Source organism: Flindersiella endophytica (assembly GCF_054779015.1).
In genome coordinates, this window is record NZ_BAAGYY010000031.1 from 1 (window position 1) to 57,671 (window position 57,671).

Here is a 57,671-nt window from a genome sequence, read left to right on the forward strand (position 1 = left end):
CCAACCATGCCAACCATGCCAACCGTGCCAACCGATGAGGAGTTCCAGACCTACAACCAAGGCGTCATCAACCAGTTCCGCGCCAACCACGGCACCGTCAGCCAACCACCCTTCCCCATCCTCCTACTGACCACGACCGGGGCACGCACACGACGGCACACAACCGTGCCACTCGGCTACGCCGTCGACGACAACGGCCGCGTCTTCGTGATCGGCTCAAAAGCAGGCGCACCCAAACATCCAGCCTGGTACCACAACCTGCGAACCAACCCAACCGTCACAGTCGAACTCGGCGACAACTCCTACCAAGCCCGCGCCATCATCACCACCGGCGAGGAACGCGACCGCCTCTACCGCATCGTCTCCGACGGCACCTCCGCCTACGAACAAAACACCAACCGGACATTCCCCGTGATCATCCTCGAAGGCGTTCCCGCCCCGGACTAACGTCCTCCCCCGTATCGACGTGAGCCAGCGCTTTGTCGCGGTCGTCTGCGAGTCAGTTGATCGGATTGCCCGCGTCACGTACTTCGGCACCAAGAGTTACGGCTGTAGTACTAGTTGCTCGACGTTCTGAGGACCCGTACCGGCCCCAGGAGGCCGGAAGGAAGAAGGGGTGAATCAGCGCGGAGGACGTTCAACGACGTCCACGTGTACTTCTTCGTGGTGTTGGGCTGCAGGTCGCCGATCAGCCGGTTGGGCCACAGGTTCGTGACCTTGATCTCGAGCGTGTTCGTGCCCGGCTTCAGCGCGCCGGTGATATCAGCCTGGAAAGGCGGCGTCCACAGCACGCCGGCGGATTCGCCGTTCACCGTGACCTCGGCGATGTTCTTCACGCTCCCGAGGTCCAGCATCAGCTTGGAGCCGGGCGCGAACCATTCGGCTGGTGCGTGGATGGTCTTCGTATACGTGGCCGTGCCGGAGAAGTACTTCACTCCGGGATCGGGATGGTCGTTCCATGCGCTCAGCCTGTCGAGCGTGATGCTGGCCGGAGCACCCCGGTTGGGCTGGAACGCGACTGTCCAGGAACCATCGATCGTCCCGGCCGGCGTTTCCGTGACCTGTGGCAGCGTGCGGCCGTGCGGGGACCCGGGCTTGCGAAAGACGACGAATACAGCTTCACTCGGATCGAGGTTCAAAGGGACGGTGGTGCGCCCGTTGGCGACGCGGTACGCCGCCGGGTTGATCTCGCCGGTCACGGCGTTCCAGAGTTCGGGCGCCTTGCCGGCCAGCCGGAACGTGACGTCCACGTTCTCCGCGCGGTTCTTGCGGTTGTGCACGAAGTAGATGTCGCCATCGGAGATCTTGCGATGGGCGTAGGCCAGGGCGGTGTCGCTTCGTGGTTTGGTGTGCTCGAAGTCCGGTGAGACCTGTAGAGCGTGAAGAGCGTCGGCTGCGGACTGGCCCGCGAACACCTGGCCCTTTCCGACCTTGCGCGTCCCCTTACCGGTTCCCCACAGCGGATCGGCGATGGACTTGAGCTCGGCTTGGTTGTCGCTGTTGCTCGGGCTGTCTGTCGGCTTCGGACCGGCCACGCTCGCGCCGGCGGTCACCAGCTGGCGGATCTTCTTCAGTACGTTGAGCGGGAGGTGAACCGCGTTGTCATCGAGGACCAGCAGGCGATAGCTCATGCCGGAGCGCGTGGTGATGCGGCCGTTGGTGACGTCGATGCGGTTCAGGATCACGTCGGAGCTGGCGTAGTCGAGCGCATAGCCCTCCGGCACGTCCGGCCCTTGGTCGCCGAAGAGTGCCGTGATGTTGGAGTCTTCGCCGTAGTAGTAGAGGACGTCGGCGACGGCGCGGCCCTGCTGGAGCAGATGGCTGCTGCGCGCGAGGTAGGTGATCCACGGTTCGGCATACTCGGCCCAGGTCTCGTGGCGGGTGAACCACTGGCCGTACGCGTGTGCCAGTCCTGGAATCTTGTCGTCCACCGGCTGGTGAGGGGTGGCCTCGTAGTCGATCCGGTTGACCCCGTCGGCGAACGCGACGTCCGCAGCCGGTTTGAGCCTCTCGGGTGAGAAGGCGTACGCGTCGCTTCCGTCTTCGCCTGGCTCGGCGGGAAATGTCTCAGCCACGACCAGGTTCTGTCCATAGATATGGGCAACAGAGGCGGCTTCACGGACGTCTTCGTTGTGGGGAGGTTCCTCCCCGACCGGGTTGCCGGCCCACGCCACGCCCATCGGGACGGTGGCGGTCCGCTTCACGTCCATGCCGTCGACGACGTACTGCCGGTAGAACTCGTGTCCTTGGCTGTAGCGGCCCATACCGCGCCTGTTGAGTATGTCCGAGACCTGATCATAGGTGTACTCGGCCGTCATTTCGGCGATCGTCCTGCGGAAGTCCCAGAGGAACCGGTCGCTGGCTTCGGAGCTTTCCACGACATGACCGACCAGCACCGGGAGCCATGGCTTCATGTCGTAGCCGCGGCGCTTGGTGAACTCCGCGATCATTTCGTCGGTCCAGTTGGCCTGGCCGCGTTCCCAGTTGTCGTTGTGCAGGTAGTTCAGGCCGCGTTCGCCCATCAGCCCGCCGGTGGCTTGCTCGAACTTGTCCAGGTAGTAGTCGTAGTAGGCCTGCACGGCCGACTTGCTGAGCTTGTCCACTTCGAGGCCGGTCGCCTCGGGAGTGGTCCCGCGGTTCATGGTTCCGACGAGCGAACAGCCCAGGCGCAGGACAGCCCATTTGCCTGCCGGGGGTGTCCAGTTCAGGGTTCCGTCGGGCTCCATCGTCGACGTGAGATCGATGACGTCTTCCTTGTGCACCACGGCGTCGGCTGTGACAGCCGGCGTCGTCATCTCGTAAGTGTTTGGGGGCGTCGAGAAGGCCGCCGTCTTCTCCTCGAGGCGGTTGACCCAACCCGACGTGTGCAGGGTGAGCTCCGAGATATTGGTGGCTTGCGGAGCGGACGGACCCATCTGCCTGGCAAGAATGGCAATGCGGAAGAACTTCGCGGTCACCGGCGCGAACGAAATCGTGCACGCGCCGACCGAATAGTCAAGAACGAAGCTCGACAAGCGTAATCCAGGAAGCTCAGCGATCACCCGGAACTGCTTGCCGTCGTCGCTTACCTCCAAGGTCTGGCCCGAACTCTGGCCTGGCATCGTCAGCATTCCACGGTCGAGGTCGCCGAGGTAGATCGACAAGCCTCGAACGGTGACCGGCTTCTCGAACTCGAGTTGAATCCACGACTTCTCGCCTACTGGCGCGGGCGGAAGCAGCGTGCCATTGGCGTAATCGCCGTCGGTCAGCTTGGCCAGGTCGAAATCGCCACCGCTGGAGGTGACCTTCGGCTGCAACCCGGCCAGGGACTCGTCACTGTCCGGGAGCCGGTACGCCATCACCGCGGCGTCCGCATACCAGGGGTCCGGCAGGTTCAGTTCGGCGCCGCCAGGGGCGTCTTTGATATCCAGGTTCTGGAAAGGGCCAATGACGGTCGGCGGATGAGCTAGCTTGCCTCGGAACGGCTCGCCGCCCTCCACGCGCGTCTCGGTCCACACGAACTTCTTCATGCCCTGCGAAGGCGGGACCCAAGGGCCACCGCTGGCGGACCATCCGGGCGTGGCGGACGTGCCCATGTGGAAGCCCAGCTGGTCAGCCAGCTTGGTCGCATACCTGATGTCGTCCATCCACTGGGGCGACATGACCCCCACGCGCTCGACGATCTGTGGTGTACCCATGGCGAAGTCGGCCCGCATGAATCCACCGAAGCCGACGCGCTTCATCCACTCCAGATCCTTCTTGATGCCTTCCTGAGTTACGTTTCCGTCTCCCCAGAACCACCACGCGCGCGGTTTCGCGGTGTTCGGCGGCTCCAGGAAACCTCGTTCGAGCCGGTCGCCCCAGTTCTGCGCCCTGTTCGCAGCGCCGCCGACAGCCTGCGGTGTGGCGCATCGGCCCAGTGGCGTGACAGCCAGAGCGGCGCTTAGCTTCATCAGCGTACGGCGTTTCATCGGCCCTCCTCCACGTCGATTCACATACGGAAAAGTCACTTGCATACACAACCGGCAGCCGACGACGGGTCCGTGTGCGTGCGGGTTGGCCTAGGTCATCCCCCAGTCAACGCAGCGTGGTGTTGCCCGCACGTATGCGGCTTTCGATATGCCGACGATATGGGCCGGTTCGTAGGACCGAGGCTGGCGATCTCGTGACTGGTGAGTCCGGGCATGGTTGTCGATGCGGTGCGGCCAGGCGGTGTTCGTCGTTGTGGGTGTGGTGGCGTAGGCAGCCGTGGGGTACGCCGACCCGGCGGGTACTCGACGAGATCGAGGACCTCGACGACGACATGGACGAGGACACGCGTAAAGGCGTTCCGGCAACGGCTACGCGAGCGCTTCGCAGACCTCTCCAGGCAGCTCAAGACGAGACAGCCGAGCTAGACCAGTTCGCCGCCCAGCCCGCCCACAACGGCCGCCCGGACCCAGGCCTGCTCGACCGGCTCCCCACGCTCCGCAAGCAGCTCAGCAAGGCGCCCGAGCAGCTCCAGCGCGACCTGTACGACGCGCTGCGGCTCCAGGTCGTCTACAGCTACAGGCGCAAGGAAGCGCACCTGAAAGTAACCATCACCGATGAATCCGCCGAAACCCTGACCACCGCGACTCGCGCCACGGCAGCCGGGTTTGCGGATCTGTTGAGTGCCCCGCGGGGAGCGCCAAAGGATGGGACCTGGGCTGACCAGCAGTTTTCGGTCGGGAGCCTGATCGTTGAAGCATCCTTCGAGCTCTCGTCGGGCAGCTGACGATACTGCTCCCTGCAGGCAGTAGGGCGGTCCCGGTGAGTCGCTCATACTGCTCCCAATCCCGCCGGGGGTGTGGTGATGTGGCTGCTCGACCTGCTCGGCGTGACCACCACGGACGAGTCCGAGATCGCGGCGTGGGTCTTCCATCTGGTCTACGTCGGGTTCCCCGCATGGGGTGTTGGCCTGGCCGGGTTGACGATCATCTACTACCGCTCGACCAGGGCGGTGTGTGCGCAACACTTCGCCGACGGATGATCCGGCATGAGCGCGACGACCAGGCTCACCCACCTGGAGCCGCGAATCCGAGCGGAACTTTCGGGGCTCCCTGGGGCATGATGGCGGTATCGTTCGTACACCAGCAAGCCGTCGGGGGACGTCATGGAAATTCGCGTACTCGGCCCGCTGGAGCTGTGGTCCGGCGACCGGCGGATCGCGATCGGCGGTTTTCGCCAGTTAAGTGTGCTCGCCGTCCTCCTGCTCGAGCCCGGCCGACCGGTAGGTCAGGATCAGTTGATCGACGCGGTGTGGGGCGACGCTGCTCCAGCGGCTGCCGAATCGACACTGCATTCCTGTGTCTATCGCCTCCGTAAGGCGCTGGACGACTCCAGCGGTTCGGTACTGCGGCGTGGCCCTTTCGGCTACTCGCTGGACGTTCCGGTCGAGGGCATCGATGCCCAGCGATTCGAGGGGTTGGCTGCGGCGGGACGGCAGGCGCTGGATCACGCCGACTACGAGAATGCGGCCACGCGGCTGCGGGAGGCGCTGGGGCTCTGGCGGGGTGCGGCGTTCGCGGGCGTCGAAGCAGCCGCGGTACGCGAACAGGCAGCGGCCCTGGACAGCCTGCGACTGGATGTCACGGAGTGGCGGTTGGCGGCCGAGCTCGAGCTGGGCAACCACGCCGTCCTGCAGGGTGAGCTGACGGCGTTGACCAGCGAGAACCCTTACCGGGAACGGCTATGGGAGTTGCTGATCCTGGCGCTCTACCGATGTGGGCGGCAGGCTGATGCCCTAGAGGCATACCAGCGGGTCACCCGTCTGCTCGACGATGAGCTCGGCGTACAGCCGGGCCCAACACTACGCCAAGTGCGGCAGCAGATCCTGGCTGGTGAGCCGGAGCCCGGATCCCTGCCTGCGCCGAAGGCGCCCCCCGAGGCCGTGGTGCCACGGCTCCTGCCGGCCCGGGTACGCGACTTCATCGGCAGGGCCAAGCACCTGAAAGCGCTGGACGCGTTTCTTCCCACCGTTCCGAACGTCGGCGCCACAACGGTGGCGATCTCGGCGGTCACGGGGACCGCCGGCGTGGGCAAGACCGCGTTGGCAATCCACTGGGCACACCAGGTCGCCGACCGGTTTCCCGACGGCCAGTTGTACGTAAACCTGCACGGTTTCGGACCGTCCGGGCACAAGATGGCGGCCGGAGAAGCGCTCCGCCTGCTCTTGGATGCCCTCGGCGTGTCCGCCGATGGCGTCCCTGCCGACGTCGAGGCGCGAGCCGGTCTGTACCGGTCGCTGCTGGCCGGCAAACGCATGCTCGTCCTACTCGACAACACCGCGGACGAAGAGCAAGTCCGACCGCTGTTGCCTGCCTCGCCGGGATGCCTGGCACTGGTCACCAGCCGCAACCAACTACCAGGCCTGGTCGCGGCCGAAGCCGCACACCCCATCAACCTCAACCTGCTCACCGACACCGAGGCATACGACTTGCTGGCGCGCCGGCTCGGCCACGACCGGCTCGCCGCCGAACCAGACGCCACCCGCGAGCTGATCGACGACTGCGCCCGGCTCCCACTGGCCCTGGCGATCGTCGCGGCCCGGGCAGCAACCAATCCCGGCTATCGGCTTCGAGCGATCGCCGACCAACTGTGCGACGCCGACGACAGCCTGGAAGCGTTCACCGGCGGCGACGCGTCCACTGACCTACCCGCCGTGTTCTCCTGGTCGGTCGACCAGCTGAGCGTTGACGCCGCTCGCCTGTTCCGGCTGTTGGGCTTGAACCCAGGCACAGAGATCGGCGTGCCGGCGGCAGCCAGCCTTGCGGACGTGACGGTTCAACGCGTACGCACGCTCCTGACCGAGCTCTGCCGGGCGAACCTGCTCACCGAACCCACCCCCGGCCGCTACGCTCTCCACGACCTCCTGCGCGCCTACGCGTTCGAGCTCGTCCACACCAACGAAACAGAGACAGAGCGAAGAGCCGCTGCCACGCGCGTACTCTGCCACCACCTACACACTGCCTACGCCGCTGCTATTCGGCTCCATCCGTACCGCACTCCGATCGCGCTGGTCGAGCCGGAGCCGGGCACGATCCGCCAGGATTTGGCGGACCATGATGAGGCCTGGGCGTGGCTGAAGGCCGAGCACACCACTTTGCTCGACGCCGTTGGCCGAGCCCACGATTCGGGGTTCTACCAACTGGCCTGGCAACTGGGTCTGACGCTGGCGGACTTCCTGTACCGCACCGGCCGCTGGAAGGAGGAAGTCGTAAGCCTGCGGGTTGCGTTGGATGCCGCCCAGCGACTTGGCGACGCCGCAGGTCAAGCTCGGATCCTGGGCCTGCGATCAGGCGCCAACGACAAGCTCGAGAGGTTCGACGAGGCATACGAGGATCTCCAGCAGGCGCTCGCGCTTCACCTTGAGCTCGACGACACCGCCGAGGAAGCTCTCACCCGGCTCCATCTCGCGTCCTGGCTGGGTCGGCGTGACCGGCACCAGGAGGCGCTGGAGTCCGCGCAACAGGCTCTCCGGGTCTTCGATGTCAGTGGCCCGCCCGCCAGCCGGGCGTACGCGCTCAACCAGGTGGGCTGGCATCTCGCCCACCTTCAGGAGTACGACCAGGCCCTCGAGCGCTGCGAACAGGCTCTCGCACAAGCGCAGGAGATCGGAGACGACTACCAGCAAAGCGTGACGTTGAACAGCCTCGGCTACATACACCACCAACGCGGCGACCACCACACAGCAGTCGAGTGCTTCCAGGAAGCACTCGACTCGTTTCGCCACCTGAAGATCTCCTACCAGGAAGCCGTTACTCTCACCCAGCTAGGAGACGCTCACCTCGCACTCGGCAACACCCGCACGGCCTACGGGAGCTGGCGGAAAGCCTGGACGATCCTCGACGAGCTCGGCCACCCCGACGCCGAGCAGGCGCGCGCCAAACTGTCCGGTTGACGCGATCGGGCCACCACCGGCCGTCTGAGTATCCCGTCAGTGTCGCGTCAGAGCCGCGTCAGAAGACTCCGGCAGGCTGACAGGGACCGGCGGCCGACGGGCTGCCATGACACGGGAGGAGCGGTGGGCGCATGCCATCTCACGACAGAACGGAGTCCATGGGCTGTCCGGCCTCCTGTTGATGTACGGGTCACCCGCAATCGAAAGGATCACGATGACCGCACTGTTCGAACTCGCTCCTCGCGACGCTGGCGAAGCGACTCGCGAAGTCGACGTTGAATTCCCCGAAGGCGTCTCGCTGAACGAGAACGTCGCCTGCTACCTCACCTGCACCATCGGATGCGGGACCTCCGACTGTTGGCCATTCCAGGCCGACGACGAGGTCTGACCTGATCAACCGGCCTCGATGGTGGTGCCCGTTAGCTGCCCTATCGGCCGTTCTGGATACAGACGTGCTCGAACAGACCTCCATGAAAGGCACGGGAATGACGGTAAGCAGCGTGAAAACGTCGGCTTCTGCCATCAAGGCCACCGTTTCGGATCTGGTATCGGCCGACGGCCGGTACCAGATCCGGCGGGATACGACCTGGCTCTACGCGGACCGTCGTGGCAAGCGCCTGCCGGATCACGGTTGGAAGTTCCACATCTCGTCGCGGCTGGCGGACTTTCGCGACTTGGTCACTGTGCTGGTGCCGTTCCTGCTTGAACATGGCTGCGCCTTCAAACTAGCCCGCTCGCTTCGGGTGCTGGGCGAGCTCAACGACGGTTCGTCCGCGCCGCCGAGCGTGGGGAAAGCGGTCACCATCTACCCCGACCAGGACCGGGTCGCGCAGCTGGGTACCGTCCTTGTGGAACTGCTCCGCGGCCGGGTTGGGCCCCGGATACTCAGCGATCGCCGGGTGGCACCCGACGCCCCGGTGTACTACCGGTACGGCCCGTTCCGAACCACCCTTGTGGCCAATGGGATCGGAAACCTCACCTCGATAATGGTCGGTCCTACCGGCGAGAGTTTCGAGGGGTGGGCGACGACCACCTACCAGCAGCCGCCCTGGGCCACCGATCCATTCCGGCCGGCAACGGGCAGCGGCGGCGGCCCGGCGGCCGCATCCGGCCAGCCCGCCCGGCTGGGACTCCACTATGAGCCGTACAGGGGGATGGCGGAATCGGCACGCGGCAACGTTTACGCCGCCACCGATCTGCGCACTGGCGAGACGGTCGTGGTGAAGCAGGCGCGGGCCTACGTCGCGGAGTCAACTGACGGCGGCGACGCTCGGACTCAGCTGCGAAACGAACGCTTCGTCCTGAACGCACTGCATGACGTCCCCGGTGTGGCCCGGTTTCGCGATCATTTCCGGCATGGTGAGGACGAGTACTTGGTCACCTCGTTCGACGGGAAACTCAGCTTGTCCAAGGAGATCACGCGCAACGGGCAGTATGCGCCCATCGACGGGCCCGACCACGCTACCCACCCGCCGAAACTCGGCGAGTCCCGCTGCCTCGACGCCCTCGCCCACCGACTCGCCCGAACGTTGCGCGAAATACACGCCCGGGGATACCTGTTGCGCGACCTGAGCCCGAAGAATCTGATCGTCAGCGAAACCGGCGACGAGGTCACCTTCATCGACTTCGGGCACTGCAATCACCACGACGTAACGATAAAGGGCGGCACCAAGGGATACGCCCCGGCACGGCAGTTCGCGGATGAACCCGCCGAGCCACGAGACGACCTGCACGCCTTCGGTATGACGCTGTTCGCCGCCACGATCGGTGCCGAGCCACCCGTCGACGAGGACGATCCGGACGCCTCACGCGTGATGGCGCTGGACATGCTCGACCGCATCCACTCCGACGAGCCGCCGCCGGTCGTCGCCGCGGTGATCGACCTGCTGTCCGCCGATCCCGAAACCATGGCGGCCGCGTTTACCGCCCTCGCGGACGGACGCCTGCCCACAGACACCCGGCGATCCCGGCGCCGTCGCCCTACCGGTCACCGCCACGGATCGGACACCACCGCACTGGTCGACCGCGTCCTCACCCAGCTGGTGTCCCGCACCAACCAGGCACTCGACGACAACCGCGATCCGGATCCCGGTGTCTACCGTGGTGCCGCGGGCGTCGGACTGTGTCTGCTGCCGCACCTCGACCGCCCGAATGTCGCCGACACCGTGGCACGGCTCGCCAGATTCAGTACGCGGACCGCCGCCCAGCTGCAACTGCGACCGGGGTTGCACCTGGGCACCACCGGAGTGGAACTCTTCCTGCGACGCGCCATCGCCGCAGGCGTAACGGCGACACCGCTGGCGCCGAAACAGCTGTTCGGAAAACCCACTGACACTCTCGATGACGAAGACATCATCAATGGCGCTTCCGGTGTCGGCCTAGGCCACCTGCTGTTGAACGACCTGGACCCACGTCCGGAACACGAGGACATGGTCCGGCGCTGCGCCGAATCGCTCAACGAACACTACGGTGCCGCGGCAATCGTTCCCGTGGATGACGTCTCGGTGCCCGGGCGCGACACCGCCATCGGGGTCTCCCACGGCCACGCCGGGGTGGTCGAGTTCCTCCGGCACCGGTACCGCCGAGCCCCCTCCGACGAGGCGCTACGACAACTCGCCACCCGGCTGGCGGCGCTCACCAGGCAGGTGACGCAATTCGTGACGGCGTCAGCAAAACCCAACGCCGTCCCACTGTGCACGTCGTGGTGCCGCGGCATGTCCGGGATGGGTCGGGTGTTGCTGGCCGCAGGACGCCAACTGGGTGACGGCTCAGTTGTCGACCTGGCCGTGGCCTGCGCCGACGGCTGTCTGCGTTGGCTGCCCCAAATCGCCACGGCCGGCCAGTGCTGTGGCGTGGCGGGCATCGGCGAACTGTTTTGCGATCTCAGCTCGCATGATGACCGGTTCCTCGCCGCCGCCGAGTCCGCCACCACCCAACTGTTGCTCCTTCACGCCGACACGCCCCCAACCCCACCGACCCGCAACCACGTACAGCCCGGAAGCATGTCGTGGGCCAGTGGCGCCGCCGGCGTCCTCAGCTTCCTCACCCGCTTCCGCGACCTCACCTCCAGCGATATCGCGACCGGCCCGTTCTGAGCCGTCAGCCGGAGGTACCTGACATGTATTCCAGCAAGCATGCGGTAGTGATCGCCGGTGGCGGTCCAACCGGGATGATGCTGGCGGGCGAGCTGGCGTTGGCGGGGATCGACGTCGCCATCGTCGAGCGGCGCCACAGCCAGGACCTTCCCGAATCCCGCGCGGGAGGTTTGCACTCCCGTACCATCGAGGTTTTCGATCAGCGTGGAATCGCTGATCGGTTCCTGCAGCGCGGAAAGATGTCCCAGCTCGTGGGTTTCGCCACGACTTCATTGGACGTCAGCTGCTTTCCCACCAGGCACAACTACATGCTCGGCCTGTGGCAGAACCGCATCGAGCACGAGCTGGCCGGCTGGGTCGAAGAGCTTGACGTACCGATCCTTCGCGGATGTGAAGTAACCGGGTTCGAGCAGGACGACACCGGTGTCGACCTCGAGGTATCCGACCGTGAGCCGCTGAGGGCCGAATATCTCGTCGGGTGCGACGGCGGACGCAGCCTCATCCGCAAGACCGCCGGCATCGATTTCCCGGGATGGGATCCGACCTTCAGCTGCCTGATCGCCGAGGTCAGGGTCGACAAGATGCCGGAATGGCTATCCCGCCAACCCGATACGGGTGACCGTTCTTCCACTGGATCGGCGGACGGGACACCAGTACGTCTCGTGGTGCCCGAACCGCACGTCAAACCCTCGGGTGAGGCGACTCTGCGTGAACTCAGCGAAACGCTCATCGCCGCGCACAGCACGGACTACGGAGTGCACAACCCCAAGCGGATCACCCGGTTCACCGACACCACCCGGCAGGCGGCGTCGTACCGTGACCGGCGAGTGCTGCTGGCCGGTGATGCCGCGCACGTGCACGCTCCGGTGGGCGGCCAGGGCATCAACCTCGGAGTGCAGGACGCGGTCAACCTGGGTTGGAAACTGGCTCAAGTCGTCAAGGAAACCTCACCGGAACCTCTCCTGGACACCTACCACACCGAGCGACATTCGGTGGCCGCCCGGGTGCTGCGCAACACGATGGCCCAAACCGCGCTCCTCCGCCAAGACGAACGCACCCAAGCGCTGCGCGATATCACCTACGAACTGTTGCGCCTGCACGAGCCGCGCCAACGGGTCGCGGCGACGATGTCTGGTTTGGACATCCACTACGACCTCGGCGAGGGACACCCACTGCTCGGGCGCCGCATGCCCGACCTCGACCTGATCACCGCCGATGGTCCACAACGAACCTTCAACCTGCTGCACCAGGCCCGACCGGTGCTGCTGAACCTCGGCGACACCGGCGGCTTCGACATCACACCATGGGCAGACCGGGTTCGAGCCTTCGATGCCAAACACGCCGGCACCTGGGAACTACCGGTCCTAGGCGAGATCGCCGCCCCCGCCGCCGTTCTGATCCGCCCGGACGGATACGTCGCCTGGGCCGGAGACCTCACCGACCCACGGCTTCCCGACGCGCTGACCGCATGGTTCGGGGGTCCACGGGCACGGTAGGTCCACTCGCCGCATCCAGTGCGCAAACAAGCATGCGAAACCTCCCGCACCGGCACAAGCCCCGACCAACCTCAAGCATCTGCGAAGAACGAACAGTCAAGCATGTCCTGAGCCCTACAACCCCAGCTGGCGCGGCCAGAAGCGATGCGTCAGGCAACGATGCCACAGCTCCGGCGCCGAGACACCGTCAAAGCCATGCGGCCACGCCGTCGAGATCCTCGGCCACGACAGCTGGAGTAATCGTCGTTGACCCATCTCCCCCTGACCGACCCGGATACACTGCGGATCGCTGAACTGAGAAGCCCACCGCGTGCGGGCGTTCCCGTCAACAGCGCGCTCAGCTCCCAACGTGCCCTGCTGGCCGTCTCCGTCTCCACGCTCGAAGCTGTGACCGGCTTGTTCAAGCCAGGTTCTGACCGTGCGCTCTTTGTGCGGGTAGAGGGCTCAGCGATACCGCCAGCAGAGCAATCGATGCCAGGATGTCGACGATCACGCGAAGATGTCATCGGAAATGGCCGATCGTGGGGAACTACTTGATCGTCCACAGTCGATCCTTGGGCGGACGAATTCCGCGGAGTGACCCCAACGGCCGTCGAGTTCGACCTCCGCCCCTCGTGTTCGGCGGCAATCTGGTCACGCAGGACACGGGTGTGACTGTGAGACATGACCGTACACATCGCACAGCGAGACCCGGCGCCTTGTGTACTCCGGGTCTCGGTCATGGTGGTGAGCGCTCGGTGGGTGATTCAGACGCCGCCAACGCTCAACGCCGTCCACGGCGGATACGGATCTCCCCAACCAGGGCTGACGAGGACGTTCCGCCCGGTGCAGTCCTGCCCCTCCCAGATCCGCTGGGGCCGGCTTGACCGGTTGTAGTAGGAATTGCCGTAGATACCCATGTTGGTGCACTGGCCGGAGGGCACGGCATCTGCCATCACCATGCCCCCGTTGTAGCCGTTCTGGGACCAGAAACAGACAGTGCCATCAACCCAGCAGTCCTGGAAGTCACGAGGCTGCTGTGTGCTCGCCGAAGCCGGTGCGCCGACGCCGACCATGGCCGCAAGCACGATCGCTGCGGCCGCTCCGAATGCCTTTACTCTCAACGATGCTCCTTTCAAGTGCGGACACGCTGCCTGCCGATATACGACGGCGGTCCCGCTGCGGACTTGTTTGTCGGCTGGCAGCTTCACATCGAGGTCTGACGCGCCTCTGACGTGAGACTGATGCAGATCTCACACGCAACTCAGCAAACGGCCTCACCAGCAACGATGCCGCCTCAACAGTTGCGGTTCCCGGCCGTTCACTGGGGATCGCCACCGAAAGCCGAATCTAGGCTTCTGGCGAGGTGGTCATGGGGGTGGTCCGATCAACTCGTCCGCAGCATGGGGCGTGAGATCTGCGGTCATGCCCGAGAGTGCGGCGGCGAACTTGAAGTCGCCGCCGACCACACGGTCCCAGGACAGCCGCATGGCGGCGACGATCAGACCGTGCAGGCTGGAGGAGGCGATCGCGGCGCAGGACCCGATCTGGGTGATCACGTCGTCCACCGAGCGGCTCGTGTCGATGGTGGTGTCGATCACCAGGTCGGACCACGGGAACGACCGGGTGTCGGTGTAGCGCCGCACGACACCGACCTGGCGCCGCACGACCGGGCGCTGCCACAACCCGGTACGAGCAGGCCGGGGTCGCCGAGCACCACGCCGGGCAGGCCAATCCTGCCTGCGGTGAGCGAGCCTCGAACGGCGCGCACGTCCAGCCTGGGGACGTCACACGGCTTGCCTTGCTGGAGCCCAGCTCCCCAGACGCTCGTGCCGGGGTGGGCAGAGGCGGCAGCGACTTCCAGCACCGACCCACACGCGATCAACTCAGCGTCTCCCAACCCGGCGCGGCGAACCCGATAGCCCAGGTGGGAAAGGATCTCCGGGCCAAGCTCTTCCCGAAGTTCCCAGCCTCGGGTCGGATCCATTCCCAGACCGCGAGCTCGCCACGACCCACAAGCAATCCTCTTCGACTTGGGTGGAGTTCTCGACTCGATCTACGGTTTGCGGCCGCGTCGGGCGGAGTAGAAGCGGTGCTCGGCATACACCGGCCGTCGTAGGGCGCGGTGTTCGCGGGGCCCGTCCATCCGTAGGCGGGTGGAACGCCGGCGAGAGCAGCAGGAGCGCACCTGTGCGTCGCCACGCCGGATGCAGCACACGAATCCGTTCGGGCGCGTGACTGTAGGCGACAGCAAGCCGATGTCCTGGCGTGCAGGCCATCGCGGCGTTCTGAGGACGCCCAGCGGTGTGCGGGGACTCGCTGACCCAGAACCCCGCTTCCATGAAGGCCGCGCCATCGAGCGGGCGGATGCAGAGCATGTCGGCAACCAGATAGACCCCGCCGTGACAGCGCAGGATCTCCACCCGAGCGACATCGGCAGCGCCATGCCAGCACTGCTCGGCGACGTACCGGTCGAACAGGCGGCAGTCAGGCCGCCATGCCAACTCAGCCGGGTTGTTGAGCTCGGTCCAGTCCAGAGCCAGTGTGTCCACGTCGGGTGAGCGGTACGCCAAGTGTCGATCAACTCGCCAGGTGCCGGGTCCGGGCCGATCCAGATCTGGTGGATCAGGCGCGGCACCACAGGCAACCTCCGGATAGGCGATGGGCCAGGGATATGCAGACGCGGCGTGCACCTCGTATGGCGTCTTCACGTGTGTTCTCTGGAGGGCGTTAGAGCCGCGTCAGAGCCGCGTCAGAGGATGTCCGCACAGTTGAGTCAGCACCGGCAAAAGGTGCGTTCCTACTACGGGGAGGTGGACAATGCCCGCGTACAACGTGGCGAACATCGTCAAGATCAGCGAGCTTATGACCGACGTCGCTGAGGCGTTGGGGAACGCCGGTACCGAGTTCATCCGGAGTCAATCAGACTGGGGCCTGCCGCTGGCCCCCGAGGACGCGGAGAAGTGGGACTTCGTCTTCAGCGGCATGGCAAGCTCGCTGTCTACGGCTGCCACCCGGGTCGGCCTCGCGGCACTGGCCTTGAAGGCGGTCGCCGACAGGTACGGGCAAGCCGAGGCGACCGCGGAGGCCGCCCTGACCGACATCCTCAACGGCATCGAGTGACCAACCTGGGGGAATGATGACTGACGCCTACAAGACCGACGCCGAGTTCGACGCCACCTTCGAGAAGAAGGTGAACGACGTCTTCAATGCCGCGTGGGACGCCTACAGCGGTCTGCAGTTCGGCGATCTCGATGTGATCAAGCAACCGTACGCTGGTTATCGGAGGTTCGCTGGCGGCAGTACCGATGCCGCCGACAGGATGCGCATAGCCTTTGACGAACGCATAATCCCTGCCCTGGCGTCGGTCGCGGTCGACGACCTGCACACGCCCATCATGACCATCCGGGAATCCTACCTGGATGGTTGGGAGGGCCCTGCCGCTGACGCGTTCATCGCCTATCTCGACCTATTGGAGCCCGCTCTTCAGCATCTGCACGACAGCTTCGTCGCGATGCGAGGCCTGATGGAGTGCAAACGTTCCCTTCTGATAGCCAAACGTGCCCAAATACTTGGTATCTGCGGCCAGGAGCGCGCCGCGATCCGCGAGGACGAAACGACCCTGGATGAAGCGGTCGACACCATCCTGAGCGGAGCGCTGGATGCCGCCTTCGCAGGCGCGGTGGGCGTTGTTTCAGGTGGTCCGGTCGCGGGCGCTGCCGGAGCCGCCGCAGCGCTCGGTACCCACCTCACTAAAGCGATCGTGGACTTCGTCAGCAACGATGCGGGCGCGATCGCCGAATCGACAGCCTCCGCCTTCGACGATCTGAAGACGCAAGTAGAGATGGAACAAGAAGAAATCAACGCAGGGATCAAAACGCTCAGAAACAAGCTCGTTGACGACCCCAACAGCCTCCTACCACCTCCGATTGAAACACCCCAATAAGTAGCAAGCCTCCCGGCGTCATACCTACGCCAGTTCAGAACGGCATAGCGATCCAAGACACGTTCCTCAAACTCCCAGCCTCGAGCGCATGTTCTGTTTCGCGCAGGCTTTGTGCGGACAGAGCAGCCGCAGCATAGGTGTCGAAGTCGGCTCCGGGATGTAAGCCCAGCAGGCGGAACAGCCGCTGCTGCTTCGCGTCGAGCAGGTCGTACGACAGCCGGAACGCGCCCGCGACGCTACGGCGGCCGGTTTCGAGATGGGCGAGCCGCTCGTGCTTGTCGCGCGAGGACGAAGCGGCTCTCAGCAGTACCTTCAAGGCGCTGGAAAGGGCGATGGTCGACACCAACCAGGAGAGCATGCTCCCGCATCAACCCAACGGCGTGCCCCAGATCGACGAACGGAGCAGATGAGAGCGCCGTGAGCGGGCCGGGCGAGGATGGGATGAGCTTCGAGATCGACGCAGCCATCGGGCAGGTTTGGCGAGCCCTGCCGACGATGACACCCAGCTCGACGAGGAAGACGCAGAGCTGTGCGCGGCCTGCACCCGACAGCCCTGCGCGTCACCGCAATGGCGCCGGGTGACCGAACGCATCGCCGCCGGAGAGTTCTCCTAGCTGGATGTCGCGCTTGGGGACGGTCGCGGCGGACCCAGATGTGAAGGCCGCAGTCGTGGCCGACCGTGAGGCCTACCTGCCGCTTCAGTGAGGAACAGGTGGAGCAGGACAAGAGTGCGGAACGGGCGGCGGACGGCTCAACCGGATAGCTTCGCGCGCACTTGGTCGGCGTCGGCGTGGCCGAGCTCGTCGAGGATCGTCAGTGCCTGTTGCCAAATCCCACATGCGCCGCTGCGGTCGCCGGCCGCGAGCACAGTGTCGCCAAGGTGGTCGAGCACGTCCGCCTCCTGAAATCCGTTGCGGGCACTGCGGTACAGCGCCAATGCCTGCTCGAAGCACTCGACGGCAGCCTCGTAGTCGCCGAGGTGGTGGTGAATGTAGCCAAGGCTGTCGAGCGCGCCGGCCTGACTTTGCTCATCGCCAAGCCCTTTCAGCTGAGCCAGCGCCTGCTGGCAACAGTTCTGCGCATCCTCATACTCGCCGAGCTTCGCGAGCACCCAGCCGAGTTGGTTGAGTGTCTTGGCCTCGCCCGCCCGGTCACCGACGAGCCGGTATTGCTCGACTGTCTGGCGCGAGTATCGCAGCGCCTCCCGATAGCGGCCGCCGCTCAAGAGCGTGTGCGCGAGGGTTTGCGTGGTCAACGCCAGGTCGGTGGGATCGTTCACGTCCGCGGCGAGCGCCAGCGCCTGGCGGAGTTCGGCCAACGCGTCCTCTAGGCGTCCCAGCCGCCCGAGCGCACTGGCCAGGATTCGATGAGCCCGTGCTTGCACCGGCGGGTCGGCGAGACGCCTGCCCGCTTCGACGGCCAATCGCAGGGTATGCGCCTGGTCCTGCCAGTGACCATTTCTGTACAGGAAGTCCCCGAGCGCCCAGGCGAGCTGCCAGACATGCACATCGAAGCTGACTTCGGCGGCGCCCTCGACTGCTTCGATCAGGGTCGCGCGCTCGGTTTCGAACCATTCCCATGCCTCGTCGCGGTCCGCAAACAGTTCCGGGGTAGCGCCGGGCCCGGGCTCAGACAGCACGAACCTCCCGCGATGTGGATCGAGTTGTTTGGCGGCCAGGTAAGCGGTGTGGAGGTAGTGGTCGAGAATTCTCCTGGTCGCGGCTCTCTGATCGGCCTCTGGTTCCTGGGTCGTGGCGAGCTCGTAGGCGTACGCGCACAGCAGGTCGTGGAAGACGTACCGCCCAGGGGTCAGCTCGATCAACAGGTGCGCATCGCACAGTTCGGCCAGCAGCGGCCGCACCCCCTCGACAGGAACGCCAGCCAGGCTGGCCGTCGCCGGAACGCCGATCTCGGTGCCAGGATCCAAGCCCAGCAAGCGGAACAGCCGCGCGGCCGCCGGCGTCACCTGGTCGAGCGACCACGAGAACACAACCCGCAGGTCGGTAACCGGGTCGGTTCCGCTGAACGCGTCGAGGTTCTCGTCCTCGCCGAGCTGCGCCGCGATCGAACGCAACGAGAAGTCCGGGCTCGTGGCCGCCCGCGCGGCGACGATCGCCAGCGCCAGCGGCAGCCGGGCACAGCGCTCGACCAGATCGCCCACCGCCGACGGTTCGGCCGCCAGCCGGTCGTACCCGAGCCTGCGCACCAGCAGCAGCTCGGCGTCGGCGTCGCTGAGGAGGCCGAGGCCGATCGGATAGGCCGCCTCCGCCGCGACCAGCCCCTGCAGCCGGCTTCGGCTGGTCACCAACACCATGCAGCCGACGGACGCCGGGAGCAACGGGCGTACCTGATCCTCGTCGACGGCGTTGTCGAGGACGACCAGCATCTTCCGGTCGGCGAGCATCGAACGGTAGAGATCGGTCTGCGCGTCCAGGGCGGCCGGGACGCGCTCCGCCGGTACGCCCAGCGCGTCGAGGAACCGGCGCACCACCTCACCCACCGGCAGCGGGTGCCCTGCCAAGCTGAAGCCGCGCAGGTCGACGTACAGCTGCCCGTCGCGAAAGCGGTCGGCCACCTGGTGCGCCCAGTGCACCGCCAAGGCCGTCTTGCCGACGCCGGCCGCCCCCGCCACCGCCGCGATCGGCATCGCGCCGTCCTCGCTCGCCGCCAGCAGTCCATGCAGCAGCTTCAGCTGCTTGTCCCGCCCGGTGAAATCGCGAACGCGCGCAGGGAGCATCCTCGGCACGACACGCAGCTGGCCGCGCCCGGCCACGGCCGGTGCCTCGAGGTCCGGCGCGCCCGCCAGGATCCGCTGCTGCAGGTCGCGCACCGTCCGGCTCGGCTGGATCCCCAGCTCGTCGTCCAGCAGGCGATAGAGCCGCTGGTACGTCTCCAGCGCCGCCGCCTGCCGGCCGGAACGGTACAGCGCCGTCATCAGCAAGCCCCAGAGCCCTTCCCTGTAAGGGTGTTCGCCGACCAGCCCCTCCAGCTCCCCGAGCACCGCCTGATGCCCGCCCAGTTCCAGCTCGGCGGCCAGGCACCATTGGGTAGCGTCCAGCCTTAGCTCATCCAAGCAGGCGGCGCGCTCGCGGACCGCGGCTGCTTCAATCCCCGCGAACGCCGCACCGTGCCAGAGCCCGAGCGCCGCCCGCAACCGGGCCGCGGCCTCCTGGTGGTCAGCGTCGTCCAAAGCCTGCCGGCCCGCGGCGGCCAGCTGTTCGAACCGGTGTCCGTCGACGGCGTCGACGGACACGTCCAACAGGTAGCCGGACGCTCCACGCCGCAGGGCGGCACCGCCTATGGTCTCGTCCAGTGCCTTACGGATCCGGTACACACAGGAGTGCAGCATCGCTACGGCCGACGCGGGAGTCGCCTCGCCCCACACCGCGTCGATCAACTGATCCTGACTGACCGGCCGGCCCGGCTGGAGCAGCAACATGCCCAGCACTGTCAACTGGCGGGTACCACTGATCTCCAGCCGCCGCCCACCAGCCCATAATTCCAACGGGCCAAGTACGCGAACCTCCATGACGCCCCCGGGCGGCTCATCGGCATGCAACGACACGATCTATCATGCCGTAAAGGCGCCACACCGATCCTGCCCAGGTGTCGTGCTGATAGGAAGCCCGCCAACGCGAGATGCCCTGCGGCCTCCTCGGCCCGTCCTGCCGCGGCACCGGAGCGCCGTGGCCGGACCAGCTAGCAGTGATCTGTGCGTTGACCTCAGATCAGCGGTCGCTGACTTGAGCCGCACGGGCACCGCCGCATCGGACGGAATGTGGGTGCCGCGCGGCGGAGTGGCCTGGTCGTAGCGCACGTCGCCGAGCCAGCCAACGCCACTGGCGGAATGTCATTGCCGCGGTCGAGACTGGCGGCCGCTCGGAGCCCCGCAGCCGCTACCAGTACGCGGTGACACCGTAACCCATTACGACCTCAGTTGGCGGATGGCCGGTCCAGCACATGGCGGGACCACCAAAGGATGGGACCTGGCCTGACCAGCGCTTCTCCGCAGGCAGCCTGGCGATCCAGGCCAGCTTCGAGCTCCCAAATCGCGTCTGACGATGGACCCAGGTGACTGCGGCCCAAACGCAACGAGGGTCCCCCAGCTCGGGCGAAGCACAGCCGCGACCAGAGTCGGGCTGCCCAGCACAGGATTCGAGTCCGCGCGCTCCCGCCTTGAGAGGCCTGGCGCCAGGGCACCCTATGGCGCTGACCTGCGACAACACCACCGATACGACTGCCGGGTGAATCCGTAGTCCTCGAATAGTTCGACCGAGGCGACGAACAGGAAGCGGCCGTGCGCGGTCCGACCGGCGATGACCTCAGGGACGGCCTCGACCGTGCCGCCGCCCTCGCCGGCGATCAGCGTCAAGGCCCCCTCCAGCCGGCCCGGGCGATGCCTTCGCGTCGATGCTTCTTGTCGGTGTAGAAGCAAGAGACTCGCCAGTCCGGTCTGGGTGGCGGATCCTCGTGACAGGCGCGGCGCTGTTGCCCGATGATCGGCAGTTCGTCGAACCGGCCATACTTCGTCCAGCCCTGCGCCAGCCCGGCGGAGTCGAAGACGAGTGCGGCATGAGTCCGGCCCGAGCGGACCAATTCCTCCTTGGCCGCTCGCTTGTCGACGCCCTCGACCTGGTGGTAGGAGCGACCGCCAGGAGTTCCGTGGTGGCTCATGCACCAGCAGCCGCCGAAGACGACACCGTTGCGCTCGACCAACTCGGCGAAGGCATCCCAGGTCGCCGCGTCAAGCGGCCGTACCGTGTATGCGGCCACGTGAGCCCCCGCGCCCGAGATTGTCATGGAGTCGATTCCTCCGTGCCGACGCTTCGCTGCGCCCAGACAGGCAAATCAGTGCTTCTGCCACGACCATATCGGAAGACGGGTGCGCGATACATAGGCTCCGCGGACCCTTGCTAGCGGCCTGGGCGCCAGCGGAGGCCGTCGCATAGACGGAGCATCTGGCCGAGCAGGTCGCTGCGGCGGAACGACCAAAGGATGGGACCTGGCCTAACCAGCGACTCTCTCCGCAGGCAGCCTGGTGATCGAGGCCTGTTTTGAACTCACCCCTCCCAGCTGACCCCATGTCAACGGCCCTGCGGCACGATCGCGAATCGCAGGTCACGCCTGTGCCTTCTCAGGCCACCGGCGCCGCCTGGAACCCGCAGATCAAACCCGCGCTCGTCGTGTTGGGGAGCACCCCAGCAGGGCAAACGTGTGCGGCAGAGCCCATCGGACCCCCTCCCTCCGCAAGCAGGGAGCCCGCACCGCCGCGCAAGCTCGCTGTAGAGCCCATGCCGGACCATTCCGCCCGTGCAGGGCGTCGCTGACCCGTCCCTGATCATTCCTGCGGTAAGTTTAGGGGATCGGACCCAGCGCGCCCAGTCTGGCCAACTCGCCGGAGCACGGCGCGGAACGCATTCGGTATACCGGAATGCCGCGAGCGGGGGCGGCACCTACCACGGCGAGAGTTATCATGACCTTCCTCTCACGTAACCCACGCCCTCGCAACGCCTTGTAACCGTAGAGGGTGACTGACGCCTAGGTAATCGAGGGCATACGCCTGGACCATGGGTGTACAGCACGCGAGGGCCGGGCAGAGGGCCTTCGGCTCTGGCAACGCGACTGAACCTTCATCGATTCTCGAATCGATCGCAATACGGTGGGGTGTCGTCGCCGATGCGATGTCCACAACTTGAGAAACTGTGGATGCGGCCAGCAAGCACGGCACGCGGGAGGGAGCTTCTCATGACCAGCACGACCGAGCAGACACGGTCCGGGCGCGGCGACGCGCTGAGCGGCCTGCAAGTCGCCTTTGACCGCCTCGTCAAGGTGCAACTGGACGAGCGGCGGCGAGCCCGGCAGGCGATCATCGAGTTCCTCCGGAAAACCAAGGGCGACGAGCGCCGAGCGCCAATCGACTCCGTCGCCGAGCAGACCCGTATCGGCGTCGAGGAAGTACACCTCGCACTCGGCTCGCTTCTTTCGGACGGGATTGTGCAGTTTCAAGAAGGCTTTCAGCTCGCAGTAGACGAGGACAAGCTCGCCGCGGCGGATCAGCACGAATAGCCGCGGATCGGTTGCTGCCGCACTTGTCGGCAGTTGGGGAGGGACCGTGTCTGGTGTGTTGACAGAACGCCATGACCGCTTTTGGGAATCCGCCAACGGAGATCCAGCAGAAGTGGCGTTCGGAATAGACTGTGATCGTATAACCTATTCGTCCGCATTCCGCAGACTGAGTGGAGTCACGCAGGTCGTTTCGGCGGACGAGACCGCGCTCTTTCACAATCGGCTCACCCATTCGATCAAAGTCGCGCAGGTGGGCATCCGCCTAGCACGCAAGATTCACGAGTTGAGGGACGAGCGAACCAGCGTTCGCCGGGCCATCGAGCGATTCGGCACCGGAGTCGACCCACGTGTCGTCAGAGCGGCCTGCCTCGCCCATGACTTGGGCCATCCGCCGTTCGGCCACATAGCGGAGAACGAGCTCCAGCGTATCCTGGCGTTCGGCGCCGACCCGGACGCCGACCACGGGCCGCCGGTCGAGTACCGCCTTCTGGACAGCTTCGAAGGCAACGCGCAGACCTTTAGGATCGTCACACGACTGTCGTTCAGGAGCCTGGACCTGAATCCACTGTCCCGCGCGCTGGATCCTACGCGGGCGACGCTGCGGGCCATCCTGAAGTACCCATGGATGAAGAACGAGGAACTGGTCCTGACCGACGAAACGCTCACAGAGAAGAGAAGAACGAAGTGGGGAGCCTACGACTCCGAAGCCGAGATCTTTCGCTGGGCACGTGGCCCCGCCGATGAGGCTGGCAGAGTGGTCGACTTCTTCGGAACGGACAGGGTCGAATACCGCACGATCGAGGCTCAGATCATGGACTTGGCGGACGACATCACCTATGCCGTCCATGACATCGAGGACTTCTTCCGCGCCGGACTCATTCCGCTCCACACCTTGCGGCACTCCAAGCACGAGTTCGAGCTCTTCTTCAAGCACGCTTGGACGCGCATCGCACCGACGCTTGGACGCGCGATCACACAACCCGACGCGTATGCGGTCATGGATGGGATTCGGCTGACGCTCTTCCCCGAAAGCGCCTACACCGGATCGCGGGCCGATCGCGAGCAGCTGCACGTATTCGCCTCGCAGATGATTGGGAACACGATCAACAGCGTGAAGGCCACTGGAGACGGCTTCCTGCTACCCGGTCGCGAGCAGCTCGCGGCCATAGAGATGCTCAAGGAGATGACGTGGTTCTACGTCATCAAGCGCCCCGCGTTGAGCTCGGCCCAGCGCGGCCAGGCTCGCCTCATCCGTGAGCTCTACCTCTCGTTGATCCACTGGGTGGACGAAGAACGTAAAGACCTCGAGAACATCGCGCTGGGCGCGGATGGCGTGGACTCACGTCGCTTCCCGGCGCGCCTCCTCGACTACCTCGTCGTCGCCTTCAGCTCCCGATCTACAGACGATACGCCAGAACGAAAGGTCAGCCGGGCGGTTGTGGACTACATCGTCTCACTGACCGAAAGCCAGGCGATCGCGCTCACCGCGCGCCTCTCCGGCACAAGCCGCCGCTCCATGCTGGAAACCTGGCTGCAGGGCTAGTCAAGCACCTCATGGCGCGTTGCCGGCGGATGGTGCGCGGTGCTACGGGGTTGCCTGCTACTCGGAGTGGCCGTTTTTGGAATTCTTCTGCCGCGGTTGCGAAGTCTCGGCATCATGTGTGGGTGAGTCACGCGCGGCTGGTCCCGATGCAGGAGGTTCTGCGCTACGCGCAAGGCGCCAACCGGACCGATGTCGAGCTGGAAGGCTTCGTCAACTATCACTTCGTCACCACCCCACCGGACGCGGCTGGCCTTCCCAGATTGATGCTCGAGGCGGGGATCAATCCAGCTGCTCCGGTCCAGTCTCCTGATGGTGCTCGTCGGCCTGTGATCAGTCTGCGGTCCAGTCCGTGGAAGGCCGGTCATGTCTCCAACCCGTGGCATGACGAGTTCGACCTCGACCATGGTCACATCCGCTACTACGGCGACCACAAACCGACCACCGCAGGGTTGCCCGGCGCGACATCCGGAAACCGTGCGCTGCTTGAGGCTTGGACGCTGCATGCCGCCACCAGTTCCGCCGAGCGCCTCCAAGCGCCACCGCTGCTGGTGTACCGCTCCGTCACTGTCGCGAGAGCGGGGCGCAACCGCGTCAAGGGACACGTCGAGTTCTGCGGGGCCGCCATCATCGAACGGCTCGAGCACGTGGTCCAGCGCGACCCGGAGACCGGTCGCAGCTTCCCCAACCTGGTACTCGACCTGGCCGTCATCGATCTCGCCGACACCGGTGACACCCTCGACATGCGCTGGATCGACGACCGTCGCGACTCCGCTCTGGAGTCTGCGCAGGCCGCCCGTCATGCCCCGGAATCCTGGATGCGATGGGTCAAAGACGGTCGCACTGCCATCCCGCGAGCCCGTCGACGCGTTGTCTCCTCACGCGTCCGCAGCGCCGAGGAGCAGCTGCCAGCTGTGGGTTCGGCCGAGGCGGACCTACTCGAGCGCCTCTACAGGCACTTCGACAGCCGCAAACACGCCTTCGAACTCCTCGCCGCCAGAGTCGGCGCCCAGATCCTCGGCCGCTCCGGCGCCCGGTACCACGACGGCTGGCTCACCCGCCCGGGTGGTGACGGCGGAGTCGACTTCGTCGGCCGGCTCGATGTTGGAACCCCTGCCAACAACACGCCCCTCGTCGTGCTCGGCCAAGCCAAATGCATCGCACCGACGTCATCGATCGGTCCCGACCAGGTGGCCCGCGTCGTCGCACGTCTACGCCGCGGCTGGATCGGCGTCTTCGTTACCACCGGCACCTTCACCCGCCAAGCGCAGGTCGAGGTCATCGACGATCAATACCCGCTCGTTCTCGTCGACGGCAAGACCCTCGCCGAACAAGTGCGCCGCATGGCCGCCGCCGACCATAACGACGACCTCGACGCACTGCTCCACTCCGTCACGGCCGACTATGACATCGCCATCACCAACCGGCGACCGGACGAGATCCTTTTCGGATAGCCGGACCGCTCGTCGAGCCATTGGACGGCACTCGCATGAGCTGTCGGGCTCTCATCAGCCTTCCGGTGCGCTTCAGTGTGATGGCCGACTGTACCTTCAGGAGGCTTTCTGAACGCACAACGTCCCGTTCAGAAACGTGAAGCCATGCGTTCAACGCCACGCGCGCGGGAGCGTCATGCGAGAATTCGTCGATGCTCCCCACCTACGACGTCGACCCAGCAGTCGACGTAGATGAGCGGCAGCTCGATGTGCTGACGCCGTACGAGGTCGTGCATGGCTTCGCAGCAATCGCAGGGTACCACCCGCTGATCGAGATCAACTGGGACGAGGCACGCGAATGCGTCGAAGCCGAGGAGCGCTGGTTCGAGCGGGCGTCGAAGGCGGCGGATGCTGCTGAGTTCGACGAGATATTGGGGACGGCACCCGAGATCGAGGCCGACGGCGACGGCGACTGGCTGTTCCGCTGGAACGAGGTAGGCGCAGCAGGGCTGGTGCTTGCGCTGTCAGCCGCCGGCTACGCCACATGCACAAGCTGCCGCGGGCACGTCGGCCTGACACACGAGCGTGCACCACAGGTAGGACTGAGCACAGAACCCGAGCGCCTCCGGCTCTCGGTCGATCATGCACGGCGGGCTGACTGCGGCGTGGAAACTAGCGGAGGCCTTGTCTGGGTTTACGGCCGGTCCGTCGCCGATCTCCATGCATTAGCCCGTCTCATCTTGGACGAACGCGTCGTGTTCGACGCCTTGCCGGATCCCCCGTGGAGAGCACGTGCATTGAAGGCACTCGAACAAGGCGAAGACTTCGAATCGGATGACAGCGAGATCGCATGACAAGGCTGTGTGCAACTACTCGCCTGACGAGTCGACCAAGCCGATCGAAAGGCGAGCGAGCTCCGGACGCAAACTGAGGACCCCGAGCACTAGGAGCGCTCACGACGATTTGCGTGATCGCACTTGCCACCGGTCATCGACTTCCACCATGAGACATGCTGAGTTGCCGGATCGACTCCTGTACGAGCTCGGCGACTCTGCCCCGTACGGCCAACTCGTCAACGCCAAGGAACGAAGTGTACGGCAGCAGTCTTCGCAGTCGCTTGGTGACGTCTCGGACGACCTCCCGGCGCGGAACTTCTGAGGCCTCCACCGCAGGCGTGGACAGCTCGTGCGCGAGCGCACGCGCCAACGGCGGGATACCACCGATCGTGCGTCGCTCGAACACCTGGTTGAGGTCCGCCTCTGACAACCGGCCTATCAGGCTGTAGTCGCGGACTCCGTCCGCCTCGTCGACGAGGACCTGCGCCTGCCACCACAGTCTCCCGAACGCGTGGCGGACCAGGCCCCGCCCGAGCCACCGTTCGGGATTGCCCAGGCCCCATCGCCACATGACGACGTCGGGCACCAGTTGGCAGGCGATGAAGGTCCATATCTCTGGTACCGCTGCCTCGGCCGGCACCAGATCCATGGTGCGGTGCAAAAGCGGTGCCAGTGTGCGGTCGAACGTCGTCCCCGTTCGCGGCCCTGGCGCGTTGGTCGGATATCCGAGGCTTCCGGCGCAGTTCCGGATGACCGACGCGCAGGTCTTGAGATGCTCGATACTGGCGGGAACGCCACCCGTCGGTGCGTAAGTGTTGGCCGGATGGCTCAGCTGCGCGCGAGCCACGAGCTCGGACGGCGGCAGCCCGTCGAACTGCCGGATCAGCAGCCTAGCCTCGTGGTCGGGAAGCCGGGGATAGAGCGTCGTCATTGCGCAGCACCTCGGTCGAGCCGAATCAGAGCGCCTTGAAGCCGGCAGGCGAATCGCCCTGGATCGGTCTCGCGAAGTTGGGCGATTACGTCGAGCGGCTCGTCGCCGAAGAGATTGGAGATCAGCGCCGACAACGAGGCGCCAAGACTGTCTGGGTCCTCCACACAAGTTGGCAGCGCATCCCTCCAGTCTTGCGTCAATGCACGGTCGATCAGTTGCCGTGTCACATCGGCGTGCAGCCACTCCAGAAGCCGTCTCTGAACCGGTGTCGGGCTGGCAGCTCGAACCGCCGCGTTCACGATCTCCTTCTCGTTCGCATTGAGAAACAGCCGGACGCCGCCAGCGGCTGCCTGTGCCGGGTCGGACGCGATGTCCAGATACCATCTGGCGTCGGCGTCCAGGTCGTGGGCGGCAAAATCCACGACGTAGATCGGAAAGCGTCCCACCTCGCCCTGGAGCTGGATCTCGGCCAGGTCCTCCACCAACACATCGCCGGCCCGCCCCGCCAGGAACTGCTGCGCGGTGGAAGCCTCCTCCGCCACTATCAAACGCGTGATCAGGCTCAGCCGCCCGGCGAGGTCCGATCCTCGGAGCGTCACCTCGATCGGCTCGTCAAACACGCCACCGATCGCACGGCGCGTGGCCAAGCCTTTGAGCTGTGCCGCAGAGGCTTGCCATTCGACGATCAGGGCAACAGGCGTGGTGGTGCCCAACTGCGATTCGTGCAGCAGATTGTTGACATCGATCCGTACCTGCCGTCGGAGCACGAGGTCGGTTTGATAGTCCCAGTCGGGGAGGTGCGCCGGCAGCGATCGCCATTCGCCTTCGTCGTCGGCGAGCAGCCAGGGCCCGAAGCCGGCGGCGCGGTCAGCGGGCCGTACGAACGGCATGACGTCCAGGTTCATCGAACACTGCCCTCCTCGACGTCGAGGTGCACTCTGGTTGCCGCACCCACAGCCGGACGGATCACTGCCAGCCATCGACGCGGCTCGTCCGGTTCGACGGTCAGCAGGTCGCCGGGCCGGACCATACCGTCGTCCTGGCTTCGGATCTCCAGTACTTCGGGTGTGTCGGCGCCTGCCGGAGGGTCTGACTCGCTGCCTTGGTCGAGCGCGACGAGCGGCCTGACGCGGACGGTGACGGGATACGACGCGCGATCGACCTCAAGCGTGGCGACGATCCGTGCCTCGTCACCGGAGCGCACCAGCCGCGGCCCGTCGACGATTCTCGCAAGCCGCCGCGCCGATGATCCCGGTCCTCCACGACCGGAGCCCGACGAGCCGTCGGCGCCGGTTCCGGTTGCGGTGGGCAGGAGGACGCCCAACCTGCCCGACAGGGCTCCGAGCGGGGGTTGAGCACCACCGGACAGGTCAGCCGAACCGGCGGATCCGGTGAACTCCTGGAGCAGTTCCGTGACGCGCCTCAGCGTGTACCGAACCAGGAGTGCTTCATGACGGTTCGGCAGCGCGTCGTGCACCCAGTCGTCGTGGGTGGGGGGTTCCGCTGCGGCGAAGATCGTGTCCAGCTCTCGGTCAGCCAGAAAGACGGCGCCGTAGTGAAGCATGTCGTCGGGCAGAGGCGGACCGGGGAGGTATCGAACCACCAACCGAGGCTCACGTAGCAACACGCAGTGTTGCCCGTTGCCGTCGAACGGGACGGCGACGTCATCGGGCCCACGACGAGTCGGCGCCATGTGAGTCCGCGCCGCGAAGGTGCCGAGTTGGGTTTCAGGACGTTGGCGTCGCACGGCCAGACCCCGTCGCTCGTTGAGATCGACGTACGCATCGACGAACGGTTTGAGTCTAGCTACCTGGCTGGGGTCGCGAACATGTACCCGGCGCCCGTCGGCCTGCACGTGACAACGGAGGGCGGGAAGACCGTCGCACGGCAGGAGCAACGGCCAGAGATGCCAGAGCATGGCCGAAGCAACGAACTCGCCGGCCTCCTGGACAGTCCGGGGGCGTTGGCTCTCCGGATCTGTGTCGTCGGCAATCGAGCCCAGCCGAGCACCGATCACCACGATGTCCGTGCCGAGATCCTCTCCCGCCATCGACGGCAACCCGAGATGCTGAGCGACAGCCTCCGCGTCGTCACCGAGCAGCGGGTCCGGTACATCGTCGTCGGCGATCCGACCCCACCAGTGCCGACCGGTGTAACGGCGTCCGGATTCCTCGAAGCTGTGTCCCAGCGCGACGCCGATGAGTCGGGTCTGTGGTATGCCCTGCCAGATGCAGCGGGTCCTGATGAGCACGGCACCCGCCGCACTGGCCGTGAAGAGGACCCCCTTGCCGAATCCGTAGGTTCCGCCGCCGTAGGTCTTGTCACGAGGCTCGCCGATATTCCGAACGAGATTGACGAAGTCGGGTGTCGCGGTTGTGGCCGTATCGGCGCGCAGCGGTCCGCCGAGCCCTGTTGTACCGCGGTCGCTGATCGTCAACATCGGTGCGTCGTCATCGGCGATGGCGTCGGTCAGGCCAAACGCACCGTGGCGTGACGGCTCCGGCAACAGCATTTCCGCCCAGCGGTCGAGAACCGTCCGACCGGGGCGAGCGATCTCGATGCCGAACCCGACGTCATTGTTGGGCTGTCGGGCATCCCAGCTGTTCTGCGCCGCTTCACGGACGAGCACGGCGAGCGGGTCCATGCGGGGTACGCCGAGCTGTTTCTTGATGCCTTCCGAGGCGGTCGATCCCTCCGGCGCGAACGGCTGGGACCACCAGGTGGGGGCGCTCACCGGACGGCGCTCCTTTCGAACAGGGCTTGCAGCCCTTCGCCTGTTCGCGCGTTCGGCAATCGTTCGACGAGGTCGAGCCGGTAGTGCAGCCGAGTGACCTGCTCCGGCAGCGGGCCTGTGAGGGACCGGCGCGTCAGTCGGGGGAACGGGTCCGCAACGTCTAGCGCCAGGATCTGCTCGATACGATATGCCGTTGCGCGGTAGCGATCGGCGTCGGTCTCGCTGTAGCCGGCCTTCGACAGCTGCTCGTTGAGGCCTGCGCTGTCGCGGCACAATGAACGGATCCGTTCGACGAGGTCCGGAAGCACGATCCCGTCGGGATGCGGCCTCAATCGGACGAGCAGGAGATGCAGCTTGCGGCCGAGGTCGTCCAGCTGGTCAAGCCCGTGGATCTCGATCTCCACGGCGGTCGGACCCAGCGCCTTTACCTCCAGATCGTGGCCTCCGAGCTGGAAGTCGTGCGGTGTGCGATCCGGCCCGGTCCATGTCGACCGGATCGGGACTCCGTCGTCGACGTTGAGAATCCGTTCCAGGGCCAACAGCTCCGCCAGGAGACCTCGAACCGCCTCCTCGGTCATGGGTTGGCCGCTTCCGCGTAGCAACTCGCGCCATTCGGACAGCACGCGCCCGCAGACGGCGGCCGGCGGGCCAGGTGTCGAGCCCAACGCGGCAAGCATCGCCGCCAGAATGTCGTCGAAGAGCATGTTCAGGTCGGGTCGGTGACACACGACGTCGACGTAGCGCCCGAGCTGACTGTCGACCGTGAGGTCGCGTCTGGTCAACCTGACATGGGCTGAGCGAAGATCCTCGACGATCTCCTGGCCTGGCGCGGTCGGAACCAACATGTGATGATCGCCGCGCTGGTCGACCGCCAGCATCGGACGACCGCCGGCGAGATGAAGATCCAGCGGATACAGCGCGTACGGCTCGCCCTGCGTCGGCCGAAGGATGGGCCAGATGTGTCGTAGTTCCCGCTGCCAGTCGCCCGGCGACGTTTCCCCCTGCATGGGTTAGGCGTCCCCCTCGTCTTCGTTGGAGTCGTCGGCTGTGAGCGCCTTGTCGACGTCCTCGTACTCGGACTCGTCGATCTCCCGGTTGCTGGTGTCGACCTGGACGTACTGGTTCTCCACGGAGTCCTGTGCGTTTCCCGGGAAGACCAGGGCCATCCCGACCACGTGCTCTTCGGCATTCATCGGCACGCGCGTCTCTCGGTTGGCGGGATCCGGCTGTGATCGCCGGTCGATCGGGTAGAGCAGCAGGAGGCCTCGGTTCCGGTAGACCGGATCGTCGTTGCGCAGGTCGACCAGTGCACCTTCCGACATCCGGCGTGCTCTGGCGGGATCGATGTCGAGGTCCACGACACGATCTTCCTTGCTCATCAGCGTCTTGATATCGGCCTTTGCATCGCCGGTGGTCTTCAGCTTTGACCGGTTGATCGTGCCCGTCTTGACGTCTGCGGCGAACTCGATCGCGTGGGCCTTGGTCGTAGATCCTCCGGGCGGGCCGCCCATGGCCGCGACCGTCCAGCTCAGCAGTGACTGGGACCTTAGGTTCTCCCTCTCGATGTACTCGGTGACCAGCCTGTGGTCGAGGTCTGGCGAATCGTCATGGACTCTGTAGGTTCGTAGGAACTCCAGGACGTGCCGGACGTCGACACGGCGGAGCAGGATGTGTCCGGAGCCTTTGTCCTCGCGGGTGGCGCCGTCGGCTATGGAGTCCGACACGAGTTTCTTCGCAGCGTCCAGGTTCTGCCGCAGCCAGTCCGGGTCGCTCTCCCGGAAGTAGCGCGTCTGCACTCGTCGGCCGCCGTAGGACGCGTAGGCGATCTTGGCGGCCCCCATCTTGGCCGTGACGTTCAGCACCGGGTGGGTCCGGATGCGTACGCCGACCTCGCGCGGGCTCAGGTTCTGCTCTTCGTAGCGTTCGATGTCGAGCCTGATCTCGTGTTCGACGGTCGCCAGGTGGCGGAACCAGGACTCGAGCTGCTCGGTCATCCAGATGCGAGGAAGATCTTCGTAGCCTGGGCGGAACCCGAACCAGCGGCCCATCTGGAGCAGAGTGTCGTAGGTGGTTGCGGCCCGTACGAAGAAGCTGACGACGAGGCCTTCGAGAGTCAGCCCGCGCGAGAGCGTGTTGCCGCCGACCGCGATCGCCACCACGGGTTCTCCCGAGTAGTCCAGGCGATCGCGACTGCGGAAGTTGTCCAGGATCACACGCGTGCGTCGAAGGATCGGATCGAGCTGCGACCGCAGCTTGTCGAAGGGCACGTGGCGCAGGTTGAACGAGGCCGCCTTGACCAGGGCCGTCTCGGAGTCCCACTGCGATCGAAGCTCCTCCAGAAGGTCGGTGTCGTTTCGATCGAGGCCTGCCAAGACCTCGTCTCGGAGGCTCTCGAGCGGCGGCTTGTAGGACTCGTGCACTCCCGTCTGCATACTGGTGTGGATGAGCATGGTGGAGTGGCCGTCGTCGCCGCGGCAGAGACGTGCGGCCGTCGCCATCCAGAAGTACAGCACGGACCGGCGCAACTCGGTTGTGATCTCGGGGCTGAATCCGGCGGCAGCCGCGCGCCCTCGCGGCCTCAACATGTCAACTGTGTCGTCCGGCACACGCCGGACCATGTCGTAGCCGTCGAGGTCGGTGCCTTCCTCGTCACCCTCGACCGCTTCGCGACCGAATATCTTCTCCGTCCCGAAGTAGCCTTCGGGACGAGGTAGGTTCAGGATGAACGTCTCGGGGTATAGGTCGCCCGAATTCGGGTCGATCAGGACGTTCGCGAAGGGTGTCGCGGTGTAGCCGATGTACGACCGCTTTGGGAACAGGCCCAGCAGATCGCGGATCACCGGATTGATCTTCGGGGTGGCGACGCTCGCCTGATCGGCCTCGTCGTCTACGACCAGGACCGGGATGGAGCCGAATGCGCCGGCGCGTGCAGCCGGTGCCAGCCAGCGGTGGAGCTTCCGCAGGACTGATTGGTTCTTCTTCACGATGCAGATCACCGTGCCACTGCCGTGCTGCTGAATGAACGCCTGTGCGTTCACCGGCTGGGCACGAAAGTCTCCGCGAGTCTCGGAGGTCGTGAGTGTGAACCAGGCGTCCTTGCGGAGATCCAGCAACTGGCTCTCCAGGCGAGCCTGCGTCTGCAGACGCAGGCCGTTGTGGATGCCGGAGAGCACGATGATCAGTCGATAGCCGATATCGGCCGCCTTGGCGATGACCGCCGTGAAGTTCGTGGTCTTGCCCGACTGAACGTACCCGACGACCAGCCCCTTCGTAACGAATGTCGTCTGCGCCGGATTCTGCGTATAGGCAATGATCTTGGAGGAGGCCGCGTCCAGCTGCTCAACCCGATCCTGCGGCCAATCGGCCTTGTTCTTGAGGTATTCGGGGAACGGCGGCCAATACCGATCTTGATCGAGCGGCCCTGAGTACCACGGCGCCATCCCGGGTGCAGAGATGATCTTCGGCGGATAACCGATCCGGACATTCTCGATCCGGGACCGGTACTCCTGCTCGTACTCCGCCAACTCCTCGTCGGAGAGGGGGCCTCTGAATCGGCGCAGCGCGATCTCCAACCCGTGCCGCGTCGCATGGTCGGCGAAGACTTCGAAGAACTCGTGCTCCATGTCAGGCGACCTTAGCCGGGAGCACCGACGAACCGTCGGAGCGGCCCGCTCATCTCAGCTCCGCCCGAGGGCCGCCCCGATGTGCCGTGCGAGAGCCTCCGCCAACTCAACCGGAACCGCATTGCCGATCTGGCGGGCTATCTCGTACTTGGGCCCCCACCAACGAAACCCGTCGGGGAACCCCTGGATCAGCGCCGCCTCGTAGGGCGTCAGCGCACGGTCCTCCACCGGATGCAGGTACCGCCCCTTCTCCGGCTTGTAGAACTCGCAGCGGATGGTCACCGACGGCCGTTCCCACCGGAGCCGGCCCATCACGTCCCGCGAGCCGGTGGTGTGCTTCAGCCAGCACGGGGCCTTGAGGGCGTCAGGAAGGTCCATGCGGCTTCCACCATATGGGATCGCATCGAACCGCTTCTTCGACAGCGGCGAGTAGTACCTGGTCACATGCAACTCGTCGGAGCGGTACGGGCCTCCCATCTGCCGTCCGTAGCGTTCGACGCTTTCTCGTTCCGGCAGCTCGATGTGATCTTCGGCGACCGACGGCACCACACCATCAAGAACGTTCCCCAGCGTGCGCCATTGGTCGGCGGGCTGACGGTCCCTGGGAACCTCCACCTGCTCGAGGTCCTTGCGCGTGCCGATGACAATCGCGCGCTTGCGCAACTGCGCCGACCCGAAGTCGGTGGCACGTACGACGTGAAAGTCCAGATCGTACGAGCTCAGCCGGCCGTGGCTCACCACTTGCTGCAACGCGGCGAACTGCTGAGACTTCAGGAACCTGTCGACATTCTCGAGCAGGAAGACCTTCGGTTGGATCTTGACCAACGCAGTTACGTAGTGCTCCCACAGATCGTTCCGATCGTCATCCTCCCGTTTCAAGCCGAGGTTGGAGAATCCCTGACAAGGCGGGCCGCCCACCACGACATCTGCCTCGGGCAGATCGCCGTCCACCCAAGCCGCAATGTCACCTTGCGTGATGTGCTCTGCTCCGAAGTTCTCGGCATAGGTCGCGGCGGCGTACGCATCCGCCTCCACCGCACCAACCGGCGTGAACAGGCCCGACTGACGAAAGCCCGCCGACAGGCCGCCGCAGCCGGCGAACAGGTCGACGACTCCATACCGGCCGCTCATGATCGACAAGGTACGTGACCGAGAACCGTTGCCGCCAGCGGGACACGCCAGGCTCTGGAGCGACAGCGAACCTCGGGCACCCGGCGGCGCACCACGGACCAACTCGTGAGCATGCGTTGGACATGAGCACGTCCCGTTCCTGTCCAACGACCACCACCATGGATGACGTCCATCAGCTGACCTCCGAGCAGATCCGTACCGAACATCATTGCGAATCTACAAGCACGCACCGACAGTCTGTCGACCGACGGCGGGCGATCCGCTCGAGGCCCGGGGTTCAGCATTCCAGACCAGGACGTACGCAGGACCTCAGTTCATGGAACGGAGTAGCTGACGGGCGATGGCCGCCGCGAGCGGCACCGGCACCGCGTTGCCGATCTGCCGTGCGATCGCGGACTTCGAGCCCACCCACCGATAGTCGTCCGGGAAGCCCTGGACCCGAGCTGCCTCGTGATGGGTCAACGCCCTGTGCTCCCGCGGATGGAGGTACCTGCCCTTCTCGGGCTTGAAGAACTCCGTCCGGATTGTGACCGAGGGCTTGTCCCAAGACAGACGGCCCATGACGTCGGCCGAACCCGACGTGTGCTTTCGCCAGCACGGCGCGAGAAGACGCTCCGGGATCTTGAAGCGGTTCTCACCTTCTCCGATGTATCCGAAACGTTCCAGTGAAACCGGCTCGTAGGTGCGAGTCAGATGGAGCTGGTCGGTCGTGAACCATCCGGGCAGCTCGATGTCGGCGTGGCGGGTCCACCGATCCGGCAAAGTGATGTCACGGACATGCTCCGGTAATCCGGACAGCACTTCTTTCAGTGTCGGCCAGGTCTCGCGACTGTGGGTGGCCTGGGGAAACCCTGGGAAGTCGAGGTCACGGTGGTGGCCGATCAGCACTGCACGCTTCCGGACCTGCGCTGCTCCGTAGTCCGCCGCGTTCAGGATACGAGCCTGGAACGTGTACGCCCGAAGCCTTCCCTTCGCGTGCGTCTGCCGCTCGAAGCGTTGCAGCTGAGGGGATGTCAAGAAGGTCGCGACGTTCTCGACGACGAAGTACTTGGGTTCCGCCTTGCGGATGGTGTCGGCATACCGGCGCCAGAGCTGGTTCCGCGCGTCCTCGACATCCTGCTTGCCGAGGGACGAGAAACCCTGACAAGGCGGGCCGCCGACGATCACATCAGCCTCGGGGACCTCCTCGGAGCGTAGCCAGTTCTCGATCGAACCGGTGAATGCGACGTCGCCGTGGTTCATTGTGTAAGAGGCTGCGGCTGCGACCTCGCTCTCGACGGCGCGCACTGTAGTGAACCGTTGGGACGCCTTGCGGAATCCCTGGGTCAACCCACCTGCGCCGGCAAAGAGATCGAGCATGCGGACGCTGGGTGTAATGGACGATCGAGCTGCGCGGACCATGGTAGGACGATAGCCGGCCGCTCGGACATATGAGCACGTCTTGGGGCACAATCGCTTCGTGTCGCTCCCGAGAGTACCGCCACCCGTGACCGACGCAGCCACGTCGCGGCGAATGTCCGCCCAGCGACGTCGAGACACCGAAGTTGAGATGTCGCTGCGCCGGCTTCTCCACGCCAGGGGACTCAGGTACCGCGTGAACGCGCCAATCCCAGGATTCCCCCGACGGCGAGCAGACGTGACGTTCACAGCCAAACAGGTCGCCGTGTTCGTGGACGGCTGTTTTTGGCACGGTTGCCCGCAGCACGGGACACAACCCAAGGCAAACGAGGCGTGGTGGGCCGAGAAGCTGCGTGGAAACGTGGCACGTGATCGCGAGACCGACCAACACCTCAGGGAGCTGGGTTGGATCGTGATCCGCATCTGGGAACACGAGGACGCCGCATCCGCCGCAGACCGAGTCGAGGCCGTCGTGCGGAGCCGCTGATCCGCTCAGCCTTGACAGAAGGTGACCGACCCTCAGAAAGGGCGTTCCGTCAGGCGGATTTCGCCCGGCGAGGTAACGCTCGCGACCATATGCGGTGGACTGGCGGACCAGCCCAACAGAGGCTCTGCGGGCACGGCGGATCCCGGCAGTATGATCATGGGTCATCGGACAGTGATTCGATCGCAATGCGTGACTCGATGTTGCTGCGAGAACCCCGTCGGTCGCTTACTATCAGCCACATGTCTGGCGAGCCACGATCCGATATGCGGTCCCGCAGCCGGCTCCCGCGGCAGGCTCGGCGCGCTCAGCTCCTGGATGCGGCCCGTGCGGTCTTCGTCTCCTCCGGCTACCACACCGCGGCGATGGACGACATCGCCGACCGCGCCGGGGTCAGCAAGCCGGTGCTCTACCAGCACTTCCCGAGCAAGCTCGAGCTCTACCTCGCGCTGCTCGACAGCTCCAGCGACGCGCTGACCGACGCGGTGCGTGCCGCACTCGACTCCACCCACGACAACAAGCTGCGGGTCCAGGCCACCATGCAGGCCTACTTCGACTTCGTCGACGACGACCTGGCCGCGTTCCGGCTGGTGTTCGAGTCCGACCTGACCGGCGAGCCGGCCGTACGCGAGCGAGTCGACCGCGTGGCACGCGAGTGCGCCGAAGCGATCGCCGTCGTGATCGCCGAAGACACCGGCCTGCCGCGCGACGAGTCCATGCTGCTGGCCGCGGGGCTGGCCGGCATGGCGCAGGTCACCGCCCGCTGGTGGGTGGCCGAGAACCGCCCCATCCCCCGCGACGCCGCCTCCGCCCTCCTGGCCACACTGGCCTGGCGAGGCATCCGAGGCTTCCCGGCAATCGGCGGAGCACAACGCAACGCAGACCGGACCGTCTCCGTCTACACCGATACCGGCAATGCCGCCGCATCGACTCAGTTGATCGAAGCGCTAACGGACCTCCTCGCGGAGAACGACATCGAGTTGTCCACGGCCGGTGAGCTGGAGACGTCGCCATGAAGGTATTCCAGCGATTCCGGCTCTGGGTGAAGCACGCTGCATCGCAGGACGAAGTCGCCAGGCGGCTCGAAAAGGTCGAGCACGCCCTTGAAACAATCGCGGTCCAAGAACCAATGAGCAGGGTTAACGACAAGAACGCCGATGCCCTGGCAAAAGTCACAAGCGCTCTGCAACACATCGACAATTATGTCGTACTCGTTGGCTCTCTAATCATTATAAAATCCACCGACGCCGCAGGTCGTCCTACCGCATGCGCCAGGACGCTCTCCGTCGCGGAGGTACGCTCCTTCGAGCAAGATGAACGCCTCCTGAAGTCTCCAGCCGACGCGCTCAAGCACCTCGAGCTGCTGTCCTCCCTCGGGCAGTCGGACGCGAGTTCAGCCACGGAATACCCGGCCGACGGCTAATCCTGCTCGCCATGACACCTTCAGGCCATACTCACAAGCCAACTACATCATCGCCTCCGGACACACAGGGCGGTTCAGTCCTCGACGCCGGGCATGGTTTGTCCACACCCAGAAGACGCTGCCCGCCTGAGGATGTCTCGCGTCTTTGATTGCCGGGTTGCCTCGCCGATACAGATATTGAGCGGTCCGCTACCCCCGTCTGTAAATATCCGGAATTCCGCCGCGTCCGCGTATCTCCAACCGGCTCGGTGTTCATCGGCTCGTCCAGATACCCGCCTCGCACGAGCCCGCTCCAAAGCTATGCCTTCTCGTCAGCGGGCTGTGGGTCGAGATCGGCGAGACTCTCCGGCCAGGGCCGTGCACGACATACGCTACGCCTCGCTGTCGCAGCCACGCCGAGTGGACGCCGCCGACACGGCGCAGACCGCACTGCACCGTTCTCGTTCCTCGCCAACGGTGCCCAGCTCAATCCGAGTTGAGCATCCGCCGACTGCCATCCAGCCGCCGACGCGGCGGATATGCGCGATCGGCTCGTAGACCCGTAAGGCCCAATCTCTATGCCCGCAAATCGGATGCAGAGATTCGTTTACCTTGGTCCTATGGCCACACTGGATCGGGCATGCCCCAGCATGCAGGGTTCCGAGTGGAGCCAGCTGTGTTGACGAAGGCGGCGCTCGTCGACGCTCTCACCTGCGCCGCCTGGCGGTGGCAGCCGTGGCACGCGTCGTCTCAGTGCTCTCGCACTCCCTACCTGCCGCTGAGCGTGAGGCACTCGCTGTGGAGCTGCTGGATGAGTCGAGAGATTCGGCAGTGGCGACGAGGGTAGAACCAGCGGTCCGCCTCATGATGGCAGTGGCCCGGACTGGGAGCGAATCTGGAAACGACTACTTGCCACGCAAACGATGCTCCGGCGGATCGAACGAATTCTCCGCCATGAGGCCCTCTACTTCGACTTCGGAAGCACCGCTGGAACGGTCCGAGACGCCGCCGACGACGTGGCTCGCGCGTACGCGTTGATATGCGACGCGCCACGCGTTGCCGGCTCGCGGCTCGAACAAGGCGACAGCTTGCACACCGTGCGACGGCGGATCGACATCGCCCAGGCTGAGGCGCTGGATGCCGAACTTGATGCCGTCCGCTACGACCCAGGCCCAAAAGCTGTGACCTGGACGATCGAATACCACGAGAGCGGTCGCTTCGTTGCCGAACCATCCGCCCCAGCTGACGAGGGCCCTGCAAAGCTGTCGGGTTTCGCACCCACAAGCTCCATAACTCGATTCCGATCCGGCCTGCGCCGATATGGCGTACCGTCGACAAAGTGCAAGCAGTCTTGATCGGCGCTGCCGCAGGCCTAGCGGGCGTCCTACTCGGAGCATGGCTGGCCGGACGACGCGAAGACAAGAACTGGCTGCGAGACCAACGACTCCGCGGAGCCGTGGAATTCATCGTCACCAGTGCCGCGCTCTACGACCGCCTCCTCCAGCTACCAGACACGGAATTTAAGCCATCAGAGAAGATTGAGTGGCACAATCGCATAGAAAACGGACGAACCACGATCCACCTCCTATGCTCGCCACGCGGAAGGGAGTTGATGGACACGCTGATCCGCCTAGTCAAGGCGACAACGCCTACGGCTAGCAATGACCACCGTGCGCAAGTCATTCATACGCTGCAGATGTTCACTACTCGGATGAGGGCCGAGCTCGGCAGTGACGTTCGCCGGGCGAGGATAAGGGCCACGTCGAGGCGGTCTTGACAGGCAACCGGCCGATCAGGACCTGGAGAGCCCAGTGCACCTGGTCCAATCTCATGCTTTGCCAGGCCCGGTCCAGCCTATCGGCGGGAGGTCTACGCAGTCGGAGCCGCAGGCGGAGACTGCGCCGACCTGGTGGGGACCGCAAGCTCCTGAAGATACTCATCTCCGTAGCGCTCGAGGATCATTTCGATCCGACTACAGAATGCAATGAACGCCACCTTCGACCCCGGTCCGGCAGCGTAGTGTCCGAGGCCGCGAGCAAATGCCCACCCTTCGGCCTCTAGCTCCTGCGGTAGTTGACGATTCATGCGCCAACGAATGCCGAACTTGAAGACGCCTTCGACCGCCGTGATGATCGCGACCATCAAGCTGAAGATGAAGGCGGGAAGATCAACCAAGGGACCCTGCAATGCCAGCAGAGCGGGCACCAACATACCCAGCATGGCCCCTGCGGAGCGAAGGACGAGCGACTGCCGCCTGCTTGAACGCTCCCAGTGCTTGGCGAGGAGCACGTGATCCCGCCACCTCGCATCCTGCTACGGCTACCGCGCCAAATCCGTCCCCACCCCGTCCCGGCCAAACACGCCAAAGGACAGAAGAAGACCTTCCTCGAACCAGAGCCTGCCCAGGCTCCCGTCGTGAAACGGATCTTCGACTGGCGACAGGAAGAACGACTCGGCTACCAAGCCATCACCGACCGGCTCAACACCGACCTCACAATCAACGCCCGCCGGTGCCGACCGACCCCACCCGGGCAACCGGACGCTGGACTTACCACAACGTCCGCGACATCCTCAGCAACCCCAAATACACCGGACACATGGTCTGGAACCGCCGAGCACGAAAGACCGGCACCAACACCGTCAACGCCGTCAGCGAATGGATCTGGTCCCCCAAACCCGTACACGAACCACTCGTAAACCTCGACACCTTCATCCAAGTCCAGCAGATAGCCGGCCACCGGTTCGGCTCCCGCTGCGCACCCGGCGCCAACACCAAGCACCCGCAAACCAAGCATTCCTACCGCCTACGCACCTACCTGTTCTGCGACCTGTGCAACCGCCGCATGTACGGCAAACAGCGCTGGAAACACCTCTACTACGTCTGCGCACCAAAGAAGGCCTACATCCCACCCGGCCACCCCGGCCCCCACACCATCTTCGTCCGCGAAGACGCCCTCCTGAACCTACTCGGGCACTTCCTGAACACCCACGTGTTCGGCAACTACCGCACAACCCTGCTGGCAACCAGGCTGCGCACCATCGACGCCGACGCCCAACGCGAACGCGAACAACAGGCAGCAGCCCTCCAGCGCAGCATCACCGACACCGACACCAAGATCCAACGGGCGATCCGCAACCTCGAACTCCTCGACAACCCCGACCCCGACTTCGTTCGCGACGCACATCGACGGCGCGCCGAGCTCCGGGCCCACAAGCTGCACCTCGAGACCAAGCTTGCCGAACTCGAACGGGCCACCCAGAACGCACCCATCCCCGGCCTGATCGACGCACTACCCATCGTCGAGACCGATCTCCAACTCGACCAGCTACCCGAAGAAACCGCCCGGCGGCTGTTCGAAGCCCTGCGCCTGAAGATCACCTATAACAAGACCACCAACCAGGCCACCTGCCACATCACCCTGACAGCACAAACCATCACAGCGGCACAACACGCCGCACACAACGCCATCACCGCCCAGCGGCAGGCAGCAACCCGCAAACACCCGGCAAACGACAAGGACCAGGTCAACGCCACAAACGACGGACCTGGTCCCATCCTTGTCGTGCCCCCGGCGGGACACACAGCAGAACCGCAAACTCTGAAAGCGCTGGTCAGCGCAGCCTCGTCATCGAGTGCACGGTCAAGGTCTCGGCTCGTGGAGGCTCGAAATGACCGAATCCTCGCTGCCCAGCCCTTCTGAACGCATCATCAAGTGGTCGACCGCTGCTGCCGTCCTGTGCGTGGCGACCGTGGCCGCTGTCGTGTCCTACGACCACGCATACGCCCTTGTCCGGACCTATGGTGAGGACGGCTGGACGGCCCGGCTCGTCCCGCTGACCGTGGACGGTCTGATCTACGCGAGCAGTATGGTCCTGCTCCATTCCGCCCGCCGCCGACTCCCCGTCCCGCGGCTTGCCCGCTGGCTGCTCGGCGTCGGCATCGCTGCCACGCTCGCCGCGAACGCGGCCCACGGACTCGGACATGGCCCGGTGGGTGCGATGGTCGCCGCCTGGCCGGCGGTCGCCCTCGTCGGCACCTACGAGCTACTCATGCTGATCATCCGCCGCACCGGTCCCGCACCCGCAGCGGAATGCGACCCCGAGCCTGTACCCACTCCCCTACCCGCAGCCGAGCCAACCGGAAGGCCCGTACTCACGGCCATACCCGACGTACCCGAACCCGATCCGCACCAGGTACGCGCCGCAGAAGCGTTCGCCGAGAAGCTCGCCGCCGGGATCGTTCCGTCCGTTCGAGCCATTCGGAACGAGATGCGCGTTGGTCAGCCTCGCGCCCAGCACATCCGCTCCTATCTGACCACGCTCGTCGCCGCGCAGAACGAGGGTCAGGCATGAGCACGCGAACCATCCCGTGGCGGCTCGTCGACGAGCTGCACGCGTTGGCCGACCAGTTGGCGGCCGGCGAGCTTCCCGAGCGCGGCGCAGCAGCCGAGCTTGGTCGCAAGATCGAAGCCGCGATCAACGAGCGCCGGCCGAAGCGCAGGCCGCACGAACGTACGACCCAAGCCCGTCTGCTCGCCCGGCACCTGTCGCAGCGGACCGGCATGGACGTCAGCCTGTCGTATTCGCCGTTCAAGGGCTACGACGGCAAGGTCACCGGCTGGAAGGTCGAATGGACTGACGGCCCTGCCGACCTCACCTACCACGTCGCGGCACTGGCCGACCGCGTGCCGGCGATCGACACAGCCGCGCTGCACTACGAGCGGTGCCAGACCGACCGCGCAGGCGTCGCCGCGCTGATCCGTCATCTGGACACTCACTCAGACGATGGCCCTGCGTACGCCGCAACATGGCACGACCGGTGGGACGGTTCGCGGTACCACCGCTTGGACGACCTCGCCCGCCGCGCCTGGGACACCGCCGACTACCCCGAACGTATGGACGACCAGACCGAACGCCTCGCCGCAGCCGTCTTCAGGCTCGCCGGCCACGACCACCAGCACCTCGGCTCCTGGTACCTCGACCACCGCTGTCTTGACCGCCTGGCCGAACAGATCAGGCACGACGGCTGGCCAGCCGCCCGCGTCCGGCTTGCCGCGCTCGCCAGCGGCCAGGGAGGTGCGTGAGCAGTGGTTTCCCAGCAACATTCGTCCGGAACATCTAGTCTGCGGTGGATGCGCACGAACGTCTACGTGGACGGGTTCAACCTGTACTACGGCTGCCTGAAAGGCACGCCATACCGATGGTTGGACCTTCGCGCACTGTGCCGCCTGCTCCTGCCGCGCGACACCATCGGTCGCATCCGCTACTTCACTGCCCGTATCCAGGCTCGGAACAACGACCAGCACGGCCCGGTCCACCAAGCAGCGTATCTGCGTGCGCTGGCGACTCTGCCCGAGATCAGCATCCACTTCGGGCAGTTCAAGACCGGCGCGGTCCGGATGCCACTCGCCCATCCGTCACCGGGCGTGCCTGCGACGGTCGAAGTGATCAAGACCGAAGAGAAGGGCAGTGACGTCAATCTCGCCACCTACCTCCTCGCCGACGCTTTCCAGAACGACTGCGACGTCTCGGTCGTGATCAGCAACGACTCTGACCTGTTGGAACCGATCCGCGTGGTCTGCCACGACCTCGTCCGACCGGTCGGCATCATCAACCCGCACCCGCCGTACAAGCGCAGCCGCGAGCTGCTCACGATCCCACCGACGTTCTACAAGCAGATCCAGCGCAGAGGTCTCGCCCGAGCCCAGTTCCCACCCACCCTGACCTACGCCCAAGGCATGATCCACAAGCCAGCAAACTGGTAACGCAGGGTAGAAAACGCAGAGGCCCGCCGAAGCGGGCCTCGCACCCAGCCGCCTAGGCAACTGGGGGGATGTCTTTGACTATACCCGATGTACCGCGTTGTCACTCATACAAGGTCGACCTGCGTCGTGGGATGCCTATGACCCGCTCGTCCCGCCTGCCTTGGTCTCGCGGTCAAGGGCTGCCATCGCCTCGGTCAAGCCTGGGTAGTTCGCGTCCTCGGCCATGACGCGTTCGAGATCTTTCCGTGCCTGCGCTCGGCGGTTCTGCGCGAGGTAGGTATTGGCTCGCTCAAGGTAAGCCCGACGGCGGATCTCGGCATCCACAGTGCGGCGGCGAAGCGCCTCCTTGAGAGCCTCCGTGCAGCGTCGAACATGCCGCCCATGCGCAACGCCCGCGCCCGCAACACCAGCAGGAACGCATGGGCATCCGTCTCGTTGCTCAGCCCGTTCGTCATACCGATGACCTCATCATGACGGCCGGCCTCGCTGTACAACTCGGCGAGCGAGACAGCGGCGCTGAACGTGGGTTCCAACTGCTCGACCACGTCGATTGCCTGATCCAGACGTTCGGTGCCCTGAAGAAGCTCAGCGAGAGTCAGGCCTGCTGCCTCTCGCCCAATCGGAAGGGCCATCTGGACACCATCGGCCACCTCAAGAGTGACCGTGGAAGCGCTGATGTACTTCTGAACGAACGGATGAGAGGAGACGTCATGCCCTGACTTGACGGCGGCAGTCAACGCGGGTTCGGCACGTGCAAGGTCCCTCGCCTGGTACGCGTATAGACCTTCCAACGTGGCGCAGAGCGGCGTCCAGTCTGGATGCTCCGACGCGATGTTCGACAGGCGTGTCCAGTCTGGCTTTTCGACAAGTGCCTTGAAGAGCTGCTTCTCTGCCTTGGGAGCGAGTAGGCCCGGCTTGACCGGTGCTGGAGGCATGGTTTGCGTCGGTCTGCGCTGAGCAGCCGCCGGACGACTCGCCGAGGACCGTCCCTTGGGAACTGATGCTGAATAAGACAGGCCAGTCCCTGGGAGACCTACGGTGCCGACCGTCCTTCCACGGGCTGTACGTGTTACGCGCGCTCCTCTGGTTCCTACGGAGTAGCCGACGCCACTCCGCGATACCGTCATGCGAACACCAGGAGCCAGCTTGAAGCTCTTTCTCATCTTGAAACCCATACCGCACCTCCTACGATCCTGCGGTGATCGGGATTACCGGCAGTCTAAAGCGGCCTCGGCAGGGCGCACGTGTTGCCAGTCGTGGCCCACTCCGAGGGCACGACTCTGGGACGAACGCCCTGCCATCTGCGGAAGGGCATTCCTCGTACATCTCGGACTCCTCCCCGAACTCGACTCAAAGCAGGTCGCAACTGTCCCGATTCGGTTACGACGCACACCTGCCCGGTGCGTCCTTGAGGCCCGCAGCGCTAAGCGAACCTCCACATAGTGGATCAAATCTGGGCAAAGAAGATATCCACGATGGACAGTCTACGTTCGACCTAGCGGACGCCCTCGCACAGGACAAACACCGATTGAGACTACCGAGTTCCCTGGTGCTCTTTGGGTGTCGACGTTTCCCATGCCAGACGTCACAACGAGAGGCGACGACGTCTCAGTGGAGCTGGATGAAGGTGCACAGATCGCGTGAGCGATGATGTCTCTGTGGCGCGAATTGAGTGGACGAGGCTTGACGGCAGCGACGTCGAGGCGGTTGTAGCAATGTTCGTCAACCGGGAGCACCCGAACTCCGTGCGCATCACACCTTCAAGGGGTGACGGCGGCGTCGATATCCTCGACCGCGGCGCCGGCCCGAACGGCACAGACGTGATCTATCAGGTCAAGCGATACACCGAGCCACTCGAGGCGAGAGAGAAGGCTGCTGTCGAAGGCTCTCTCATGAGACTCAAAGAGGACGCCCGTTGGGCAAGGCTCAATGTGCTCGAGTGGCACCTCGTCACCCCGTGGGATCCAACACCTGAGGCTGAGAACTGGCTGCACGACTTTGGCTCTGAACACGATCTTAGGGCGGTTTGGAATGGCCTGACACACGTCGAGCAACTCGCTTCCAAATATATGGACGTCGTGGACTACTACCTGCACGGTGGAAGCACCAAGATCCAGGATGCCTATAACGCCGTGGCGGCACTCTTTGGCGCGGAGCGCGTGGACGAAGGGCTGCGCATACCGGAGGTGACCAGAAAGCTCCGGCTAGCCCTGCCGACTCTGGATCAGGACCCGCACTACCGATACGAGCTCCGCTTCGGCGAAGGACAACTGCCGAAGCCGTCCCGGCCCGGACTAGTGTTGTCCTGGCTCACCGGGGAGGGCGACGGTGGACCCTGGACCATGGTCGATGTCATCGCGCGATGTGCAGCCTCCGTATATGAGAGGCCCATCACAATCAAAGGCAACATTCGCGTAGACCGCGGAAGCGACCTTGAAAGGTCCCTCCAAGACTTCCTGAGCTACGGAGGATCGTTCAGCGCCGAAGGTGCATTCCACGGAGAGGTCGACGCTCCCGGCGGGCTCGGCGGCCCGCTCGAAGGCGCAACGTTGACGGCGATGCCCGTAGCCGACAATCAGGGAGACAATCCTGAGCGCCTCCTAGAGATCCTCAACCCCGAGGGCACCGTTCTAGCAGCAGTCAACGCAAAACTTATCGACGTAACTCAGGGCAAGGACGGGATCAGAGTTTTGCACCAAGAGCAGTATGGCCTCTTCACGCTTGAGGATCGGCATAATGTGGTCGAGAAGACAATGACTCGCATCATGACCTTAGGCGATATTACCGGAGTGCCGGTTATCCCGGTCGAGCGAGCTCTAAACCTCGTCGTGCACTCCCATGCACCGAATGCCCTTCGCGTTTGCGCACGTCACATGCCACCAGAACACGGCGTGATAGACCACGCTATCGACTTTCCCTGGACTGCCGAAATGCGGTACTCATTGAGCGAAATCGTCAAGATAGTCAACGTACTGTCCCTCTTTCAACGGCACACCTCCACGGTCATAAAGATCCCGGCGCCCGGCGCGGTATCTCCGCAGCAGCAGGAACAGTGGCTCTTTGCGCAAGAACTGTTGCGAGATGGAGAGAGCACGGTTACCTATCCCGAAGGAAGGTGCCTTGTCGTCGATCTCGAAGCCGAAGCTCCGACCCCTGCGGGGACATTCGGCGTAATCGTACCCCTTACGGTGCAAGTCGGTGATCAGTCAGTCGACTTAGGTGTATGTGAGGCATGGCTGGACACCCCCAATCTCATCCAGCGGTCCGAGCGTAATGGACGCTCGTACCACGCGCTCACGACTCCTGATCGACGCGTGGTCTTCCGCCGTGGAGCACAGCAGGCTAACCCTTCCAAGTGAGGTCAGATGCGCGCAGCGAACTGCAAGGCACGCGAACTGGCGGAGCAATCGCTGGTTTGGTTGATGACGATGCGGTCGGGGATTGCTGACCGATGAGCGGCAACGACGTGCTGGGCGCCTTCACGCGTATCCGCGAGGCCGCCGAGCAGCACATGGACGAGCGGGAGCGCCGCAAGCTCGACTGGTCGGAGGAGACCGTAACCGAGGTGTGCAGCCACATGGGCTATCCCGAGGTTCGGGTCATCCCGTTCACACGCCGCCAGGAGGGCACCATCGGCGCAGACTACCTGTGGTGGTTCCTCGACCAAACCAGCAGCATCTGCTTCGGCATGCTCGTCCAGGCCAAGCGCCTCACTCGTCAGAATGGGCAGTGGAAGGTGGACATCCGCCACAAGATGGGCAAGCAGCTCGCCGACCTCGTCGCTACCGCCGATCAGCTCCACGTGCCGGCGATGTATGGGGTCTATACCGGCGGACAGGTGTTCCGCGCTGATCTAAATTGCTTTCACGACAAGGCGCCGGACTGCCTTGGCTGCCGCCGGATGGCCATCTCTGTGATCAGCGCCTATCAGCTTGACACAGTTATGTCTGCGGTGGACACCGCAGACATCGTGTTCAACGAATCGCTCCCACTGGAGGACCTGGTCGACCCGTCGTTGCCTGGCGGACTTGTGTGGGATGTGAATCTGAAGAAGATTCCGCCTGGTCAGCTGCGCGACTTCCTCCGTAAGGACCAGGACGGACCCCGCGAGATCGCCAAGCGGATCTTCAAGGCGGTCTGCGAGCACCGTATGGGCGCCTTCACGGCGGCCAGTGCCGAGCCGATCAGTGTCCCGGGCGCTCCGCTATTCCCCGAGGTGCCCGAGGACTCGGGCCACTTCCCAGGGCCGTACTACCGCCACTTCCTGCAGGGCCTCCGGGAGAGCACGCCAGCCTATGTCCGTCAGCTCCGGCACTCCCAGGAGCGCGACGAAGCGAGCGGCTACATCACGGCAGTGTATGGGCATGGGCCCCGGCCTCCGCGCCGGCCGGACGCACTCCGCGGCGTCGACATTGACGGCGTCGTACTGGTTGCCGTATAGCCGGATCGACTGGCGCGTTTGGTTCGTCGGTTTTCCAAAAAGCTACGTCCCCATGAATCGGCCAGGTCGGTTCGAGCTTGCCACGCAAGAGTGTCCGGCCCGAGATCATTTGGGCCGGACACTATTACAGCCATCGAAGGCGGCTACGCCGGCCGGCGACACCACTTAGCGATCGGCCAGCCGTCAACGTCACGTTCTTTGCTCAGAGATTCGATCGCATTCTGCACGTCGGCGATCTCGACATGTGCACGGCGGGCGATGTCCGCAGGCTCCATGCCGTGTTGGTAAGCGCGGTACATCGCCAGCCGCCGATCGCACTGGATCGAGTCGATGGCGTCGCTGAGCTCGAACAGCAGCCTGCTGTAGTGCTCGACCGGGTCGTCGGGCCGTTCCCGGCTGTCGGTTAACACGTTGGCGTCCTTCCTTCTTTGGCGGTGCGTCTGCGTCCTTCCCCGGCACCAGGGCGACGGAGCGTCGGTCATCGGGCTCGGGCTGCCGGCGAGTACTCCCTCGGCCCCGACTTGATCCATCTCGTGTCGAGCGGCGCCGGCTCGGCCGGCCGCCGGTTGTTCTTCCGTCCCATCTGCGTTGTCTCCTATGCGGGCGGGCGGGCGATCTCGCCCTGTCCGCTGCATGTACTGCAGTTTTCGGTGGTCATTGAGTCATAGTCGTTGTTGTCTCTTGGGACCTTCTTCAGCTTGGGCTGCAGGCCACTTCCTTTGCAGGTAGGGCACATGATCGTTCCGGGCTGCGACATCCGGATGTGCTTTCGCGCGCCCTAGACGAGCCATCCGCCCTTCAGTTCGGGGCAGTCGCCACCTGGGCATGGGTCGGTCGGCCAGAGCTGAGCGGGTGAATCGGCGGGCCAAGCCTGCGGCCGATCGGGCGCGACGATCAGCGTCCGACTGCCATCGGCATACACCGGCATGACGTTGGGGGTCGCGGCGAATACGGCAACTACGACGTAGATCAGTGCTTCGAAGCGCACGAGCAACTTGCCCCTCTGCATCCTGTTTCGGTTGAGGTGTAAGGCCTGCCGCCCCGGCGGCACCAGGGCGGCAGGTTTGGATGGACGTCTGTACGTCCACCCGATGACCTGCCTGGCCGCGCAGGCAATGGGAAGGCAGGCCGTGGGAGTCCGAGCACGAGTTCCTGCGTGTGCTCGGTATCCCGTGCCCTCAGCGGGCTTCGAACCCGCACCCAGCCGCAAGGCGGGCGCCTGTACCGGTTAGGCATCGGGGCAAGGTGCTGCCTGCGTGACGGACTTGCCTCCGGGAGCCCGAGGGAAATGGCGCTGTCACCGCGGCGGGCACGTGCCGCGATGGGTAGACACAGCCCAACGTCCGCGGGCTCCCAGAGGGCTTTACTGGTGCATCTACTTCGGACTGTGCCGTCGCGTGCACCAGCTGGCTATGGGACGCGGGATCCCTAGGGGACGCTGCCGTTGGCGCGCGGCCATCCATCGCCGCGCAGCAGCGCGTCCTTGATTCGCACGGCGTCAACCCTTCGCTTATGGCGGTTGGTCTAAGGGAGGTGGGCCGTCGCCACGACCGGCACGGGGGAACCAGTGCGCAGCGACGGCCCTGGTGACGCGTGCTCGTGGGGGAAGCGAGGCACGCGCCAGCATGTAGGGCTCGGAACCACTGCTGGAGCAGCAGCGTGGTTACGGTGTGGGCTGGTCCCGCGCCCCGGTCTTGCGGATGCTCGGCAGCTCACGCAGCCTGCGAGCGGCTTCGTCGGGGTCGCCCCCGCTCGACAGAGTCACCGCCCGGTTGTCGACGATCAGCCGAAAGTCCTGCCGGAAGGACTTGTCTGGGCGGCTCGTGCCGTTGCCACTGACGCTGTAGCCCCAGAGCGACACCACGGCGGCCTCGCCGCCAGGATCGTCAATCGTGAGTGCGGGCGCGGTCGGCGGGGGTGGCCACGTGAGGTTCGGCGGCAGCGGATGGTCGTCGATGACGGCACATCCAAGGTCGTCGAGATGCTTCGCCAGCAACTCCAGCCACGCACGCATTTCCTCACGTGTGTACGGCTCCGACTTCTGCGGTTCCATGCTGCTGGCTTTCTGTTCTCGATTGGGCGACGAGCTGGTAGACGACGGCGGCCGGGCGGGGGCGATCTCAACGAGAGGCGCTGGGTACGGAGTCTCTCGGAACGTCCGGCCGCCGTCGCCGGGGATGGCGCGCCGTGGATGGTGATGTACAACCCCGCCACCCGAGGGCCAGGGCATCGGCCTTCGCTCGGAAACTGGTCCAAGATGCTGGGTGGCGGGTGTCTGGGGGACGACTGCTTGTCACCTGTCGCGTAGTCCTCGGGGTGCAATTCGGCGTCTTGCTCGGCGAGTCTCCGAAGGCCTTCGGGCAACATCAGCACGGCGTCGGCCATCGCCTCCTCGAAGGAGCACGCTGAGCGGGGATCCCGTCGTCCGGTGGCTCCATGAACACGGTCGTCATCGGGCGATCACATCGGCCCAGTCGATCGGGTTACGCCGGTCTGCGCGTTCGTGGATCTGCTGACGCAACTCGAGGTCGATAGTTCGTTGAGGTCCGGCGGCACCATCGGCCGGCGACGCACGGAAGATGCCAAAAACCACAGTGACGGCGCTGATGACGACGGCCACGGCCGCAATCGCGATCGTCAACCGTCGGATCGACCGCCGCCTACGGGAGCCGCGATGCGAAGTGAGCGCATGTGTCACAGGAAGCTCCTCAGCGCTAGTGCCCACATCACCGCTGACGACGTTGCGTCGCTCCGGTCGCGGGCCACAGCCACGGGCTGGGTGTCAAAGCTGAAGTGGCCTGCGAGCGCCGACCGGACGGCTGGGTTGCGCCGCTGCCGGGCTGCGCGTTCGGCCTCGCGGCGACGTTGCTTGGTCCAGCGTTCGGCCCATGTCCGAGGCTCGCAGTCGCTGAAGCTCTCGCAGACCGCGCACTTCGTCACGCCGTCCGGCCGGTGCAACTGGAGGTACCGCACGGCGATTACGTCGAGCTCGCCCCGCGTGCGGGGCCAGTCTGGATAGCCGGGTACATGCTCCATCGCTGCCTCCTCTCCTCGCCGTCGACGAATCTCGGTTTCCACAGCTCGACCGCTGGGGCGACGGTGCTTGCCACCTGCATTGGGCATGCAGGTCACCCGCGCCATTCATCGGCGGACGTGCCGTCAGGACCGCAACTCTTCCGGTCCGAGGGGTGGCCCGGGAGGTTCCAGGGGAGGGGCCAATTAGGGGGCCGAATGAGGGGCCGAATGGCGAGGAGTAAGGATATGCTGTCAAGCGTTGACAGAACGTAGGACTTGTGGACGAGACGGGTTCAGGCGGATGGCAGGCGAGGAGCGTTTTGGGCCGATGCTGGCCCGGCTACGCCGTGCGGAAGGCCTGTCCCAGCGCAGGCTGGCCGAGCTGCTCGCAGAGGTTTCGGGCCGTCCCACGAACACCCGCAACGAGATCAGCCGCTGGGAGAACGAGAGAGACGGACGCCTCCCGTCAACCGAGTGGCTACGCCATCTCGCTGATGTGCTGCCCACCGACCTGCGATCGCTCGAACGGGCAGTCGCGGCCAGCCGGCGTACTCGGCGCGGAACCCCTGACCCGGAGCCAGAGCTCGCGAGCAACGACGAGATCACCGGAGCGCACGAGGAGGGCCAGCCGACTGGCGGCGGTCGTCCGGAGATGCTCTCCAGGCTCGCCGCCGGTCACTCGATCGGGCCGGGTACCGCCCGCATGTTCATGGAGCAGCTCGACGAGATCCGGACGTTGGACCGCAAGCTTGGTGCGCCCGCCACCCATGACCGGCTCCTCCAGCTCATCGAACCGATGCAGTCGCTTCTGTCGCACTCCATCTCGCCGACCGGCCGGGCTCCGCTAGCCCGCGCGCTCGCGGACGCAACCGCCCTCGCCGGCTGGCAGGCGCTCGACCTCGGCGACATTGAGCGAGCCTGGCAACTCCACGAGACCTCGAAGGCAGCGGCTCGTGAGGCCGACAGCATGGCATCGTTCGCACACTCAATGGCAGAGCAAGCCTGTGTACTGCTGGACCTTGGCTGCCAGGCAGACGCCGTTGAACTCGTACAGGCAGCCCGGCAGACCACTGCGGGCCGCATCCCGAAGATCCTCGACGCCTGGCTGCTAGCGACCGAAGCCGAGGCATGGGCAGCAGCCGGCAACGCCCACGAGGCTCGCCGAAGTATCGACCAGGCCGCGGAAGTGCTTCCGTCCGAACCGGACGAACACTTGCCGTACATCTTCCTTCAGCCTGCACATATGGCTCGGTGGCGCGGCAACGTTCTCGCCCGCATCGGCGACCACCAGGCGACCTCCGACCTCTTCCGTGCGCTCGACGGGATGGACACGACGTTCATCCGTGCGACGTCGGGCCTTGAGTGCGATATAGCGATATCCCTGCTCGCACAGGGCGAACGGGACGAAGCAAGACGGCATGCCGAGCGCGCTCAAGAACTTGCCAAGCAGACGGGGTCGGTGCGCCACCGTCAACGAGTTGAGCGTGTTGTGCGGGCTGCTTAGCTCCTGTCTCCCTTTACCAGGTGCCGAATGGCCGGAGCCTGTCCGGCGGATACCAGTGCACTCGGGTGTCGCCATCGATGACGGCGAGGCCCTGCCAAGTCTCGTGATCGGGCAGCAGCGCCCAGGCCGTGAGGTGCCCCGGAAGCCACCCACGTCAATCCAGATCTCGACCGGCCTGGGCGGTCGGGCCTTCAACTGCCCTTTGTTACTCCACTCAACTTCCCTGGTGGCTGACTCCACCCATAGATCCTCGCGCGCGAACCCTTCCATCAGGGTGTCGAAGACGCCGTGCCCCCGGCGTGTAGGGCGCACTTCGAAGCGCTCCTACTTCTCGTATCGACCCACGCCGGTCCTCCAGTAGCGCGACGGGCTCGAACATGTGTGCGATACTATCACACAAGATGCACTTGGCGTTGGGCGTAGGCCGAACGGTGCCATGAACCACAGGCGCTCGACCAGCAAGAACGGCTACTACAGAGTCGAGCTGATCGTCCTCGACGGGCGATCGATGCCTGAGAGTAATCAGCTAGTACGGTTTCAGCGAGGGTTTCTTTCCGACGCAGGCAGCCATGCAGGCCAAGCTTGTGTACCGAATGGCGGTCGAGCTGGTCAGGTGTCTTCGCGCCCCTCCGGCTTCAGTCTCGACATCACCAGCAGCAGGCCGACGAGGGACCCGGAGCCTAGGACCTCGCCACGGGCGATCAGCGCCGGCACATCGGCCATAGGTATCCACGACACGACGCCGGCCTCCTCAGCGTCGGTCGGCTCGCCGATCTTGTCGGCTCCGTGCGCCAGGAACAGCTCATGCGGAGTGTCCACCATGCCGGGCATCGGCTGAAACTCCAGCAGCTTCCGCAGCGGCGCGTGCGGCCTCCAGCCGGTCTCCTCCTCCACCTCCCGTGCCGCAGTGGTCGCCGAGTCCTCCTCGCCGTCCACGATGCCGCCAGGCAGTTCCCAACCCCACTCATCCGTCGCGAACCGATGCCGCCACAACATCAGCACGCGGTCAGCGTCGTCTAGCACGACTGCGATCGCAACCCGGTTGAGCCTCACGACATGATGCCACCACCGCTCCCCGCTCGGTGGCTCGATGTCGACCAGGACAAGGCGTACCCATCGATGCTCATAGAGAGTCCGCTCCGCGTACACCTTCCACCGCATCCGCTCAAGTTCCTCGGGTTTGGGCATGGTCTGACTGTACGGAGCGGCGTCACACTCTCACGCGGGACCTTCACCGCCTGCATCTAGCGAGGCGCCTGACACGGACCCGGTGTAACTAAGCTGTCCTTCCTCCGACTTACGAGAACGGCCTGTCTGTGCCCTCAGCCGGGATGGATCCATCGCAGCCATGGCGGCGCGACTCGACCTCAGTCGTGCCAAGGACATCAAGAACCGCAACTTGGAGTCAGTTCGGGTGAAGAACATCGCAACGCGGATTGCGTCATCCGTCATGCTACGACCTGCCTACTGGAAAGCCAGAGGACGGCTACAGCAGTCGCGAGCCAACTTCGGATGGCGAAGGCTCCAAATCAGCGAACGCATTCGCGAGAGCTTGGCCTCAGGGAAAGCCACCCTCAACCTAGCAGTGCAGACCGCCAAGAGCCTCGTCATCGCATTGCTCATCGTGGCTGCCGGCCAGTATGTTCCAGCAATCGCAGCGAGCGTCGCAGAGAGCCGAATATCCCAGAACACTACGGCACTCAGAGATCTTCTCCGTCATGTAGCCAGCCTCGGCGCCCACCCACCAAGCGAGTCCTACAGCCAAGTTCTTACTACAGGTGTCGGCGTGGCCGGCACATTGCTCGCACTCTACTTCGCGACAGTAGGCATCGTTGTAACCACAACGTACCTGAGCGCCACCCCCCAGCTTCGACGGCTCCTGCTTACTCTTCCGGCTGGGCGGTCATACACCACGGTCAATCTATACGCGCTGCTCGTAGGACTTATCCTCCTCTCACTTCCTGTTATCAAAGCATCGCCGACGACCCTATCCTTGGCACTTAGCCTCGCCGCAAATCTCCTCCTTATCGTTGGACTCGCCAGGCGTGGGGCGGAGCTACTCGACTTTCTTGAACCTACGCTCCTCCTAAGGCGGATCATCAAGGAAATGCGGCGCTGCATCAGAAATGCAGACAAATCTAGGAGCGGAAACCCGCGCAATACCAGAGCCCTCCAATCCCGAGCAGAAGCCATCCGCCTCATGGATGCCGTTGATGCGATATTCAATCTTCTCTCGGAACGCACGCCAATATCAGATGCATCCGGGAATCCATCTGTGCCCCTCGACCGCCGCTTATATGACGCCTCGATGTTCATAGCAACGGCATGGAGGATGTACGCAAATGTAAAGCCCTTGCTGCCTCTGGAAAGTGGATGGTATCCCAGCCGTGTCAAGCACGGTGACACGCTGATTGCGCCTTACACCACGGTCGCAGTCGCCATCGCGACCAGGACACCGCTGCAAGCACCATCAGAGCCTGATCGGCTCTGGCTCGAACGCCGCCTCGCCGGCACTTTAGCACGCCTCCTCAGTCGTCGATCGCTACCCGAATCGTCGACGCTCGCCGCCAGCCTTCCGGACCTCACACGATTTCTCACTGGCCGCGGCATGTTCCAGGAATCCGCGCTCTGGACTGACTGTCTAGCGTCAGTCAACGTCACACCCGAGGAGACGGCCGCCGCCGACTACGACGCATATCGATACAACCTCGCAGATACCATTGGACTGGCCCAGGTAAACGCCGTACTTGGCCTTGGCGACTATGCCCGATCTCTACAGGATGACTTCCTCGCTTGGACGTTGGAGGAAGGTCGCGGCAGAGATCGCAGAGAGCTGGGCCCCTTACCCCGTGCCCTGGTTTCAAACCTGAGACGAGCGCTTGATATCGAGCGCCACGCTGAAGGTCGTGTGATCACGCCAGACTACGCAGTCCGGCAATTGGTCAGCCGTGCAGTTGCCATCGAAATGATGGATGAGCTCACGTCACTGGTCCACTCACTTGAGACCCGCTATGTCAACTGGGCTAACGCTGCCGCCGCGCCACCGACCAATGTCGCAGCTGGGCCGGTCTGGGGTCGCATGGACGAAGCCATTCACAAACTAAGGGTCAATCTTCCGGCGGTTGAGGAAGTTCTGGAACTCTGCAGGGCTTGCAAGAAAGATGTTGATGACCAGTGGCCCGACACCGATCTTGGCGAGATTCGGCCAAGACTGGCGGCCCTAGAAGCGGTTTCCGCACGCAATATTGCACATCTAGCTGGAGCAATCAGTACAACATCGTATGCTCCTGACCAACCCGATACGTTCGGATGGGCCTACTTCCGCACCCTCGATAGCGTACTTGACGCCCTCTTGTCGGGTCGACCAGAGATCCTCCGGCCCATGGTCACCAGCCTATTCACTGCCACAGATACCGCACGGGAGCGACTTGCCGCAACGGTGGTACGAGAACACGATCGAGTGAAGGCAGCATACATATGTGAGCCCATTGTAGCTCTGTGCCAGCTCTCGGGCATTGCACTCCTACTTTCGCACCTGAATGAGGATTCGGCATTCTTCTCTCCATTCAAGGATAATTGGGACCGGGTCTTGGCAGACAATTCAGTCGCCAAGGTCAACTTCGCAATCGCGTCGATAGTCGCATTCGATGGATTCATCGCCCTGTGGAATGGCAACATGCGAACCGCAGACAGAGAGCAAGCCGTACAGAGATATCTGGCCAAACGCGAATTGAATATCGACTCAGTCGGCGACCTGAACGAAGAAGCCCATCCGTCATGGCTTCTGGATTTGCTCAGCCGAGCGCAGTATTACGGCTTCGAGTCGATCTTCGTTGCGCTACATCTCCTCCCGTGCGTCGCTGGGCAGGACGGAATTATCGATCTCCCGAGAAAGATTCATGAGCTCAAGAGGTATCGAATACCGACGGAGGACCAGAAATGAGACACCTCGAGGTAGCACATCGGCGTGCATCAAGATCGGATCGCCCACTGACCACGCCAAGCGAACGCCGGGCGGTAGTATCGCCTCCCCGCCTTGGCTTCTATACAAACATGCTGGTTGACGATCTCGATGTTTATGGGCACGACGACAACTGGTCCGTTCAATTGCGTCCGTTAACCTCAGAGGCTACCGTAAGGCCGGAGGACAAACTTGGGGTACTCTTGCAGGAGTTCTCCGACTACACTGAGACACTGTCGCGGGCGCTACACAACTATATTTGCCACGTTCTTCAGGAGCTTCTATTCCACGATCGTGCGCTCTTTGAGCTATTCAGACCGTCGTCTCCGAATGAAGAATGGGAAGTAGGTCCGACCATTGGACGCATACCCGGATGGTCGGTCCGGCGCAGGCCGTGGGGCATCTTCCAGCTCGCCAAACACAGCGATCACGGCCCTAGCTGGACATATCTCCCTCGCCACCACCTGCTATCGGTTACGGTCAATCGTAGGACACTTCGGTTATGGCATGCGGCAGTCAGACATCTTCAGATACGGGACAGGCAGTACCTCAAGGAGCACGACCTCGCCGCAGCAGTGAGCCGCGTGCCGGGATATGACTTCAAGCTCCATCAGCAGCGGCTCAATGTCGAGTCAATCCGAGCTACGCGATCGATCGGCTGGGATGGCCGGACCCTCTTCACGAGCGAGCTAACGGTGCCCTTTCGCACCTATCGCCAACTTCGATTCCGCTGGATATGGGCAACCGTTGCAGAAGCGGCAGTTAGCTCACTTAATACCGTAACGGCTTCACCGGCTGTCTTCGACTCAGATCGGTTTGAAGTGTCGACGCCTGGACTACCTACGGCGGCCGAAACGGAGGAGGTTATCCGGCGTCTTCTCCGTGGCGACCTGACGAACGATGCGGCTTTCGATTGGGTCATGGGCCGCCGATCATGAAACTGCACTGGGCCGGCCGTCTCACATGCTGTGGCGCCACTCGTCCGGCTACG

46 protein-coding genes and 2 pseudogenes (1 of these 48 running past the window's edge) are annotated in these 57,671 nt (G+C 64.6%); 24 read left to right on the top strand and 24 right to left on the bottom strand.

Annotated elements, in window-relative coordinates:
* Positions 1-15 precede the first annotated feature (15 nt).
* Positions 16-447 (top strand): nitroreductase/quinone reductase family protein, encoded by a 432-nt coding sequence (locus ACYVF6_RS35715; protein WP_460527981.1) that lies wholly within the window; start codon positions 16-18, stop codon positions 445-447.
* 110 nt (positions 448-557) lie between these two features.
* On the opposite strand, the gene ACYVF6_RS35720 is transcribed toward ACYVF6_RS35715, so the two are convergent.
* The gene (locus tag ACYVF6_RS35720; protein WP_460527983.1) at positions 558-3,950 is read right to left on the bottom strand and encodes a glycosyl hydrolase family 2 protein; all 3,393 of its coding nucleotides are present in this window, start codon (positions 3,948-3,950) and stop codon (positions 558-560) included.
* 332 nt (positions 3,951-4,282) lie between these two features.
* Between ACYVF6_RS35720 and ACYVF6_RS35725 the strand changes: the two genes are divergently transcribed.
* The 6 genes from ACYVF6_RS35725 (at position 4,283) to ACYVF6_RS35750 (ending at position 12,491) form a co-directional block, all read left to right on the top strand.
* The gene (locus ACYVF6_RS35725) at positions 4,283-4,735 is read left to right on the top strand and encodes a hypothetical protein (RefSeq protein WP_460527985.1); all 453 of its coding nucleotides are present in this window, start codon (positions 4,283-4,285) and stop codon (positions 4,733-4,735) included.
* Positions 4,736-4,813: 78 nt separating this feature from the next.
* The gene (locus ACYVF6_RS35730) at positions 4,814-4,990 is read left to right on the top strand and encodes a hypothetical protein (protein ID WP_460527987.1); all 177 of its coding nucleotides are present in this window, start codon (positions 4,814-4,816) and stop codon (positions 4,988-4,990) included.
* A gap of 123 nt (positions 4,991-5,113) precedes the next feature.
* Positions 5,114-7,900, top strand: a complete 2,787-nt coding sequence (locus ACYVF6_RS35735) for an AfsR/SARP family transcriptional regulator (protein ID WP_460527989.1) — start codon at positions 5,114-5,116, stop codon at positions 7,898-7,900.
* Between the two features lie 214 nt (positions 7,901-8,114).
* The gene (locus ACYVF6_RS35740; protein WP_460527991.1) at positions 8,115-8,288 is read left to right on the top strand and encodes a hypothetical protein; all 174 of its coding nucleotides are present in this window, start codon (positions 8,115-8,117) and stop codon (positions 8,286-8,288) included.
* A 64-nt stretch (positions 8,289-8,352) separates the two neighbouring features.
* Entirely contained in the window at positions 8,353-10,995 is a 2,643-nt protein-coding gene (locus tag ACYVF6_RS35745; protein WP_460527993.1) for a class III lanthionine synthetase LanKC N-terminal domain-containing protein, read from the top strand.
* Between the two features lie 23 nt (positions 10,996-11,018).
* Complete coding sequence (locus ACYVF6_RS35750) at positions 11,019-12,491, top strand: FAD-dependent monooxygenase (RefSeq protein ID WP_460527995.1); 1,473 nt, start codon at positions 11,019-11,021, stop codon at positions 12,489-12,491.
* A gap of 746 nt (positions 12,492-13,237) precedes the next feature.
* On the opposite strand, the gene ACYVF6_RS35755 is transcribed toward ACYVF6_RS35750, so the two are convergent.
* Entirely contained in the window at positions 13,238-13,594 is a 357-nt protein-coding gene (locus tag ACYVF6_RS35755; RefSeq protein WP_460527997.1) for a peptidase inhibitor family I36 protein, read from the bottom strand.
* Positions 13,595-13,840: 246 nt separating this feature from the next.
* Complete coding sequence (locus ACYVF6_RS35760) at positions 13,841-14,137, bottom strand: hypothetical protein (RefSeq protein WP_460527999.1); 297 nt, start codon at positions 14,135-14,137, stop codon at positions 13,841-13,843.
* 1,153 nt (positions 14,138-15,290) lie between these two features.
* Here ACYVF6_RS35760 and ACYVF6_RS35765 point away from each other — a divergent pair.
* Together ACYVF6_RS35765 and ACYVF6_RS35770 are read left to right on the top strand one after the other, a co-directional pair.
* Entirely contained in the window at positions 15,291-15,593 is a 303-nt protein-coding gene (locus ACYVF6_RS35765; protein ID WP_460528001.1) for a hypothetical protein, read from the top strand.
* Between the two features lie 13 nt (positions 15,594-15,606).
* Positions 15,607-16,416, top strand: a complete 810-nt coding sequence (locus ACYVF6_RS35770) for a hypothetical protein (RefSeq protein WP_460528003.1) — start codon at positions 15,607-15,609, stop codon at positions 16,414-16,416.
* 34 nt (positions 16,417-16,450) lie between these two features.
* On the opposite strand, the gene ACYVF6_RS35775 is transcribed toward ACYVF6_RS35770, so the two are convergent.
* The 4 genes from ACYVF6_RS35775 to ACYVF6_RS35790 all read right to left on the bottom strand — a co-directional run bounded on the left by ACYVF6_RS35775 (position 16,451) and on the right by ACYVF6_RS35790 (position 21,216).
* Positions 16,451-16,762 carry a hypothetical protein gene (locus ACYVF6_RS35775; RefSeq protein WP_460528005.1) on the bottom strand — a complete coding sequence of 104 codons (312 nt, stop codon included), beginning with the start codon at positions 16,760-16,762 and terminating at the stop codon, positions 16,451-16,453.
* Between the two features lie 405 nt (positions 16,763-17,167).
* Positions 17,168-19,981 (bottom strand): AfsR/SARP family transcriptional regulator, encoded by a 2,814-nt coding sequence (locus tag ACYVF6_RS35780; protein WP_460528007.1) that lies wholly within the window; start codon positions 19,979-19,981, stop codon positions 17,168-17,170.
* 636 nt (positions 19,982-20,617) lie between these two features.
* Positions 20,618-20,788: a hypothetical protein gene (locus ACYVF6_RS35785; protein WP_460528009.1), complete on the bottom strand. Its 171-nt coding sequence runs from the start codon at positions 20,786-20,788 to the stop codon at positions 20,618-20,620.
* Complete coding sequence (locus ACYVF6_RS35790) at positions 20,785-21,216, bottom strand: hypothetical protein (protein WP_460528011.1); 432 nt, start codon at positions 21,214-21,216, stop codon at positions 20,785-20,787. Before ACYVF6_RS35790 ends, ACYVF6_RS35785 begins: the two co-directional genes overlap by 4 nt.
* A 945-nt stretch (positions 21,217-22,161) precedes the next feature.
* On the opposite strand from ACYVF6_RS35790, the gene ACYVF6_RS35795 reads away from it, so the two are divergent.
* The 4 genes from ACYVF6_RS35795 to ACYVF6_RS35810 all read left to right on the top strand — a co-directional run bounded on the left by ACYVF6_RS35795 (position 22,162) and on the right by ACYVF6_RS35810 (position 26,309).
* The gene (locus ACYVF6_RS35795; RefSeq protein WP_460528014.1) at positions 22,162-22,482 is read left to right on the top strand and encodes a hypothetical protein; all 321 of its coding nucleotides are present in this window, start codon (positions 22,162-22,164) and stop codon (positions 22,480-22,482) included.
* Between the two features lie 46 nt (positions 22,483-22,528).
* Positions 22,529-24,025: a deoxyguanosinetriphosphate triphosphohydrolase family protein gene (locus ACYVF6_RS35800; protein ID WP_460528016.1), complete on the top strand. Its 1,497-nt coding sequence runs from the start codon at positions 22,529-22,531 to the stop codon at positions 24,023-24,025.
* Positions 24,026-24,147: 122 nt separating this feature from the next.
* Positions 24,148-25,476: a restriction endonuclease gene (locus ACYVF6_RS35805; RefSeq protein ID WP_460528018.1), complete on the top strand. Its 1,329-nt coding sequence runs from the start codon at positions 24,148-24,150 to the stop codon at positions 25,474-25,476.
* Between the two features lie 191 nt (positions 25,477-25,667).
* A complete protein-coding gene (locus ACYVF6_RS35810; RefSeq protein WP_460528020.1) occupies positions 25,668-26,309 on the top strand; it encodes a hypothetical protein in 642 nt (213 codons plus the stop codon).
* A 133-nt stretch (positions 26,310-26,442) separates the two neighbouring features.
* Here ACYVF6_RS35810 and ACYVF6_RS35815 read toward each other — a convergent pair whose 3' ends face one another.
* The 7 genes from ACYVF6_RS35815 to ACYVF6_RS35845 form a co-directional block, all read right to left on the bottom strand.
* On the bottom strand, positions 26,443-27,222 hold the full coding sequence (locus ACYVF6_RS35815; RefSeq protein WP_460528022.1) for a DUF6339 family protein: 780 nt from the start codon (positions 27,220-27,222) through the stop codon (positions 26,443-26,445).
* Positions 27,219-28,127, bottom strand: coding sequence for a hypothetical protein (locus ACYVF6_RS35820; RefSeq protein WP_460528024.1), 909 nt, complete (start codon positions 28,125-28,127; stop codon positions 27,219-27,221). The genes ACYVF6_RS35815 and ACYVF6_RS35820 overlap by 4 nt, the downstream gene beginning before the upstream one ends.
* On the bottom strand, positions 28,124-29,956 hold the full coding sequence (locus ACYVF6_RS35825; protein WP_460528026.1) for a hypothetical protein: 1,833 nt from the start codon (positions 29,954-29,956) through the stop codon (positions 28,124-28,126). Before ACYVF6_RS35825 ends, ACYVF6_RS35820 begins: the two co-directional genes overlap by 4 nt.
* Positions 29,953-30,963, bottom strand: a complete 1,011-nt coding sequence (locus ACYVF6_RS35830) for a PD-(D/E)XK motif protein (RefSeq protein WP_460528028.1) — start codon at positions 30,961-30,963, stop codon at positions 29,953-29,955. The genes ACYVF6_RS35825 and ACYVF6_RS35830 overlap by 4 nt, the downstream gene beginning before the upstream one ends.
* Positions 30,964-30,966: 3 nt before the next feature.
* A complete protein-coding gene (locus ACYVF6_RS35835; protein WP_460528030.1) occupies positions 30,967-33,579 on the bottom strand; it encodes a Z1 domain-containing protein in 2,613 nt (870 codons plus the stop codon).
* Between the two features lie 54 nt (positions 33,580-33,633).
* Positions 33,634-34,710, bottom strand: a complete 1,077-nt coding sequence (locus ACYVF6_RS35840; protein WP_460528032.1) for a DNA cytosine methyltransferase — start codon at positions 34,708-34,710, stop codon at positions 33,634-33,636.
* Between the two features lie 309 nt (positions 34,711-35,019).
* Positions 35,020-36,069: a DNA cytosine methyltransferase gene (locus ACYVF6_RS35845; protein ID WP_460528034.1), complete on the bottom strand. Its 1,050-nt coding sequence runs from the start codon at positions 36,067-36,069 to the stop codon at positions 35,020-35,022.
* Between the two features lie 127 nt (positions 36,070-36,196).
* Between ACYVF6_RS35845 and ACYVF6_RS35850 the strand changes: the two genes are divergently transcribed.
* From ACYVF6_RS35850 to ACYVF6_RS35860, 3 genes are all read left to right on the top strand, one after another.
* Complete coding sequence (locus tag ACYVF6_RS35850) at positions 36,197-36,595, top strand: very short patch repair endonuclease (RefSeq protein WP_460528682.1); 399 nt, start codon at positions 36,197-36,199, stop codon at positions 36,593-36,595.
* Between the two features lie 239 nt (positions 36,596-36,834).
* The gene (locus tag ACYVF6_RS35855; RefSeq protein WP_460528036.1) at positions 36,835-37,608 is read left to right on the top strand and encodes a TetR/AcrR family transcriptional regulator; all 774 of its coding nucleotides are present in this window, start codon (positions 36,835-36,837) and stop codon (positions 37,606-37,608) included.
* Positions 37,605-38,015, top strand: a complete 411-nt coding sequence (locus ACYVF6_RS35860) for a hypothetical protein (RefSeq protein ID WP_460528038.1) — start codon at positions 37,605-37,607, stop codon at positions 38,013-38,015. The genes ACYVF6_RS35855 and ACYVF6_RS35860 overlap by 4 nt, the downstream gene beginning before the upstream one ends.
* A 1,848-nt stretch (positions 38,016-39,863) precedes the next feature.
* Here ACYVF6_RS35860 and ACYVF6_RS35865 read toward each other — a convergent pair.
* Positions 39,864-40,289, bottom strand: a pseudogene (locus ACYVF6_RS35865) (DUF4231 domain-containing protein); the annotation flags it as partial.
* On the opposite strand from ACYVF6_RS35865, the gene ACYVF6_RS35870 reads away from it, so the two are divergent.
* From ACYVF6_RS35870 to ACYVF6_RS35885, 4 genes are read left to right on the top strand one after another with little or no spacing between them, the layout of a single operon-like run.
* Positions 40,181-41,695, top strand: coding sequence for a recombinase family protein (locus ACYVF6_RS35870; protein ID WP_460528040.1), 1,515 nt, complete (start codon positions 40,181-40,183; stop codon positions 41,693-41,695). The pseudogene ACYVF6_RS35865 and the gene ACYVF6_RS35870 sit on opposite strands and share 109 nt — an antisense overlap.
* On the top strand, positions 41,664-42,347 hold the full coding sequence (locus tag ACYVF6_RS35875; RefSeq protein WP_460528042.1) for a DUF2637 domain-containing protein: 684 nt from the start codon (positions 41,664-41,666) through the stop codon (positions 42,345-42,347). Before ACYVF6_RS35870 ends, ACYVF6_RS35875 begins: the two co-directional genes overlap by 32 nt.
* Complete coding sequence (locus ACYVF6_RS35880) at positions 42,344-43,078, top strand: hypothetical protein (protein ID WP_460528044.1); 735 nt, start codon at positions 42,344-42,346, stop codon at positions 43,076-43,078. The genes ACYVF6_RS35875 and ACYVF6_RS35880 overlap by 4 nt, the downstream gene beginning before the upstream one ends.
* Positions 43,079-43,126: 48 nt before the next feature.
* Positions 43,127-43,759: an NYN domain-containing protein gene (locus ACYVF6_RS35885; RefSeq protein ID WP_460528046.1), complete on the top strand. Its 633-nt coding sequence runs from the start codon at positions 43,127-43,129 to the stop codon at positions 43,757-43,759.
* Between the two features lie 194 nt (positions 43,760-43,953).
* Here ACYVF6_RS35885 and ACYVF6_RS35890 read toward each other — a convergent pair whose 3' ends face one another.
* Entirely contained in the window at positions 43,954-44,694 is a 741-nt protein-coding gene (locus ACYVF6_RS35890; protein WP_460528693.1) for a hypothetical protein, read from the bottom strand.
* Positions 44,695-44,775: 81 nt separating this feature from the next.
* Positions 44,776-44,934 (bottom strand): annotated as a pseudogene (locus ACYVF6_RS35895) (DUF4236 domain-containing protein); the annotation flags it as partial.
* Between the two features lie 465 nt (positions 44,935-45,399).
* Here ACYVF6_RS35895 and ACYVF6_RS35900 point away from each other — a divergent pair.
* Complete coding sequence (locus ACYVF6_RS35900; RefSeq protein WP_460528048.1) at positions 45,400-47,118, top strand: restriction endonuclease; 1,719 nt, start codon at positions 45,400-45,402, stop codon at positions 47,116-47,118.
* Positions 47,119-47,210: 92 nt separating this feature from the next.
* Complete coding sequence (locus ACYVF6_RS35905; protein WP_460528050.1) at positions 47,211-48,200, top strand: DUF6615 family protein; 990 nt, start codon at positions 47,211-47,213, stop codon at positions 48,198-48,200.
* 143 nt (positions 48,201-48,343) lie between these two features.
* Here the strand turns inward: ACYVF6_RS35905 and ACYVF6_RS35910 are convergent, their stop codons facing one another.
* The 5 genes from ACYVF6_RS35910 to ACYVF6_RS35930 all read right to left on the bottom strand — a co-directional run bounded on the left by ACYVF6_RS35910 (position 48,344) and on the right by ACYVF6_RS35930 (position 51,236).
* A complete protein-coding gene (locus ACYVF6_RS35910) occupies positions 48,344-48,610 on the bottom strand; it encodes a hypothetical protein (RefSeq protein ID WP_460528052.1) in 267 nt (88 codons plus the stop codon).
* A gap of 368 nt (positions 48,611-48,978) precedes the next feature.
* The gene (locus ACYVF6_RS35915; protein ID WP_460528054.1) at positions 48,979-49,209 is read right to left on the bottom strand and encodes a hypothetical protein; all 231 of its coding nucleotides are present in this window, start codon (positions 49,207-49,209) and stop codon (positions 48,979-48,981) included.
* A 654-nt stretch (positions 49,210-49,863) separates the two neighbouring features.
* Positions 49,864-50,253, bottom strand: coding sequence for a hypothetical protein (locus ACYVF6_RS35920; protein WP_460528056.1), 390 nt, complete (start codon positions 50,251-50,253; stop codon positions 49,864-49,866).
* Positions 50,254-50,649: 396 nt separating this feature from the next.
* Positions 50,650-50,841 carry a hypothetical protein gene (locus tag ACYVF6_RS35925; protein WP_460528058.1) on the bottom strand — a complete coding sequence of 64 codons (192 nt, stop codon included), beginning with the start codon at positions 50,839-50,841 and terminating at the stop codon, positions 50,650-50,652.
* A gap of 53 nt (positions 50,842-50,894) precedes the next feature.
* The gene (locus ACYVF6_RS35930) at positions 50,895-51,236 is read right to left on the bottom strand and encodes a hypothetical protein (RefSeq protein ID WP_460528060.1); all 342 of its coding nucleotides are present in this window, start codon (positions 51,234-51,236) and stop codon (positions 50,895-50,897) included.
* A 280-nt stretch (positions 51,237-51,516) separates the two neighbouring features.
* Between ACYVF6_RS35930 and ACYVF6_RS35935 the strand changes: the two genes are divergently transcribed.
* A complete protein-coding gene (locus ACYVF6_RS35935) occupies positions 51,517-52,719 on the top strand; it encodes a helix-turn-helix domain-containing protein (RefSeq protein WP_460528062.1) in 1,203 nt (400 codons plus the stop codon).
* Positions 52,720-53,328: 609 nt separating this feature from the next.
* Here the strand turns inward: ACYVF6_RS35935 and ACYVF6_RS35940 are convergent.
* Positions 53,329-53,907, bottom strand: coding sequence for an NUDIX hydrolase (locus tag ACYVF6_RS35940; protein WP_460528064.1), 579 nt, complete (start codon positions 53,905-53,907; stop codon positions 53,329-53,331).
* Positions 53,908-54,067: 160 nt separating this feature from the next.
* Between ACYVF6_RS35940 and ACYVF6_RS35945 the strand changes: the two genes are divergently transcribed.
* Positions 54,068-56,662, top strand: coding sequence for a hypothetical protein (locus tag ACYVF6_RS35945; RefSeq protein WP_460528066.1), 2,595 nt, complete (start codon positions 54,068-54,070; stop codon positions 56,660-56,662).
* Positions 56,663-57,666: 1,004 nt separating this feature from the next.
* Here the strand turns inward: ACYVF6_RS35945 and ACYVF6_RS35950 are convergent.
* Positions 57,667-57,671 carry the end of a restriction endonuclease gene (locus ACYVF6_RS35950; RefSeq protein ID WP_460528068.1) on the bottom strand. It continues 1,420 nt past the right edge of the window, so 5 of the gene's 1,425 nt are visible here — the last part of the coding sequence; its start codon lies beyond the right edge, outside the window; its stop codon occupies positions 57,667-57,669.

Coding starts and splice junctions, on each gene's coding strand:
- ACYVF6_RS35915 (WP_460528054.1), bottom strand. CDS start 49,209: ATGCAGAGGGGCAAGTTGCTCGTGCGCTTCGAAGCACTGATCTACGTC.
- ACYVF6_RS35735 (WP_460527989.1), top strand. CDS start 5,114: ATGGAAATTCGCGTACTCGGCCCGCTGGAGCTGTGGTCCGGCGACCGG.
- ACYVF6_RS35940 (WP_460528064.1), bottom strand. CDS start 53,907: ATGCCCAAACCCGAGGAACTTGAGCGGATGCGGTGGAAGGTGTACGCG.
- ACYVF6_RS35740 (WP_460527991.1), top strand. CDS start 8,115: ATGACCGCACTGTTCGAACTCGCTCCTCGCGACGCTGGCGAAGCGACT.
- ACYVF6_RS35905 (WP_460528050.1), top strand. CDS start 47,211: ATGAGCGGCAACGACGTGCTGGGCGCCTTCACGCGTATCCGCGAGGCC.
- ACYVF6_RS35860 (WP_460528038.1), top strand. CDS start 37,605: ATGAAGGTATTCCAGCGATTCCGGCTCTGGGTGAAGCACGCTGCATCG.
- ACYVF6_RS35835 (WP_460528030.1), bottom strand. CDS start 33,579: ATGGAGCACGAGTTCTTCGAAGTCTTCGCCGACCATGCGACGCGGCAC.
- ACYVF6_RS35730 (WP_460527987.1), top strand. CDS start 4,814: ATGTGGCTGCTCGACCTGCTCGGCGTGACCACCACGGACGAGTCCGAG.
- ACYVF6_RS35935 (WP_460528062.1), top strand. CDS start 51,517: ATGGCAGGCGAGGAGCGTTTTGGGCCGATGCTGGCCCGGCTACGCCGT.
- ACYVF6_RS35890 (WP_460528693.1), bottom strand. CDS start 44,694: ATGCCTCCAGCACCGGTCAAGCCGGGCCTACTCGCTCCCAAGGCAGAG.
- ACYVF6_RS35880 (WP_460528044.1), top strand. CDS start 42,344: ATGAGCACGCGAACCATCCCGTGGCGGCTCGTCGACGAGCTGCACGCG.
- ACYVF6_RS35870 (WP_460528040.1), top strand. CDS start 40,181: ATGCCAGCAGAGCGGGCACCAACATACCCAGCATGGCCCCTGCGGAGC.
- ACYVF6_RS35790 (WP_460528011.1), bottom strand. CDS start 21,216: ATGACAATCTCGGGCGCGGGGGCTCACGTGGCCGCATACACGGTACGG.
- ACYVF6_RS35765 (WP_460528001.1), top strand. CDS start 15,291: ATGCCCGCGTACAACGTGGCGAACATCGTCAAGATCAGCGAGCTTATG.
- ACYVF6_RS35725 (WP_460527985.1), top strand. CDS start 4,283: ATGGACGAGGACACGCGTAAAGGCGTTCCGGCAACGGCTACGCGAGCG.
- ACYVF6_RS35920 (WP_460528056.1), bottom strand. CDS start 50,253: ATGGAACCGCAGAAGTCGGAGCCGTACACACGTGAGGAAATGCGTGCG.
- ACYVF6_RS35855 (WP_460528036.1), top strand. CDS start 36,835: ATGTCTGGCGAGCCACGATCCGATATGCGGTCCCGCAGCCGGCTCCCG.
- ACYVF6_RS35830 (WP_460528028.1), bottom strand. CDS start 30,963: ATGCAGGGGGAAACGTCGCCGGGCGACTGGCAGCGGGAACTACGACAC.
- ACYVF6_RS35930 (WP_460528060.1), bottom strand. CDS start 51,236: ATGGAGCATGTACCCGGCTATCCAGACTGGCCCCGCACGCGGGGCGAG.
- ACYVF6_RS35770 (WP_460528003.1), top strand. CDS start 15,607: ATGATGACTGACGCCTACAAGACCGACGCCGAGTTCGACGCCACCTTC.
- ACYVF6_RS35820 (WP_460528024.1), bottom strand. CDS start 28,127: ATGAACCTGGACGTCATGCCGTTCGTACGGCCCGCTGACCGCGCCGCC.
- ACYVF6_RS35875 (WP_460528042.1), top strand. CDS start 41,664: ATGACCGAATCCTCGCTGCCCAGCCCTTCTGAACGCATCATCAAGTGG.
- ACYVF6_RS35945 (WP_460528066.1), top strand. CDS start 54,068: ATGGCGGCGCGACTCGACCTCAGTCGTGCCAAGGACATCAAGAACCGC.
- ACYVF6_RS35720 (WP_460527983.1), bottom strand. CDS start 3,950: ATGAAACGCCGTACGCTGATGAAGCTAAGCGCCGCTCTGGCTGTCACG.
- ACYVF6_RS35845 (WP_460528034.1), bottom strand. CDS start 36,069: ATGCTCGATCTCTTTGCCGGCGCAGGTGGGTTGACCCAGGGATTCCGC.
- ACYVF6_RS35885 (WP_460528046.1), top strand. CDS start 43,127: ATGCGCACGAACGTCTACGTGGACGGGTTCAACCTGTACTACGGCTGC.
- ACYVF6_RS35795 (WP_460528014.1), top strand. CDS start 22,162: ATGACCAGCACGACCGAGCAGACACGGTCCGGGCGCGGCGACGCGCTG.
- ACYVF6_RS35715 (WP_460527981.1), top strand. CDS start 16: ATGCCAACCGTGCCAACCGATGAGGAGTTCCAGACCTACAACCAAGGC.
- ACYVF6_RS35810 (WP_460528020.1), top strand. CDS start 25,668: ATGCTCCCCACCTACGACGTCGACCCAGCAGTCGACGTAGATGAGCGG.
- ACYVF6_RS35840 (WP_460528032.1), bottom strand. CDS start 34,710: ATGAGCGGCCGGTATGGAGTCGTCGACCTGTTCGCCGGCTGCGGCGGC.
- ACYVF6_RS35750 (WP_460527995.1), top strand. CDS start 11,019: ATGTATTCCAGCAAGCATGCGGTAGTGATCGCCGGTGGCGGTCCAACC.
- ACYVF6_RS35815 (WP_460528022.1), bottom strand. CDS start 27,222: ATGACGACGCTCTATCCCCGGCTTCCCGACCACGAGGCTAGGCTGCTG.